The sequence below is a fragment of the Streptomyces sp. A0592 genome, from assembly GCF_004795115.1.
Lineage (GTDB): Bacteria > Actinomycetota > Actinomycetes > Streptomycetales > Streptomycetaceae > Streptomyces > Streptomyces erythrochromogenes.
Genome location: NZ_SSBM01000011.1, coordinates 168989 through 226659 on the forward strand (window position 1 = coordinate 168989; position 57671 = coordinate 226659).

Genomic DNA, 57671 nt, shown 5'->3' on the forward strand with positions numbered 1-57671 from the left:
ACGGCCGCCCCCTGCGTCTGCGCGGCCCCCGCGACGCGATCCGCGCGAGCATCGGACTCGCCCCCGAGGAGCGCAAGGCCCAGGCGCTGTTCCTCCACCGTTCGATCCGGGACAACACCTCCCTGGTGAGCCTGGAGCGCCTGCGCCGCTGGCGCTTCGTCCAGAGCCGCCAGGAAAAGGCGGTGGCGCAGGACTTCTCCGACCGGCTGCGGGTGCGCACCCCCTCGATCGAACACGAGGTGCGCAAACTGTCGGGCGGCAACCAGCAGAAGGTCGTCCTCGCCCGCTGGCTGCTGCGCAAGCCCAAGGTCCTGATCCTGGACGAGCCGACGCGCGGGATCGACATCGGAGCCAAGGCCGAGATCTACCGCATCATCGCCGACCTCGCCCGCGAGGGGGTCGCCCTGCTGGTGATCTCCTCCGAACTCCCCGAGGTCCTGGGGCTCGCCGACCGGATCGTCGTGATGCAGAACGGTCGCATCACCGGCGAACTCGACCGGTCGCAAGCCACGGAGGAAGCCATCCTCAACCTCGCCATGGCCGACGACCTCGCCCCCGTCGCATCCGACCGACCGCTCACCGACTCCGCCGATGGAGACGCTCGATGACCACCACCCAGACGCCGGCCACCACCGAGAGCCTCCCCGCCCCGGCGCGGAAGACGGCGGGAGCTCTGCTCTCCTCGCTCGGAGGGCAGAACCTCAGCCTGATCGGCGCCCTCGTCCTCGTCCTGGCCCTGTTCGGGTTCCTGAACGACAACTACCTCAGTCTCGCCAACATCCAGGTCATCGGCGAGGCGGCGACGATCACCGGCCTGCTCGCCATCGTGCAGACCGTCGTGATCATCTGCGGAGGCCTCGACATATCCGTCGGCTCCCAGGCCGGCCTGGCATCCGTCGTGAGCGCCATGGTATTCACGTCCGGCGGATCCAACCCCTACCTCGGGATGGCCGCCGCGATCGGAATCGGCATCCTCGTCGGTGTGGTCAACGGAGTGGCCATCGTCTACGGCCGGGTCAACCCCACCATCGCCACGCTCGCGGGCCTGGCCGCCTACAAGGGCGTGGCCCAGCTCATCTCCGGCGGCCGCGCGCAGGGCTACGTACTCAACGACCCCTTCTTCGTGTTCCTCGGCCGGGGAAAGATCGCCGGGGTACCGGTCATGATCTGGATCCTGGTGGTCGTGGCCCTCGCAGTGCACGTCATGCTGAAGTACACGGACATCGGCCGCAACGTCTACGCGATCGGCGGCAACGACACCGCGGCGCGCCTGGCAGGCATCAACATCAACAAGTACCTGGTGGCCGTCTATGCGCTCATCGGCGTGGTCGCGGCGGTCGCGGGCATCCTGCTGACCGCGCGGACCGGCTCGGGGCAGCCCGTCTCGGGCAGCGAGGGCCTCGAACTCAAGGCCATCACTGCAGCCGCGCTGGGCGGCTGTGCGCTCAAGGGCGGCAAGGGCGGCATCGGCGGCACCCTCCTCGCCGTCGCACTTCTCGGCGCCCTGGAGAACGGACTGACCGTCGAGGGCATCAACACCTTCTGGCAGAACGTCGCCCAGGGCGCACTCCTCGTGGCCGCTGTCGTCATCCAGCAGCGCCGCAGCGGCGAACGGGCTGTCGGCCTGCCGCACTGACCCGGGCACGCACGACGGCGGTACGGCGCGGTACGGCGCGGTCGGTACGGCGGGGCCCGTCCCCCGGGGCGGGCCCCGCCGGGTGAGAAATTCGCCGGGCCCGAAACGCAATCGAGTACAGGGAGGGCGAGCGGACCGGAGTCGGTCATTCGCGGCACACCGCCGCTATACGGCATGGGTGCTCGCGCGGACAAAAGGGCGGGGGCGGTCATCCGGGGCCGGTCGATCGGATACGAACCCGGCAAATACGCCCTTTGCTGCATGAGTTCGGGGGAGGTCCTGTGAACCACTTGGCCAGCCTTATTGGATGCAGTGTACAATTGATCTCTGTCCGGAATTCGCTAGAGATCAATGGGTGGGACTGTGACGGATTCGGCACCGCTGGCGGCTCAGCGGCGAGAAGTCATCCTCGAAACCGTTCGCCGCAAGGGGGCGGTGCGAGTTGCCGCGCTCGTGGAGCAGCTCGGCGTGTCCGACATGACCATCCGCCGCGACCTGGACGTCCTCGCGAGGACCGGGTCGGTCGAGAAGGTGCACGGTGGCGCGGTGAGCACCTCGGGCACCACGTGCGACGAGCCCGGCTTCGAGACCAAGTCCACCCTGAAGTCGGCGGCCAAGGCCGCCCTCGCCGAAGCGGCCGCCCAACTGGTCCAGCCCGGAAGCGTCGTGGCGATCTCCGGTGGAACGACGACGTATGCCGTTGCCCACCGTCTGCGCGACATTGCGAACCTGACCGTGGTGACCAATTCCCTGCCCGTCGCGGAGCTGCTGCGGTCGTTCGGGGCGGAAGACGGTGCCGCGGCCCCGACCCTGCTGGTCACAGGTGGAGCGCCCACCAAGTCCGCCTCCCTGGTCGGGCCGTTGGCGGACCAGTCGATCCGCTCGCTGCAGGTCGACCTCCTCATTGTCGGTGCGCACGGCGTATCCGAGCGCGCCGGCGTGACCACCCCGAACCTCGCGGAGGCGGAGACCAACCGCACGCTGATCTCCGCCGCGACCCGGCTGGCGGTTGTGGCCGACCACAGCAAGTGGGGCGTCGTGGGCCTGAGCCGGTTCGCGGAGCTGTCCGACATCGACTACTTCGTGTCCGACCAGGGCCTTGCCGAGGAAGCGCGCACAGTCCTCGGCGAGCAGGTCGGCCGGCTGGTTCTGGCAGACACCCACAGCGCCTGAGGCGACGGACCGTCGGGCCATCAGTGGTACGGCGCAGCGCGCACCCTGTGCGTAGGCGCCGGCTTCACGGTCCGGTACGACGCTCACGGCGGCCTCCGCCGGTCGGTGCGCGCTCCGCGCGGGTCGAGCTTGCGGCACCCCGGTACATGAGTACAGAAATGCCACTTGGGCTCGGAAAGAATTCAGGGCGCCGATGAGCCGGATCCGGCGGGTGTCAACAATTGGGAAGGAGGGCGAAGCGGCCCGAAACCCATGACGCTTCCCGCCACTTGGAGCATCGGGCGGCCGCGCCATGTATTCGCCGACACCTCTTGGCCGGATATGCGGAATGGCGTTATGGTCCGCCGTACGGTCGGGTGGAACGAAAGCGGGGAACGGCGAGTGGAGGGACAAGGGCGGCCCGTGGCCGTGAAGGTGCTTCACGTCCCCCGAACGGTCATCGGAACGCCTGCGTGGCGCCGACGCCTGGCCGCCGGTGACCTCCGGTCCCTGGGCGTCACGCTGTACCGGACTGCCCGGGGTCGTCATCCGTTCGACCGGGAAGCGCCGGGCGAGGCGGTGTACGCCGCCGTCAGCGACTCGCACACCCCCGGTACCGCGCCGGTTCCGACGCGTCCTCCACCTGGCTCCACCGTGCCCCGGCCCTGTCCGGCGCCCACGCAAGGGCCTCCTCGGGGCCGGCGCGGTGGCCGCCGCTGACCTGTGCGGTGACCGAGGCACTGCTTCGGCCCGGCACCCCCCGGCAACGGTGGCGTTGCCCCTGGGAGCGGCCGGGCAGGCGTGGCAGTGCCGTTGCCCCTGCGAGAGCGTGTTCGTCGATCCGTCGGGACTCCTCGGGCTGCGCATGCAGGGTGCCGCCTTCGCGCAGTGGGACCAGCACGGCCCCGGAGCCCGACCGATGCCGCAGTCAGCCATGTTGCCGGTCCGTCGAGCGGGTGCCGCGACGCTCCGCCGGCCGTGAAGGCCCAGCACCCGGCCCACCGCATCGGTTCCCTGTTACCCACTGCCCGCGGTGCAGCGGCGGTCTTGAGAAGACCTTGCCGGCTTCGCCGTCCTCCGGTCTCGCCCCACGCGTCCCCTCCGCCGATCGTGCGGCCGCAGTGCCCACCGACTACTCCTGCAAGGAGCCACGCCATGCCCGCCGCTCGCCCGACCCGCCTCCTCGCCGCTTGCACCAGCACCCTGCTCGTCGCCGGCCTGGCCGCCGCCTCTCCGGCAGCCGCCGCCGATTCGGTGTCGTACGACTTCGAGTCCCCCTCCCAGAAGCTGCCGTTCATGGCGATCAACGGCTTCGGCCGCGTCCTGGTCGGACCCGCGCCGGGAGGGAAGGCGGGGCAGGCCGCGCGAGTGAACATCCCCAACGACGGACGCTCGTTCAAGTCCGAACTGGTCATCAAGGGCCTGGACGCAGGCAGTCATCGCTTCGGATTCGCCAACTACCTCCCCGCTGACTGGCAGGAACGGGACCTCGACACCATCGTCGCCCAGTGGTTCAGCACGCAGGACGACGGCGGCGGCATCAAACCCGTCGTCGCACTCTCGGTCCATGGCGGCAACTGGCAGCTGAAGGTCCACTGGATGACCGGTGGCGAGATACAGGAGGCCGTCATCCCGCTCGGCGCCGCGCGTCCGGGCCGTTGGAACCGGTGGACCTTCGACATCGCATGGTCCGCCCCCGGCAGGCCCGGCTCGATCTCCATCGTGCGGGACGGCGTCACCGTGGGTTCCCACCAGGGCGCCAACAACTACCACCGCGGCGATCCACCGCACTTCAGGATCGGCGCCTACCGCCCCAGCTGGCGCCCCGAGAAGGGGCCGGCGAAGCGGGCCGGAGCGTCCGAGGCGGTCCTCTTCATCGATGACATCGTCATCACCAGCACGACCGCCGGTCCCCGCCCGGAGGTCCGTGCGACCGGACCCGGTGGCGAAGCCTCGCCTTCGCCGTCCCCGACACTGTCGCCCGGCCCCACCCCCACAGGCTCGCCCGCGAGCTCCCCGCCCGCCCCGGCCGTCGACGCTCCTGGCGGAGGTGACGCCGCTCCCGGTGAGGCGGCGCACGAGGCGCGGACCGGCGCGACCGCGCACGGGAGCGGCCGGACCGCCGTCATCGGGAGCGCCGTGGGCGGCGCCGCAATCCTGGCAGGCGGCGCTCTCGTCCTGCTGCGGCGGCGCAACGCGAAGGGCTCTCCTCGCGGCGCACACCACCAGGCGCGCACCTGACAGGACCGAACGTTGACTTTAGTTGAGTTCTGTTTACTCTTGTCGACGTATGGCTTGCGACAGCGCCGTACCGTACTCCGAGAGACGGGCACGTTTCCGTGAAGAGAACCTCGACGAAGCTCGCGGACGGCCGCGAACTGATCTACTACGACCTCGATGAGAGCGCCGAACGCGACACGGTCGACCGGCGTGCACTGGAGTCCGTCGACAGCAATCCTGAGCTGCGCCTGGATCTGGCTACGGGGGACTGGGTCACGATCGCCTCGCACCGTCAGGGACGCGTCCACCATCCGCCGACCGACGCGTGCCCCCTGTGCCCCTCAGGGGGCGGGCGCCACAGCGAGATACCGGCCGCGGACTACGACGTGGCCGTGTTCGAAAACCGCTTCCCTTCCCTGGCGGGACGCGTCGGACGCTGCGAAGTCGTGTGCTTCACGCCCGAACACGGAGCGAGCTTCGCCGATCTGACCGAGGACCGCGCCCGCCTCGTGCTCGAAGCCTGGACGGACCGCACCGAGCGGCTGTCGTCCTTTCCCGGAGTCGAGCAGGTGTACTGCTTCGAGAACCGCGGCGCGGAGATCGGCGTCACCCTCGCGCACCCGCACGGACAGGTCTACGCCTTTCCCTTCGTCCCCCCGCGCACAGCCAAGATGATCGCCGTCGCCGACACGCACCGGGCCGTCACCGGCGGAAACCTCTTCGAAGACCTGCTGGCCGAAGCGCGGGCCGCCACCTCACGCGTGGTCCTGGCCGGGAAGCACTGGACGGCATTCGTCCCCTACGCCGCCCGCTGGCCGTACGAGGTGCACCTCTACCCCCATCGCCGCGTCCCCGACCTCACCCACCTCACGCAGGCCGAACGCACCGAGTTCCCCGGGATGTACCTGGAGCTGCTGCGCAGGTTCGACCGGCTGTTCCGCCAGGAAGGGGAGCCCACACAGACGGCCCCCACCCCCTACATCTCCGCCTGGCACCAGGCACCCAGGACCGGGGGAGGGGAACTCGCCCTGCACCTTGAGCTGTTCACGGTCCGCAGGTCTGCGGGCAAGCTCAAGTTCCTCGCCGGGGTCGAATCCGGCATGGACTCCTTCGTCAACGACGTGGCCCCGGAGGCCGCCGCCGCGCGACTGCGGGAGGTCGCATCATGAGCCGCTACCTGGTGACCGGGGGAGCCGGATACATCGGCAGCGTGGTCGTGGCCCACATCCTCGCGGCCGGCCACCGGGTGACGGTGCTCGACGACCTGTCGACCGGCGTGCACCAAGCCGTCCCGGCGGGAGCCGAGTTCGTTCGCGGGGGCCTCGCGCACGCCGCCGCACTTTTGTCCGCCGACTACGCCGCGGTCCTGCACTTCGCAGGCTCCTCACAGGTGGCCGAGTCCGTGCGGGACCCGGACAAGTACTGGCGCAACAACGTGACCGGTTCGCTGGAGCTGATGGCCGCCATGCGGAACGCGAACGTGCGCACCCTGGTCTTCTCCTCCACCGCCGCGGTCTATGGCGAACCCGCAGAACTGCCCATCGCCGACGACGCCCGCACCCTGCCCACCAACCCCTACGGCGCGACCAAGCTGGCCGTCGACCACCTGATCACCGGCGAAGCCGCCGCCCACGGACTGGCCGCCGTGTCCTTGCGGTACTTCAACGTCGCGGGAGCCCACGCGGGCTTCGGCGAGCGCCACGAACCCGAGTCGCACCTCATCCCCCTCGTCCTCCAAGTTGCCCTGGGGCGAAGGCCGCACATCGACGTCCACGGCGACGACTACCCCACCCGCGACGGCACCTGCGTACGCGACTACATCCACGTCGCCGACCTCGCCGAGGCCCACCTCCTGGCTCTGGAGGCAGCACGCCCCGGCGAGCATCTGATCTGCAACTTGGGCAACGGCGAGGGCTTCACGGTCCGGGAGGTGATCGACTCCGTGCGACGGGTCACGGGCCGGACGATCCCCGAAATCGTCCGCCCCCGCCGCCCCGGCGACCCGGCGGTACTGGTCGCATCCGCGACGCGTGCGCGCGAGCGCCTCGGCTGGCGGCCCAGCCGCCCGGACCTGGACGCCATCGTGGCCGACGCCTGGGCCTTCGCACGCGAGGTGACCGCATGAAAGAGGCCTTCCGACGCATCCACGGCGCCCACCCGGAGGGGGTCTGGGCGGCACCCGGCCGGGTCAACCTGATCGGCGAACACACCGACTACAACGACGGCTTCGCACTGCCCATCGCCATCCCCCAGCACACCCTGGTCGCGGCAAGGAGGCGACAGGACGACCGGCTCCGGCTGCACAGCGCCCAGGGGGACGGGCCGGTCCTCGACCTCCGCGTCAGCCAGCTGATCCCTGGAGTGGTCACCACCTGGGCCGCCTACCCGGCAGGGGTCGTCTGGGCGCTGCGCGAAGCCGGGCACCGACTCGGGGGCGCCGACCTCCACATCGACAGCACGGTCCCCGTCGGCGCCGGCCTTTCGTCGTCCGCCGCGCTCGAGTGTGCGGTCGCCTTCGCCTACAACGACCTCTACGACCTGAACCTGAGCGCACCTGCCCTCGCACTGATCTGCCAGCGCGCGGAGAACGGCTTCGCCGGCGTGCCCTGCGGGGCCATGGATCAGTTGGCCTCCGCCTGCTGCACCGCCGGTGCGGCCCTGCACCTCGACATCCGGGCCGGCGCCCACGAGCAGGTCCCCTTCGCCCCGGAAGCCCAGGGCCTGAGCCTGCTGGTCGTCGACACCCGCGTGAAGCACGACCTCGGCGACGGCGCGTACGCGGCCCTGCGGACCGGGTGCGAGCGGGCCGCCCGCCTGCTGGGGCTGGCGGCACTGCGCGACCTCACCCCTGCTGACCTGCCCCGGGCGGGGAGAGCCCTCCCAGCCCACCTGCTGCCCCTGGTCCGGCACGTAGTGAGGGAGAACGCACGGGTCACCGACGCCGTCTCCCGCCTGCGAGCCGGACATCTGGCGGCGCTGGGGCCGATCCTCACCGACGGCCACGCCTCGCTGCGTGACGACTTCCGGATCTCCTGTGCCGAAAGCGACCTGGTGGTGGACACCGCCCTGGCCCACGGAGCCCTCGGAGCACGCATGACCGGTGGCGGATTCGGCGGGTCCGTCATCGTGCTGGCGGAAGAGGGCAGGGCGGAGGGCATCGGCATCGCCATCACCACCGCCTTCCGCACGGCCGGATACCAGATTCCGCACCTGTTCCCCATCACCCCGGCCGCCGGCGCCAGACGCATCTCATGAGAACGCGGTAAGGGGGCCACCCGGCGACTAGACTGTTCGTTCATGAAGAATGCCGTGTGACTTTGACGGCCGCCACGCATGGCGCGCAGAGGAGCGGGACGACAAACGTGACCGAAGCAGCCCGCCTCGCACCCCAGCGCAGAGCACTCATCCTCGACATCGTGCGCCGCGACGGAGCGGTGCGGGTGGCCGATCTCGTGGAGCAGCTGGGCGTCTCGGACATGACCATTCGCCGAGATCTCGACGTGCTCGCCCGGACCGGTTCCCTGTCGAAGGTGCACGGGGGCGCCATCAGCGCCTCCGTCACCACCGGAGACGAACCGCCCTTCGAGACGAAAGCCGGTCTGGAGTCGCGGGCCAAGGCTGCGGTGGCCGAGGCCGCCTCCGCCCTGGTGAAACCGGGCAGTGTCGTCGCCATCTCGGGCGGCACGACGTCCTATGCGGTGGCCGCCCGGCTCCGGGACGTACCGGCCCTCACGGTGGTGACCAACTCCCTGCCGGTCGCCCAACTGCTGCGACCCACCGGCGCCGAAACCGGGCCGGCGGCTCCCACGCTGCTCCTCACCGGAGGCGCGCCCACCAAGTCGGCTTCGCTCGTCGGACCCCTCGCCGACCAGGCGCTCCGCTCCCTCCAGGTGGACCTGCTCATCATCGGCGCCCACGGGGTGTCCGAACGGGCCGGGGCAACGACGCCGAACCTGGCGGAAGCCCAGACCAACCGCGCTCTGATCGAATGCGCCACTCAGGTGGTCGTGGTCGCCGACCACACCAAATGGGGCGTCGTGGGTCTCAGCCGGTTCATCGCGCTCTCCGAGATCGACTACTTCGTCTCCGACGACGGCCTCGACCCCGAGGCGTGCTCCGTCCTGCGCGACTCGGTCGGACAGCTGATCCTGGGCACCACGCAGCCCTGAGGCCGGCAGAGTTTCCGGCCCCTGCAGAGCCTCAGGCAGGGTCGAGCGACTGGATCTCGTCGAGGTGGTTCTCGACCCAGTACCGCAGCTGAGCCAGGGGCTCCGCCACACTGTGCCCGAGCGCCGTGAGCGCGTACTCGACGTGCGGTGGCACTGCCGGGTACACGGTCCGGTCGACGAACCCCTTATCCTCCAGGCGGCGCAGCGTGCTGGTCAGCACCTTCGGGCTGACGCCCTCCAGGCGGCGCAGCAGGGCGCCGAAGCGCTGCGGGCCTTCTCCCATGGCGCCGATGGCCAGCGCGGACCACTTGTTGGCCAGGAGGTCGAGTACCTCGCGGCACGGGCACTGCGCCGCGTAGACATCGTGGTGGTCGTGCCGCTCCGACGTGCAGCTCATGACCATGGCGTCCACTCTCCTCCGGTGCGTCTTCCACCTCGATGCTTCCCAATGGGAAGTAGCCTCCCTTGCAGGTTACTACGTCCCCGGGGGTACCGTCCCGAACGGGTCGCAGGCCAAGAGGGGCACCCTCCCGGATCAGGAATCCGGACGGCCGTGGCGGGACCCGTGGCGAACAAGACCATCACGAGGAGAAACGAGATGAACGAGATGCCGCACGACACGATGCGGGCGGTCGCCTACCGCGAGAGCCTGCCGGTCGAGAACGGCAGCAGCCTGGTGGACGTCGAGCTGCCCGTCCCGCGGCCCGGCCCGCACGACCTCCTCGTCAGGGTCGAAGCCGTCGCGGTCAACCCGGTCGACTACAAGGTCCGCCGCAACAGCGACCCGGGCGGCCGACCCAAAGTCCTGGGCTGGGACGCCGCCGGCACCGTCGTCGCGGTCGGCGACCAGGTCGAACTGTTCGCGGTCGGCGACGAGGTCTACTACGCCGGCGCCATCGACCGCCCGGGCACCAACGCCCAGTACCACGTCGTCGAGGAGAGCATCGTCGGACCGAAGCCGGCCACCCTCTCCTTCACCGACGCCGCGGCTCTCCCGCTGACCTCCCTCACCGCCTGGGAGGGCCTCTTCGATCGGCTCGGCCTGCGCGAGGGGGAAGCCGGTCGCCAAACAGGCACGCTGCTGGTGACCGCGGCCGCCGGCGGCGTAGGCGCCATGGTGGCGCAACTGGCCCGCGCCCTCACCGACCTGACGGTGATCGGTACCGCTTCACGGCCAGAGACCGCCGAGTTCGCACGCCGGATGGGCGTCACGCACACCGTCGACCACCACAGGCCGCTGCCGCAGCAGGTGGCCGAGGTCGCCCCCGGCGGCCTGGACCACGTCTTCAGCACGGCCGGTACCGACCGCAACCTCGCCGCCTACGCGGACATGCTGAGGCCCTTCGGCGGGATCGTCGCCATCGACGACTTCGGCCCCGTGGAGATCGGGCTCCTGAAGTCCAAGAGCATCTCCTTCCACTGGGAGCTGATGTTCACCCGGTCGCTGTACCGCACCCCCGACCGGGCACGACAGCACCACATCCTCACCCGCGTCGCCGGGCTCGTGGACCGGGGCGCCCTCACCACGACCGCCACTACGGACCTGGGGACCATCACCGCAGCCAACCTGCGCGAAGCCCACCGCATCCTGGAATCCGGCAGCGCCATCGGCAAGATCACCCTCACCGGCTTCTGAACCGGCGACCAGGCTCACCCACCGCGCCCCCCCCGGCGCCGTCGACCCGAGGAGAAGACCCATGACCGCCCGCTCCCACCCGCTCGTCGCCCTCGCACGCGTGCGCGCGAAGCCGGCACGACGCGAAGCCCTCCAGGAGGCCCTGACCGCACTGGTCGAACCCTCCCGCGCCGAGGACGGGTGCTTCGACTACACGCCGTTCGAACTGCTCGAGGAGCCCGGAACCTTCTACGTCCGCGAGACCTGGGCCGACCAGGCAGCCCTCGACTTCCACATGGCAACGCCCCACTTCCAGGCCTTCGCAGAACGCTTCGAAGAACTCCTGGCGGAGCCGATCAGGCTGATCCCGCTGCGCGAGGTTCCTGCCACTGCCACTGCCACTGCCACTGCCACTGCCACTGCCACAGCCACCGCCGACCGGGCCTGACGGCCGCCGGGCCCGCCCGTCATGGGCGGGCTCCCTCAACCCAGCAAGCCGAGGAGATCTCATGCCTCGCATCGACCACCTCACCACGGCCGCCCTCCGCTCCCACAAGGGCACGCCGTGCGCCCACCGCTACGAGCTCGCCGCGGACATCACCGCCCCACGCCTGCTGCGGCCCTGGATCACAGCCCGGCTCGCCGGATGGCACCTCCACGGCCTGAGCGACGACCTCGTTCTGATCGCGAGCGAACTGGCCACCAACGCCGTGCGCCACGGCGGCACACCTGCCCGGGTCACCCTGGTCCTGCGGTGTCCCGGCAATGGCAGCCGAGTGGTACGGCTGGAGGTCGAGGATTCCGGCCCGGGCTTCGACCCTCGCTCCCATCCACATGCGGTCCGCGCCGAGAGCTGTACGGGCCGCGGCCTACTGCTGGTGGACACGCTGAGCAGCGCCTGGGGAGCCCGGTCCACGGCCGCCGGCCAGCTCGTCTGGGCGGAGCTGCCCACCTGACCGTTCGCGGGAGGGGCTTGCCACGGGCGACATGTTTACGTAAACATTCAGACGGGTGACAGGCCCGCGAGCGCGAAACCGCGCCCCCGCCCAGCTGAGGAGCACGCGCATGCCCCTTCTCCGGATCGAAGACGACGGATTCCGGCTCGACGGTGATCCCTTCCGCATCATCTCGGGCGGACTGCACTACTTCCGCGTCCATCCCGATCTCTGGCGCGACCGGCTGCACAAGGCCCGCCTCATGGGCCTCAACACGGTGGAGACGTACGTACCGTGGAACCTCCACCAGCCGCGGCCCCACGAGTTCCGCATGGACGCGGGCCTCGACCTGCCCCGGTTCCTCGATCTCGCCGCCGCCGAGGGGCTGCACGTACTCCTGCGGCCCGGACCCTACATTTGCGCCGAATGGGAGGGCGGCGGTCTGCCCTCATGGCTCCTGACCAGCCCGTCCATGCGGCTGCGCAGCCGCGATCCGCGGTTCCTCGCCGCGGTAGAGGACTACTTCGGCCGGCTCCTGCCCCCGCTGCACGACCGGCTCGCCACCCGGGGCGGTCCGGTCCTGGCCGTACAGGTGGAGAACGAGTACGGCGCCTACGCAGACGACACGGCCTACATGGAGCACCTGGCCGGTGCCCTGCACCGGCACGGCATCGACGTGCCGCTCTTCACCTGTGACCAGCCGACCGACCTCGAACGGGGGGCGCTGCCGGGAGTGCTCGCCACCGCCAACTTCGGCAGCCGCTCCAGCGAACACCTCGCCACCCTGAGGACCGCCAGGCCCTCGGGGCCCCTGCTGTGCACGGAGTTCTGGATCGGCTGGTTCGACCGCTGGGGCGGCAACCACGTCGTCCGGGCCCCCGAACAGGCCTCCCAGGAACTGGACGAACTGCTCGCCACGGGCGCCTCCGTGAACTTCTACATGTTCCACGGCGGCACGAACTTCGGCTTCATGAACGGCGCCAACGACAAGCACACCTACCGGCCCACCATCACCTCCTACGACTACGACGCACCCCTCGACGAGGCCGGCGACCCGACCGAGAAGTTCGCTGCCTTCCGCAAGGTCATCGCCAAATATGCTCCCGTCCCCTCAGAGCCCCCGCCGCCACGTGCTGCGAAGTTCAGCCTGGAAGCGGTGGCACTGACCGAGAGCATCGCTCTGCTGGACACCGCGCCGGCCCTCGGGGACGCCATCGTCGCGCACCGTCCACTGACGATGGAGGAACTCGGCCAGAACTACGGCTTCGTGCTGTACGAGGCGGAACTGTCGGATGCAGGCCCCTCCCTGCTCGAAGTCGAGCAGGTGCGCGACCGGGCCCAGGTCTTCCTCGACGGCCAGCCCGTAGGGGTGCTGGAGCGGGAGAGCCACGAGCACGCCCTCACCTTCACCACTCCCCGCCGTGGCGCCGTCCTGGCCCTCCTCGTCGAGAACCAGGGCCGTGTCAACTACGGCCAGGGCATCCACGACCGCAAGGGGCTGCTCGGCCACGTCCTGCTGAACGGATCCCCGCTCCACGGATGGACCAGCCGTCCGATACCGCTCACCGCGATCGAGGACCTTCCCTTCGGCACCGGATCCGGCACGCCGACCGGGCCCGCCTTCCACCGTGGCACCTTCGCCGTGGACCGGACGGCCGACACCTTCCTCCACCTCGACGGCTGGACCAAGGGCAGCGTCTGGATCAACGGCTTCGCCCTCGGCCGCTACTGGTCGCGCGGCCCCCAGCGCTCGCTGTACGTGCCAGGTCCGGTACTGCGCACGGGCCTCAACGAAGTCGTCGTACTCGAACTGCACGCACCCGGCCGGGAACACACGGTGGCCTTCCGGGACGCGCCGGACCTCGGCCCCGTGGAGGACTGACGCCACGAGCGCGGGCCGAGCGGGGCCGCGAGCCCGACACGGGCGCGGCCCCGCAGGCACCGGAAGGAGACGGGTCAGACGGCCGAGCGCCGCCACTTCTGGTTGTCACCGCCGTGGCACGTCCACTGGACGAGCCGCGCGCCGTCGGCCCAGGACTGGTCAGCGACGTCGAGGCACTTGGCACTGTGCTGGGCGACGAGCCGCATGCCGGTCGGGCCTGCCTGAGCCGTCTTCCACCGCTGTCCGGGTGCGTCGCCGCAGGCGACCTGGACAATGGCGGCGCCGTCGTGGGGAGATGCGTCCCGGACCGCGAGGCACTTCCCGCTGTGGCGGAGCATGATCCGCACCGTGCCGTCACCCACGCCCCGGAACCACGCCTGCTGGTTGACACTGCCTGCCGCGCAGGCCCACTGGATCAACGCCGCGCCCTCGGCCACCGACCAGTCGGCGGCGTCGGCGCACTTGGCGCTGTGCGCGGCGGTCAGGGTGTTCCAGTCGCCGACACCACGCACGGTTCCGTTCTCCGTGGAGATGGTGATCTGCGGGTAGTAGTCCATGGACAGGGTGGTCCTGGTGGGGAACTTCAGCGGGAGCCAGACGTACTGCGAGTCGTTGACCACACCGCCCATGGAGTTGCCCCACCGGTCACCCATGTAGAGGTGGGTGGTGACACCGGACGTCCCTTCGACGGGCAGCACGAAGGCCGTCTGGGAACCGTAGGTCCTGCCGTCGCCCAGGTCCCGCAGCGAGCTCCAGGTGCCGGTGATGCTGTCCGCCGTGCCGTACTTCTGCTGGTTCGGGGCCCAACCGGTGGCGCCGGATGTGACCAGGAAGTAGACGCCGTCGCGCTTGAACAGGGCCGGAGCCTCGCGCCACTGGCCGGCCCACAACTTCTGCACCCGTGTCTCGACGCCTGTGTAGTCCGCGGTGAGCCGGTAGACGTGGAGGTCGGCGTTCTCGTTGGCGGCGGAGATCATGTAGCCGGTGCCGTCGGTGTCCACGAAGGTCGTGATGTCCCGGGACATGTGCCCCAGCGGTCGGAAGCTTCCGCGCCAGGAGTAGTCGCCGTCGACCGTGGAGGAGACGGCCACCGCGGCACGGGCCTCGCTGTAGTCGGTGGCGCTGCCCTCCTTGTGCATCCACATGACGAACTGCCCGGTTGCCCGGTTGTACATCACCTTGGGGCGTTCGATGTTGGCGGTGGCCAGCTCCGGGTGGCTGGCCTGGGACAGGACGTGGCCGCGCGGCTCCCACGTCTTGAGGTCGGTGGACCGGTAGGCGGAGACGTACCGGAAGCTGTTGTCGGGATTCCGGTCCTCCCCGAACCAGTAGTAGTACTCGTCCACCTTGATGACCCCTCCGCCGTGTGCGTGCACGGGCCGGCCGGCTGGGTCGGTGAACTGCGTCGCGTTGACGACGGTGACGGGGGAAGGGGAGGCCGCGGCGGTACCGGGACCACCGAGGAAGCTCGCTAGGAGGGCTGCCGCAACGGCGTACAGGGCGAGCAGGCATGGGCGGTGACGTCGCATGAGTACCTCGCGATGGCTGGCGGGCAAGGAGGTGTCCGTGGACGGCGGCGCCCACGGCTGGAGAGCCGGCGGTGCAGCAGGCTCCTGTGAAGTCGCCGTTCCACCTCTGTAATGTTTACGTAAACACTCAGCGGCTGGCTGCGAGTCTGGGAGCTGCGTCAGGGTGTGTCAAGCAGTCGGACGTGAATCGTCACAACCGGCTCGGGTGCAGTGTCGGCGTGGTTGAGGAGCCCGGGTGGGGGATGGGCCGCATTGCGTGTGGATGCCGCGAGTTGAGCATCCGCGGTTGCCGGACTCCGAGGGCCGACGGCTGGTTTTCGGTCAGTGGAGGCAAGACGCTTGACGCTCCCCAAGGGGAATGTCACCATCGCGTGACCGATGATTACGTAAACATCTCTCATCAGGTCCTGCCCATGAGGCCGATTCCGGCCCGGAGGCCTTCGCTTCTCCCCTCGGTCGCGGACCCCAGGTCACTTACACAAGGACCCACCATGACGCTCCTGCCGGCGCAGGCAAAAGCAAGCCTTCCGCCTCGTTCCCGTTCCCGCCCCCGTGCGCGGCGGAACGCCCTCGTCGGCTGGGGGTTCGCCGGCCCGTTCGCAGCGGTGTTCGCTCTCGTATTCCTGGCACCCATCGGGTATGCGTTCTACCTCAGCCTGATGCGCGACCGACTCATCGGCGGCACCTCCTTCGTCGGCGCGGCCAACTACCTCCAGGCGCTCAACGACGCGCGGTTCTGGGAGGGATCGGCCCGTGTAGGAGTGTTCCTGCTCGTCCAAGTGCCGATCATGCTGGGTATCGCGTTGTTCGTCGCACTCGCCATCGACAGCGGCCGACTGTACGGCAAGGGCGTCTTCAGGGTCGCCGTCTTCCTGCCCTATGCCGTTCCGGCCGTGGTGGCCAGTCTGATGTGGGGCTTCCTCTACGGTGCCAGGTTCGGCCTGGTGGGGAACCTGAACGACGCGTTCGGCCTGGCCCTGCCGGACCCGCTCTCGCCCTCACTGGTCCTCACCTCCATCGGCAACATCGTGACCTGGGAGTTCGTCGGCTACAACACTCTGATCTTCTATGCCGCCCTGAAGGTGATTCCGCGTTCCCTCTACGAGGCGGCGGCCATCGACGGCGCCGGCGAGTGGCGCATCGTCACGGCGATCAAACTGCCGGCCATCCGTGGAGCGGTGGTCATCGCGACGATCTTCTCGATCATCGGCAGCTTCCAACTGTTCAACGAGCCGAACATCATGCAGAACCTCGCTCCCAATGCCATCACGACCGACTACACCCCGAACCTCTACACGTACTCGCTGGCCTTCTCCGGCCAGCAGCACAACTACGCGGCAACCGTCGCCATCGTGATGGGGGTCTTCACCGCGGTCATCGCCTACGCGGTCCAGCTCCGCGGCATGCGGAAGGGCTGAGAACGTGATCACGGATTCCACCGGTGTCTCCGCGGACACCAGAGAGCGCACCGCACGCTCCGGCGCGGACCCGAGCGCGGCCTCCGCCGGATCGGGCGGACCTGCCGCGGACCTCCTCCGCAGGGCGCCACGATCCCGCCCCCGACGGGCTCACACCCCGCTCGACCCCAGGCCCAGCATCCCGCTGACCCTGATCACCGGCCTGGTCCTCGTCTACACAGTCCTTCCCCTCTTGTGGCTGGTCATCAACGCGACCAAGGACCAGGAAGACCTCCTCGGCTCCTTCGGACTGTGGTTCGGCGAGGACTTCCGGCTCTGGGACAACATCTCGCGCACGCTGGCCTACGACGACGGCGTGTTCCTCCGCTGGACCCTGAACACTCTGCTCTACGTCGCCGCCGGCGCGGGCGGTGCGACGCTGCTTGCCGTCCTCGGCGGGTACGCCCTGGCGGTATACGATTTTCCGGGCCGTCGAGCCGTGTTCGCCGTGGTCATCGGGGCCGTGGCCATCCCCGGGACGGCCCTGGCCGTACCCACGTTCCTGATGTTCAGCGGCATGGGCCTGACCGACACTCCGTGGGCAGTGATCGTCCCCTCCCTGGTGTCGCCGTTCGGGCTCTACCTGATGTGGGTGTTCACCGCGGAATCGGTACCCCGCGAACTACTCGAAGCCGCCCGCATCGACGGCGCCGGTGAGCTGCGCATCTTCTTCCGGATCGCCCTTCCGCTGCTGATGCCGGGAACCGTGACGGTCCTGCTCTTCTCCATGGTCGCGACCTGGAACAACTACTTCCTGCCGCTGATCATGATCAAGAACCCGGACTGGTACCCGCTCACCCTCGGCCTCAACGCATGGAGCGCCCAGGCCAGGACCGCGGGCGGGGAGCCCGTCTTCGACCTCATCATCACCGGCTCCCTGCTCACCATCGTGCCGATCATCGCCGTCTTCCTCCTGCTCCAGCGCTACTGGCAGTCAGGTCTGGCCGCCGGCAGCGTCAAGGAGTGACGTGCCGGTCCGGCCCTCCCTCCCGATCCACCTCGTCCGCACACCGAATCAGGAGCACCACCGATGAGATCGAACAGCCGCCGTCGCATCGTCGTCGCCGTCGCCGCGGCGTGCGCCCTGGCCCTCGGCACCACCGCCTGCGGTTCGCCGGACCCGGAGGACGACGCCTCCGCGAAGGACGTGGCGTCAGCACTCGAAGCCGGGGGCAAGGTGACGGTGTGGGCCTGGGAGCCCACGCTGAAGAAGGTGGCCGCCGAGTTCGAGAAGAAGTATCCGAAGGTGGACGTCGAACTCGTCAACGCGGGCACGGGCAACAAGCAGTACACCGCGCTGCAGAACGCGGTCGCCGCCGGCTCGGGAGCCCCGGATGTGGCTCAGGTCGAGTACTACGCCGTCGGCCAGTTCGCCATCGGCAAGTCCCTGGAAGAGCTTTCCTCGTATGGAGCCTCCACCCTCGACCAGACCTTCACCACCGGCCCCTGGAACGGCGTCAGGTACGGGAAGGGAATCTACGCCCTCCCCATGGACTCCGGGCCCATGGCGCTGTTCTACAACAAGAAGGTCTTCGACCGGCACGGCATCGCCGTCCCCACCACCTGGGACGAGTACGTCGAAGCAGCGCGCGCCCTGCACAAGGCCGATCCGAAGCTCTACATCACGAACGACACCGGGGACGCCGGCGCCACGACCAGCCTGATATGGCAGGCGGGCGGACGCCCGTACAAGGTCGAGGGCAACGACATCGGCATCGGCTTCGCGGACGCAGGCACGGCGCAGTACACGACTACCTGGCAGAAGCTCATCGACGAGCGACTGCTCGCGCCGGTGACCTCGTGGAGCGACGAGTGGTACAAGGGCCTGTCGGACGGCAGCATCGCGACCCTCTCCATAGGCGCCTGGATGCCCGCCAACTTCGCCTCGGGCGCACCCGCCGCCTCGGGAGACTGGCGTGTTGCGCCCCTTCCGCAGTGGACCAAGGGCGCCAAGGCGGGTGCGGAGAACGGCGGCAGTTCCCTCGCCGTGCCGAAGGCGTCGAAGAACAAGGCGCTGGCCTATGCCTTCATCGAGTACGCGACCACGGGCGCCGGCGCCACGAGCCGCGTCTCCGACGGCGCCTTCCCCGCCACGCGGGCCGACCTGGAATCCCCGGCCTTCCTGGATACGCCGTTCCCCTACTTCGGCGGGCAGCAGGCCAACCGGATCCTGGCCGATGCGGCGCGCGACGTCGCTGCGGGCTGGTCGTACCTGCCGTACCAGGTCTACGCGAACTCCGTCTTCAACGACACGGTCGGCAAGGCCTATGTTTCCTCGACAACCCTGAAGCAGGGGCTGGAGGCCTGGCGGGCCGCAATGGCCAAGTACGGCACGGACCAGGGGTTCACCGTCGTCGAATAGCGAGCCCTTCAACGGCCCGTCCGGCAACGGCAGTGGGAGAGAGGCTCATGCCGGGTGTCCTGGCGCCCGTCCACGGGCCGGGGGGCTTCGCCTCCTCCCACGGCAGTACGACGCGCACTCCAAGTGTTGAGATCTGTTTATTTTGTTTCGAATTTGATCGAAGTCCGACAGGAGGTGATCCATGGACTATCTCGCCGAGCAGGACCGCTACGCCTGTATGACCTATCGCCGGGCCGGACGTAGCGGTGTGCAATTGCCCGCCATCTCGCTGGGCCTCTGGCACAACTTCGGTGAGGGCCACGCGTTGGAGGTACAACGGGCGGTGCTTCGCCGGGCTTTCGACCGGGGGGTCACGCACTTCGACCTGGCGAACAACTACGGCCCGCCGAACGGGAGCGCGGAGCGCAATTTCGGCCGTCTCTTCGCGCAGGACTTCCGTCCCTACCGCGACGAGCTGTTCATCGCCACCAAGGCGGGCTACGACATGTGGCCCGGCCCGTACGGACACGGCGGTAACCGGAAACACCTACTGGCGAGCCTGGACCAGTCGCTCCGGCGGACGGGTCTGGAGTACGTGGACGTGTTCTACTCGCACCGCTACGATCCGCAGACCCCGGTCGAGGAGACCATGGGGGCGCTGAACTCGGCGGTGTGTTCCGGCAGGGCTCTGTACGCCGGCATCTCCAACTACCCGGCCGAACAACACCGCGAGGCGGTGGCGATCCTGCGTGAGCTGGGCACGCCGGTACTGCTGAACCAGGCCCGATATTCGATCCTGGACCGCACGGTGGAAGACGGACTACTGAACGCCGTGGGTGACACCCGGACCGGCCTGATCGCCTACTCGCCGCTCGCACAGGGCCTTCTGACGAGCCGCTACCTCGCCGGGGAGGTGCCGGCCGGGTCGCGGATGTCCGTCGGACACTTCCTCAAGGAGGGGGCGCTGACCGAGGCCAAGCTGGTTCAGTTGCGGACCCTGGGCCGGCTGGCAGAGCATCGCGGACAGAGCCTGGCGCAGCTGGCGATCTCATGGGTGCTGCGCGACCCCCGGGTGGTGTCGGTGATCATCGGTGCGAGCAGTGTGAATCAACTCGACCAGAACATCGACGCCCTGCAGGGAGGATCACTGTCCGAGAGGGATCTGGCCGAGATCGATGCGCTGAGCCGCTGAAGAACGCACCTGGTCGGACGAACTCTCGAAGTCCTGCCCCGACGGGATCACATCACGAGTGGTTGCGGTGCGAGTTCGATCGCCACGTCCGGTGGTTGCTCGAGCGTGTGGTGCACGGTGCAGTGCGAGGCGACGGCGACGAGGCCCGCGCGCCGCCCCTCCGGCAGTTGTGGGGGCGCGACGATCGAGAGGCGCACTGCAGCCACCCGGGTGGGCCGGTCGGTGGCCATGACGAATTCCGCGCGCACCCCCCAGACCTTCGCGCGGCAGGTCGTGCCGCCGCATGCAGCGCCCCGCGTAGAAGGCGACGCAGGTCGCCAGGGACGCCGCGAACAGCTCGGTCGGCGTCGGGGCGATGTCCGTCCCGCCCGCCTCCGTGGGCTGATCGACCCGGAGGTCGTGCCCGCGTACCTCCACCATGTAGACGTCATCTGCAGAGGGAGACATCGCGCTACGACGGCCCTCCGATCCCGGCCCCGTGCTCCCCCCGACCCACCTGAAGCCCAGGGGAAGAGTGCGCTGAGCCCCCTCGCCCGCGTGGGACGGCGGCGGCAGCCGCTGCGCCGTCGGCCCCTGCGACCTGGTCGGCCCACGGGGCCGACGAGGCAGGAACCCCTGCGGGGCTTCTGACGCCCGTATCGCCTCGCTTACGGTGAAGCCGCAGGTCGCAGGTGCGAGGTTGGCTGTTGGAAGGGATGGTTGAGACATGGGGGACGGGGAGACGGGGGACCCGGCCGCGGAGCGGCTGGAGCTGTACCGGGGGGAGTTGACGGGCTACTGCTACCGGATGCTGGGTGCGTACGCGGAGGCTGAGGACGCCGCTCAGGAGACCCTGCTGCGGGCCTGGCGGAACATCGGGCGATTCGAGGGCAGGTCGTCGCTGCGGTCGTGGGTGTACCGCATCGCCACCAACGTGTGTCTGGACGCCCTTGCCGCGGCCAAGCGGCGGGCGCTGCCCATGGACCTCGGCGCTCCGAGCGAGGGCGGCACGGCGCCCGGAGACCCGCTGGACGCGGCCCTGTGGGTGGGACCCTGCCCCGGTACGAATCCGGAGACGAGCGCGACGGCCGGTGAGTCCGTACACCTGGCCTTCGTCGCCGTGCTCCAGCACTTGCCGCCCAGACAACGTGCCACGCTGATCCTCCGCGACGTCCTGGGGTTCACTGCCGGGGAAGTCGCCGACCTGCACGGCACCACCGTCGCCTCGGCCAACAGCGCTCTGCAACGCGCCCGGACCACGTTGGCAGGCCGTCGCGAGAACACCGCAGGACGCACCTCCCGGCCGAGCAACGCGACCCTGCGCGTGCTCGCCGAGCGGTACGCCGCGGCCTTCTCCCGCTACGACATGGAGGAGCTGAACATGCTGCTCCACGTGGATGCCACCCTGTGCCTGCCTCCGTACGCGAAGTGGATGCGCGGTACCGCCGACATCCAGGCGTGGCTGACCGGCCCGGCCGTCGGCTGCCGAGGCTCTCTCCTGATCCCGACCGTGGCGAACGGTACCGCGGGCTTCGGCCAGTACCGTCCCCGTCCGGACGGGGACGGCTACGTGGCTTGGGCGCTTCAGGTCGTCGATTTCTTCGACGACCACATCACCGGTATCACTGCCTTCCGTGATACCGAACGCCTCTTCCCGCTCTTCGGCCTGCCGGAGCAGGTGGGAGAGGACGCCCGCGTCGGTGCCCAGGACTGACCTGTTCACCGGTGGGCCAGGTCCAGGGTCCAGAACTCTTCGCCTTCGGAGTTTGTGGCGTATCCGATTCCGGCGTCCTGGTGGGCGCAGTCGAGGATGGCTTCGCGGTGGCCGCCTCCGCTCATCCAGGACTTCACCGCGCTCTCGGGAGTCGCGTAGGTGCTGAGGTTCTCGTTGTTGCCGTCGGCGTCGTAGCCGGCTGCCTCGATGCGGTCGCTGGAGTCGAGGCCTTCGGGGTTGGTGTGGTCGAAGTAGCCGCGGGTGGCCATGTCGTCGGAGTGGGCCTGGGCGGCGCGGGTCAGGATCGGGTTTGAGCGGATGGGTGTGCAGCCGGCCTTCACGCGTTCGGCGTTGACGGCGATGAGCATCCGCTCGGTGTACGACGGGGTGCGGGTGGGCCGGGCCGTCGGTGTGGCCGGCCGGGAGGGGGAGGAACTCCCTCGTTCGGGCCCCGGCGGTGTCGTTCCTGCCGCCGGGCCGGTGTGGGAGGGGCCGGAGCGGCGCCCTCACCGCTGAAGACGGAGCGAGGCACACCGGCATAACGAAAAACGGCTCGGGGCCCTGCGAATTTCGAAGAGCTGAGTGTCGCCGGCCGCTCGGCCGGAACCCGGCCGTCGGCGACGCCGAGCGCCGGGCTCTCCACGGACTCGCCGAGAACCGTTCGACGTCACGGTCGTTCGCGAGCCCGCTCCGGAGGGCTGGTGGCAGCTTCTGGACACGAGGACCGCACTGCTGTTGCCCCGTGACGTCCTCCCTCCGAACACTCTGTGGCGGACTAGCCCGTTCGGGGGAAGTCGGGGCCGGCACCCAATCCACGGGTACGGGCGGCGGCGAAGACCGTGCGTGAGGGGAGCCGGCAGGGGTTCTCCCGCCTCCCCTCACCGGCCGCCGCGGGCCCTCCGCCCGGCCCTTGCACTCTTACGGGAGGTAGTTCACATGGTTCGTGTGCGACGAGTCGTGGCGGTGGCGCTGGCGGCCGGTGCTGTGGTGGTCGGCGGCGCGTCGATGGCTTCGGCCGATGCCGGTGCGCAGGGCGTGGCCGCCTTCTCGCCGGGCGTCGGCTCGGGCGACCTGATCCAGGTCCCGATCCACGTCCCGGTCAACGCCTGCGGGAACACCGTCAGCATCATCGGGCTGCTGAACCCGGCCTTCGGCAACACCTGCGTCAACGCCTGACCCACCACCGCACAGACCCCGGTCCGGCGCCATGCAGACGGGGCGGGGCGGACCGGTGACCCGGCCGGCCATGCTGCTGTGGCGCGTGCGTCAAGTGCGCGCCCCGTGCGGTGAGCCCGGCAGGGTCGGCTGTGGGTGGCAGTCGGCGCCACCCACAGCCCCTCCCACCGGGGAGGGAACGGATGAACGGGTTCGCCTTCGGCCACGGACGCCACACCCGTGGGCTTCCGCCCACCGGCGAACCCGGCCGACGAGGACGGTGTCCCGGCCCGTGACACCAAGGCCGCGCCGCCCGCGCCGGCGACGAGGCCAAGACAGGCGAGAGCACTCCGAAGGACGACTCGATGATGAGCGACGAGCCCTTCGGAGCGGCCTGTGCCGGCGTGCCGAAGGAGGGCGCGGGCTCGTTCGACGGCATGGCCAAGGACCCGGTCGCCACCGCCGCCTCGAACAACCCGGCCCTGTCCACCCTGGTCGCCGCGGTCCGGCAGGCCGACCTGGTCGACACGCTGAACAATGCGAAGGACATCACGGTGTTCGCCCCGACGAACGACGCCTTCGCGAAGATCCCGAAGGCCGACCTCGACAAGGTCCTGGCCGACAAGGAGCAGCTGACCAAGATCCTCACCTACCACGTGGTCGGCCAGAAGCTCACGCCGAAGCAGCTGGAGAACGGCAGCTTCGAGATCCTGCAGAAGGGCATGGTCGCCACGAAGGGCTCCGGCGAGGCCTACAAGGTCGACGACACCTCGAACGTTGTCTGCGGCAACGTCAAGACCGCCAACGCCAACGACTACATCGTCGACACCGTCCTGATGCCGAAGTAATCGGCGTCGCTTCGGATCTCCGATCACCGGTGGCCGTTCTCCCCTTCACTGGAAGGGGAGAACGGCCACCGGTTCGACCATGGCCGGATCCGCGAGGGCGGGCCGGCCCGGGACTACTTCTGGTTGATGGGCAGGGCCAGGTCGGTGACCTGGTACTGGGTCGGGAAGGCGCCCTTGCTGGTGGCCTTGCCGGTCAGCAGGTCGACCGCGTACAGGCGGTAGGAGTTGCCGGTGCCGATGGCGGCGAAGCCGTGGTTCGTTCCGGCGGCCGGATTGTAGTAGATGTCGAAGCCTGCGTCGAGGGCGGCATCCACGCCGAGGTTGCCGGTGGGGGCGAGCGTGCCGGCATTGGCGGGGGACTGCAGGGAGATCCGGTCGGCCATCGTGTCGAGGTCGAACAGGGTGGTCGCGGTGGCGGCGTTCAGGTCGTTGTTGGTGTAGGCGGCGCCGGTCACCCCCATGGCGGTCGACGGCGGCGTGGTGGGGTTGGTAAGGGTGCCGTCGACGGTGGTGGTCAGCGGCGCCGCCGGGTCGTCGATGTTGTGGCGCATGTTCTGCCCGGTGCTGGAGATCACCCGCAGCCGGTTGGCGGCCGGGTTGAAGTCCACCCCGAAGGCCGTCCCGGCGAGTGCCACGGTCAGCTGGGACACCTTCATCGCCTTCGCGTTCTTCGTGTTCAGGGTGTAGATGCCGCCCTGGTCGCCGACGCCGTACAGCTTTTCGTTCTGCACGCGGAAGTCGATACCGACCAGCTTGGTGTCCCCGGCCAGGCCGGTCACCCGGCCCAGGGACCAGGTCTGGGACGGCTTGGCGATGTCGAACTCGAGCAGACGCTGGTCCTGGGTGAGCCCGATCGCGCTCAAGCCGGTCCTGTACTCCTGCCCGGGCAACGCCTGCGGCGCGATGTCGGCCGCCGCCGGCGCGGCCGCCGTGCACAGGGCGGCCACAACGACCGCGGATGCCACGGTCAGGGTGCGGTTGTGCATGTTCTCTCCTTCACCGATGCCTCGGCCGAGTTGGCCGACGGCTCGCGAGGGGTTCGGCACCGTCCTGCCGGCGGACAGGCGCTCGGGGCGAAGGCCACCCGCATGGCGCAAGGAACGGGTGCTGTGCGTCACTTCGAAGTCCTGCGCGCCCGGACCCGGGCCGCACGCCGGCCGGCCCTCGTCGCCTGCCGGATTCGGACGAGGAGGACGGCCGCCGAGGCCGCGAAGAGTCCGGCGGTGATCAGCAGCCAGCGCGTGAGGAACCCGTCCGCGGGCAGGTCCGTGGCCGCCGTGAAGTGCGGCACCCGGCGGAGGATGAGCGGCCACCAGACGAGCAGGAGCACACCGGAGACGAAGGCCGGCACGCGGACGTGGTTGACGCCCGCCCGTACCGCGGGCCCCTCGGGATCCGGGGCACACCCGAAGGCCATCTGCACCGCCCGGTCCGTCAGCGAGTACAGGGGCAGCAGCACCAGGTCGTGCAGGAGCGCCGCTCCGACGAACCACAGGGCCACGCCGAGGGTGTTGTCGCCCTTGAGGAGTCTGAGACCGGCGTAGACGGCGAGGGCGAAGGAAGTGAGGACGAGGAGCAGGTGGAGCGGGGAGGCGCCGTAGCGGCGGCGGAACGCTCCGGCGGCAGCGGCCGGCAGGGCGGGCCTCATGCGGGCCCTCCGAAGGTGAGGCGAGTGACCCATTTGGTGTTGTGCACTCCGGGAGCGCCGGGGACGATCACGCGGGCCGGGTAGCCGTGATCGGGGGAGAGCACGGCGCCGTTGACGCGCACGGCGAGCAGGGAGCGGGCGTCCCGCGCCTGGTTGTCGCCCAGGACGACCGACCGGAACGACCCGCCGCGCTGCACCGACTCCACGAACACCTGCGGGGTGTTCGTGCCGAGCCCGACCAGGGCGGCCAGGTCCGTGAGCCGGACTCCGCTCCAGCGCTGGTCGGTGGTCGACCAGCCCTCCACACAGGCGATCGGCAGGGACGACTCCTTCTGGGGCAGGGCCAGCAGCTGTTCGTACGTCAGGTCGACCTGCCGGCCGGCGCCCCGTACGGTCAGGCGCCAGGCAGGACCGACGTCGCCGGGCCGGATGCCGACCGAGGCGGCGGTCTTGTTGATCTGGAAGCCGTTCGGCCCGGAGCCGGGGTCCTGCCCGTGCGGAGCGAGGAGCGCCGTCTGCCGGAACCAGCCGCCCACGCTCTGCCCGGCGGTGACCGCCAGCAGCACCAGCGAACCCAGCCCCACCATGCCGAGCGCGCCCCGGCGCGAGATCGTCGGCGCCGCCGGACGCGGCGCGACCAGCCCGGCGGCCTCCTCCGTACCGGCCGCGGGCTCGCCCGGCCGGTACCTCACCGCGCGCAGCGCCCTGGGCAGGCGGAAGGCCACGTGGACCACGAAGGCGCCGATGAACACCCAGGCCCCGTAGAAGTGCAGCGTGTAGAAGGAGCCGGGAAAGACGTAGTGCAGCTGCACGTTGAGGATGCCGGTGACGAACTCGAAGCCCGCGCCTCCCACCAGGAGGAGCAGGGACAGCCGCTCGATGCCGTGCGCGGCCGACCGTACGGGCGGCCACTCGAAGAGCTTGGGGATCACCGACCACAGCTTGGCCAGCAGCACGGGTACGAGCACGATGCCGAGGGTGACGTGGACCCCCTGGGTGACGCGGTAGAGCCAGTAGGGGGACGTCGGCCAGGGGAAGAGGTGGAAGCCGAGCCATCCCTTGTCGGGCGTCTGGTCGTTCACGGCCGCCAGATCCGGGTTGTACGCCGCGTACGACACCAGGCCCGTCACGAAGAGGACGGTGATCCCGGCGAGAAGGATCAGCCCGAGTACGGCCGTCAGCCAGGGCCCGCGCAGGGGGCTGCGCCAGAATTCCGGTCGTGCGGGACCGGGCGGCGGTCCGGACCTGCGGACACCCTCCCGGACCGACCGAAGGCGCGCCGGCCGGACCGGCCCGGGGTCTTCCTTCGGCGAGGGCCGCGGTGCTCCGTCCCGACCGCTCGGCCCACTACCGCTCGCGCCCAAGGGAACACCTCCGCAGAATCCTGCCAACGAGGGCTTACGGGACGTCACCCGTCGGGGAGAACATGCCGCACTGGTGCCGCACGGGGCTCGCATGACACGCCGGTTGCCAAGGCGGCCCGCTGAGGGCCCGGCGTCATGACGGAAGTCTTACGTGCACGCGTCGCGGCCTCCCGGCGGGCCCCTGACTGCGTAGCGTCCCGGGCATGCGCGTACTCGTCACCGGCGGAGCCGGGTTCATCGGCTCCCACATCGTCACCGCCCTCACCGCCCGCGGGCACGACCCGGTCGTCCTCGACGCCCTCCTCCCCGCCGCACACCCCGGCACCCCCGCACTGCCCGACGCGGAGTTCGTCCGGGCCGACGTACGGGAAGCCGACGCGGTCCGGGCGGCGCTGCGCGGGGTGGACGCGGTGTGCCACCAGGCGGCGATGGTCGGTCTCGGCAAGGACTTCGCGGACGCCCCCGACTACGTCGGCTGCAACGACTTCGGGACGGCGGTGCTGCTGGCCGAGATGGCCGCGGCCGGCGTCGGGAAGCTGGTCCTCGCCGGATCGATGGTGGTCTACGGAGAGGGCCGGTACACCTGCGAGCGGCACGGCACGGTACGCCCCGGGCCGCGGCTCGCCGAGGACCTGGCGGCGGGACGGTTCGAACCCCGCTGTCCCGAATGCGGCACCGGGCTCGCCCCGGGTCTGGTGGACGAGGGAGCCCCGGTCGATCCGCGGAACGTGTACGCGACGACGAAGCTGGCCCAGGAACACCTGGCTGCGTCCTGGGCCCGCTGCGCGGGGGGCCGTGCGGTGTCGCTGCGCTACCACAACGTGTACGGGCCGGGGATGCCCCGCGACACCCCCTACGCAGGGGTGGCCTCCTTCTTCCGGTCCTCGCTGGCCAGGGGCGAGGCACCCAGGGTCTTCGAGGACGGTGCGCAGCGGCGGGACTTCGTCCACGTCACGGACGTGGCGGCGGCCAATGTGACGGCGCTGGAGGCCGTCGGCGGGATGCCCACGGGCGGGATGCCCGCAGGCGGGCTGACCGCCTACAACACCGGAAGCGGGGAAGTGCACACGGTCGGTGAGATGGCCGCGGAGCTCGCCGCCGCGCACGGCGGGCCCGCGCCGGTGGTGACGGGCGAGTTCCGGCTCGGCGACGTGCGGCACATCACCGCCGACTCCGCCCGGCTGCGCGACGAACTCGGCTGGCGCCCGCAGGTGGGCTTCACCGACGGCATGGCCGAGTTCGCCCGGTCCGGCCAGCGGGCGTCGGCGGGCGCCGTCGGCTGAGGGCCGCGCAGGGCGCGCGGACCCGAGACGCGCACACGGGGGGCCGGCCGAGACCGCCGTCGGCCGGCCCCGCGTATGCACACGGCGGGGTCCCGGCCGGGAGGGTCCTACGCGGGGGCGGGGAGGGTCAGCTCGAAGCGGCAGCCGCCGGGCACGTTGTGGACATCGGCGTGTCCGGAGTGGGCCTCCACGATGCCGCGGACGATGGCCAGGCCCAGACCCGCACCGGAGGGAGGGGTGCGTGCCTGCGAGCCGCGCCAGCCGGTGTCGAAGACGCGGGGCAGGTCCTCCTCGGGGATCCCGCCGCAGGCGTCGGTGACGGACACCACGACCGCGTCGGCACGCCGTTCGGCCGCGATCGCGACGGTACCGTCGGCCGGAGTGTGACGGATCGCGTTGACCAGCAGGTTCGACAGGACGCGGGTCATCTCCTTACCGTCCACGACCACGGGCAGCGCGGCCACGGTCTCACCCGCCAGGCGCACCCCGTGCTCCCTCGCGAGGGCGTCGGCACCCGCCAGGGCGTCACCGATCAGGTCGTAGAGGGACACCCGCGCGGGACTCAGCGAGAGCGCGCCTGCGTGGATGCGGGACAGCTCGAAGAGGTCCGTGACCATGGAGTTGAGGCGCTCCACCTCCGTGCGCATCTGCCGGTGGTAGCGGTTCGGATCGGCCACCACCCCGTCCTCCAGGGCCTCCGACATGGCGCGCAGCCCCGCCAGCGGGGTCCGCAGATCGTGCGAGATCCAGGCCACGAGCTCGCGCCGGGAGGTCTCCAGTGCCCGTTCCCGCTCCCGGGAGGCCGCGAGTCGCTCGCCCGTGAGGGCGAGTTCACGGCTCAGCGCCGCGAGTTCGGCGGGAGCGGGAACGGTGGGAGCCGTGAAGGTCTCGTTCTCCCCGAATTCGCGTGCCGCGGAGACGAGTTCCCGGCACCGCTGGACGACCTGCCGCCCCAGGAGCAGAGCGGTGCCCAGGGACACGGCGGCCGCCATCGCGACGACGGTGGTGACGACGGTGAGGTCGTGGGAGGACAGGAACATCGCCCACGCGACGGCGAGTGTTCCGGCCAGCATCGCGGCCACGGCGACCGCCGCCACGACCGCCAGGGACACGGCGACGCTCCGCCGGCGCAGTATCCGCAGGGCGACCGCGCCGAGGGCGCCGGCCGCGCCGGCACCGAGCAGCGCGTACAGGGCGATGAGCAGCAGGTCACCCACGGCCGTCCACCTGCCCGGCGCCGGTCCCGGCGCCGGTCCCGGCGGCGACGTACGGCCCTGCCTCGAAACGGTATCCGGCGCCCCACACCGTGCGGATCAGCCGCGGGTCGGCCGGGTCCTCCTCGATCTTGGACCGGAGCCTGCGGACGTGGACGGTCACGGTGGACAGGTCCCCGAAGTCCCAGCCCCACACCTCGCGCATCAGCCGATCCCGGTCGCAGACCTGGCCGACGTGCCGCAGGAAGTACACCAGGAGGTCGAACTCCCTGAGGGTGAGGGCCAGCTCCGCCCCGTCCTTCGTCGCCCGGCGGGCGGCCGGGTCCACGGTCAGGCCGGCCGCTGCCAGCCTGCGCTCGTCACCGGCGACGGCAGCGGAAGCCCGGCGCAGCACCGACCGCACCCGCAGAACGAGTTCGCGCGGGCTGAAGGGCTTCGTCACGTAGTCGTCCGCACCCACCTCCAGGCCCAGGATCCGCTCCTCCTCGTCGCCGCGCGCCGTCAGCATGACCACGGGTACAGGGCGCGTCGTATCGCCGTCCGCGCGCAGGCGGCGGCAGACCTCCAGGCCGTCCATGCCGGGCAGCATCAGGTCGAGGACGACCAGATCGGGCCGGTACCGGGCTGCGGCCTCCAGCGCGGCAGGGCCGTCTGCGGCCCGCTGCACGGTGAAGCCGGCCCGCTCCAGGTAGCCGGCCACGACCTCCGAGACGGTCGGGTCGTCGTCCACGACCAGGACGCGCCCCGGGGTGTCGCCGGGAGCGGGGCCCGGTCCGGGTTCGTTGCTGAATGCCATGCCCCCAGGGTGACACCGCGCCCGGTCGGCGCATACCTGCGGCTGCCGCCGGGGGAGCGCTGTCCGCGTTTCGTAAGGTCTTCGGGCGCCCTTTCCCGCCTGCCGGTTCCTACGGTGTGGAGGGTGACTCCTTCAGACTGTCCGCCCCGCGCGGACCTCGTACTTCCGTGCCTCGACGAAGCCGAGGCGCTGCCCTGGGTACTGGCACGCGTGCCGGCCGGGTGGCGGGCCATCGTCGTCGACAACGGCTCCACCGACGGCTCGGCGGACATCGCCCGCTCTCTGGGCGCCACTGTCGTCCACGAGCCCCGGCGCGGCTTCGGCGCCGCCTGCCATGCCGGACTGCTGGCCGCGCGCGCCGAGTTCGTCTGCTTCTGCGACTGTGACGCCTCCATGGACCCCGGCCTGCTCGCTCCGATGGCCGAGCGGGTCGCGGCCGGTGAGGCCGACCTGCTGCTCGGCCGCCGCCGACCGCAGGTACGCGGCACCTGGCCCGCCCACGCCCGCGTCGGCAACTTCGCCCTGTCCCGGATGCTGCGCCGCCGCACCGGGTTGCGGCTGCACGACCTCGGTCCGATGCGCGTGGCGCGCCGCGAGGCACTGCTCGGCCTGCAACTGACCGACAGGCGCAGCGGCTACCCCCTCCAGATGGTCGTGCGGGCTGCCGACGCGGGCTGGCGGGTGGCCGAGACCGACGTCCCCTACTTGCCGCGCTCCGGGAAGTCGAAGGTCACCGGCACCTGGCGGGGGACCTGGCACGCCGTCCGCGACATGCGCCGGGTCCTGGCCGAGCCATCGGCGGGCCGTCCCGCACCGGCTGAGGGAGTCTCCGCATGAGCACCCTCCTCGTCATCGCCAAGGCACCGGTACCGGGCCGGGTGAAGACACGCCTGACCACGCGGTTCACCCCGGAGCAGGCCGCCGGCCTGGCCCGCGCCGCTCTCGAGGACACCCTCGCGGCGGTTCTGGCCACCCCGTGCACGCGGCGCGTCCTGGTCCTCGACGGCCGGCCGGGCCCCTGGGTCCCGCCCGGTATCGAGGTCGTCCCGCAGTGCGCCGGCGGCCTGGATGCCCGCCTGGCCGCCGCGTTCGCCCTGGCCGAGGGACCGGCTCTGCTGATCGGCATGGACACCCCGCAGGTCACCCCCGACCTGCTCACGGCCGGCCTCGACTTCACCGGGGCGGACGCCCGGTACGGGCCCGCGGACGACGGAGGGTTCTGGGCGCTGGGCCTCGCCGCCCCCGACCCCGCCCTCCTGCTCGGCGTCCCCATGTCCGTCCCGCACACAGGCGAGGAGCAGCGACGCCGACTGACCGCTGCGGGGCTCGCCGTACGGGACCTGCCCGAGCTGTGCGACGTCGACACCCCCGCCGACGCGGAGCGGGTCGCGGCGGCCGCGCCCGGGACCCGCTTCGCCGCCGTGCACTGCGGCCTGTGCGCGGTGACGCGATGACCGCCCAGCTCACCGAGCCCGCCACGCGCGCCTGGCAGGCCGATCCGTACGCCGACGCCCTGCGAGCCGGCCAGGGACCGCTCTACCTCAGGCGGCACGACGGCTGGCTGCTGCCCCTGGAGGTGGAGCGGTGGTGCGCCGAGCCCGACGCGGCCGATGCCACCGTCCTCGCCCGGTGCACCGGGCCCGTCCTCGACATCGGCTGCGGACCGGGCCGCCTGGTCGCGGCACTTGCCGGGCTCGGGCACGCGGCCCTCGGCGTGGACGTCACACCCGAGGCGGTGGCCCGTACCCTGCGGTCCGGAGGCAGCGCCCTGTGCCGCTCCGTCTTCGACGCGCTGCCCCGCGAAGGGGACTGGGGCACGGTCCTGCTCATGGACGGCAACATCGGCATCGGCGGCGACCCCGGAGCCCTGCTGCGCCGGGCCGCCGAACTGACCGCGCCCGGCGGTTCCCTGTTGGCCGAGGCGGCCACCGCCGACGTCGACGAGCGCGTCGAGGTCCACGTCGAGGACGGCGCCGGCGGCCGCGGAGCCTCCTTCTGGTGGGCCCGGCTCGGCACCCGTGCCCTGTGCGACGCGGCGCAGACCGCAGGCTGGACGTTGTACGGCACCTGGCAGGCGGCGGGGCGGCACTTCGTCCACCTGACCCGCTGACCGCCTGGCCCGTACGCACGCAAGAGCCGCCGGGGTGGAATCCGCAGCAGTACGGATCCCACCCCGGCGGCTCTGTTCGCGCGCGTCACTCCCGACGGCTTGCGCGCGAGGCCCGGCGCACCAGGGACCGTACGGCGGCATGCGCGACGGTGAGCAGGGCGACGGCCGCCATGGCCAGCAGCCAGTTGCGCGGGTAGTCCAACGGCAGGACGGTGGGGTTGGCGACGCTCCCGGGACGCAACAGCGGGGGAAGGGCGATCGCCGTCAGGGAGCCCGCGACAACGAGGGCCGCACGCGGTACCCCGCGCAGGCGCAGGCCCGCAGCGGCGCAGAGGGCGGCGACACCGAGGACGAACGGCACGACGAACCCGTCGTGGACCAGGACCGTTGCCCCGAGCCACACGGCGATCCGCCACGGCTCCGGCTGTTGGAGCAGCAGCCACCCGCCCCAGACCGCGCACAGCACCCCCAGTGTTCCTGTCACGTGGCGCGGGCCCATCACACGACCTCCAGTCGGCCGACCCACTTGGTCTGGAGCACACCGGGCCGGTTCGGGGCGATGATCCGGGCCGGATAGCCGTGGTCGAGGGACAGCACCTCGCCGTTCAGCCGCAGTGCCAACAGGGTGAGCGGGTCCTGTGCGTAGAGCCGGCCCATCTCCATCAGCCGGTAGGCGCCGGCCTGTTCGAGGGAGACGACCCGGGCCCGCGAGCGCGGATCCCCGCCCGCCCGCTCCAGCAGGTCCCGGACCCGTACCCCGCTCCAGTGCGCGGACTTGCTCCAGCCCTCGACACAGGCGATCGGCAGGGTCACCTCGTGCTGGGGCATGGCGCGCAGTTCCTCCAGGGTCAGGGTGAACGGCTGCGGCCCGGCCACGGTCAGCCGCCAGTCGGCCAGCGAGGCCCCGGTGACGCGCGCGGCGGCGGCCGTCCGGTTCACGGGAAGCCCTTGGAGCCCGTGGTCGGGGCTGCGCGGACCGAACAGTTCCAGGGAGCCCAGCACGCTGACGGACTGTCCGACGGTGGTCAGCGTCACCGCACCGACCGCGGCGCCGACGCCGAGGAGGAGCTCACGCCGGTCCGGCCCGTCGGCCGCGGGCAGGGCCAGGGTCCCGGCGGATCGGCGGGTGAAGTGGTCCCGGATCCGCGGCCACTGCACGGCGAGGTGCAGGAGCAGCGAGCCGAGCAGGAGCCAGGCGACCGCGTAGTGCACGGGGACGAAGCTGAAGGGCCACGGGTACCACTGGAAGGTGTTCAGCAGACCGGTGAACAGTTCGAACAGCGCGGCGGCGACGAGGACGGCCACCGAGATCCGCTCCAGGGCGTGCCGCACGGACCGCACCGGCGGCCACGCGAACAGCCGTGGACAGACCGCCCACAGCTTCGCCGGCAGCAACGGGACCGCCGCGATCCCGGAGGCCACGTGGAGTCCCTGGGTGAGCCGATAGCCCCAGTACGGGCGGCTCGGCAGCCGGTCGGCCAGCCACCCCGGCGGGTGCTGGAGGCAGTGGCTCAACACACCGGTCGCGAAGCAGACAGCCATGGCGAGGCCGAGCCAGCGGCCGATCGAAGTCGCCGTACGGGCATCGTGCAGGCGCGCCTTGAACGTCACGGGCGGCCCCGGAGGCAGGGTGAAACGCATGCCTCCATCACACCCCCGCCGAGGCCCGAGCAGAGCGCCGGAACACCTTACGAAACACGGACGCCCGCGCCGCCACCCATCGCCCGAGGGCCGGTTCCTGCCACGCTTCCCCAGGTGAAAGCCGTTCCCGCCCGTACCGCGACCACCACCACCGCCCTCACCCTCGCCGCCCTCGCGGCAGCCCTCGTACTCACCGTCCGACACGGGGGCTACTTCAGTGACCCCGTCGGCCTGTTCTGGCGGTACACGGCCTGCTGGGCGCTCTTCGCCGTCGCCCTCGCGGCGCTGCGCCGGGTCCCGGCCCGTCGTGTCGCCTGGCTGATCGGGGCGGGGGCCCTCGCCGCCACGGTGGCGGGGCTCTTCGGGCCGCCCCGGACCAGCACCGACTCGTACCGCTACGCCTGGGACGGCCGCGTCCAGTCCGCCGGCATCTCCCCGTACGACCACACCCCGCAGGCCCCGGCGCTCGCCCGGCTTCGCGACCCCTGGCTGTTCCCCGCCGGCGTCGCCTGCCAGGGCCCCGACCTCGCCCCGATTCCCCACGCCGACGGCACGTCCCGCTGCACCCGCATCAACAGGCCCGCCGTCCACACCATCTACCCACCCGTCGCCGAGGCCTACTTCCTGGCCGTCGACCGCCTCTCGCCCGCCGGCTCCCGGCACAAGCCACTGCAGATCGGCGCCGCCCTGACCTCGCTCGGCGTCACGGGCCTGACCCTCCTGGTCCTGCGACGGCGCGGCGACGACCTCCGCAAGGCCGCGTACTGGGCCTGGTGCCCGGCCGTCCCCCTGGAAGCGGTCAACAACGCCCACATCGACGTACTGGGCGTGCTCCTCGCAGTCGCCGGACTCGGCCTCGTCGCCTCCCGGGTCCTGCCCCGGCGGGCAGTGGGCGGTGCGCTGATCGGCGCCGCCATCGCCACCAAGCTGATGCCCGCCGTCGTCCTTCCCGGTGCGCTGTCCGGAGTCCGGCGCGTCCGCGACGCGGCCGCGGTAGTGCTGCCCGCCACGGCCTTCGTCATCCTCGTCTACCTCCCGTACGTCCTCCTCTCGCGCGGCTCCGTCTTCGGCTACCTCAGCGGCTACGTCGAGGAGGAGGGCTACGACGACCCCTCGGCCGGGTCCCGCTACTCCCTCCTGCGCATGGTCCTGCCCGACAGCTGGGCCTTCCCCGTCCTGCTCGTCATCGTCGCGGCCGTTTCCCTGTACGTCATGCGCCGGGGTGATCCGCGGCGCCCCTGGAGCGGCGCCCTGCTGGTCACCGGCTGGGCCTTCCTCCTCCTCACCCCCGGCTACTCCTGGTACGCCCTGCTCCTCATCGCCCTCGTGGCCCTGGACGGACGCTGGGAATGGCTCGGGGTCCCCCTGGCAGGAGCCGCCGTCTACGTCCTCGCCCCGACCTTCGGCTACGGGCCGGCACTGACCAACCTCGCCTACGGCGCTGCCGCCGCCCTCGTCCTCGCAATGAGCCGGATCCGGCGACGAACCGGAGCTCAGCCGGTCGCCCACCAGGCCACGACGTCACAGCAAGGCGCTGTCCCACCACTCTGAACGGCGACGAGGGCAACGACACCCTGGACTGAGGCCTCGCCCACGACTCGTACACCCGGGACACCGGCGACACCATGTCCAACTGCCCCTGAACGGGCCGCTGGCCGCCCCGGCCGTCCCGGGGCGGCCACGACGACCGGCCCACCCACCTCGGCCGTGGGCGCGCGCCGTGGCGTTGAGCCGCTTGCGCCGGCCTTGACGTGGTGGCCACACACAACGGATCACGTTCCACTCGTCGCAACTGCCCAGTGTCACCAGGTCCGTCACTTCGGCGTCCTGCGCCCTTCAGTGAAGCGGCCGTCGCGCGGGACGCGCCGTTCACCAGGGGTCCGGGCGGCGGAAGCGGATCGAGGTGAGCGCACCGTGGGCTCTGCCCCGACGGCCGGACCGCTGCCGGCGGCCCTCGTCCCACACGCGGACGGCTGCGCGCGCACGGCAGGAGGCCTGCCAGGAATCCCGGAAACACCACACGGGCGGCCACCGGGCTCGAATATCGTGCGGTGGTCGAGTCGGCGTGAGGAGGGCGTGTGACGGATGGCTGAGATTCCCGCAGAAGCCGTACAGCGGGCCGCACTGGCGGCCGTGGAACGCGTGGGAGGCGGCGACGGCCTGCGCACGGACGTCCTGGCCCGGCTCCACTCCACCGACGGTGGCACGCACAGCTACCTCGACCCCGTTGCGCTCGCCTCGCTCATCGTCACCGTCGCCACTTCGGGCTGGGTCGTCACCCAGGACCTGCGCAAGCGCGGGGCCGAACTGCGTCGCGAGGTCCTGACACGGCGCATCCGGATCGAGCTGGACGGGAACGGGACCGTGTCCGCCGCGGAACGGGACGCGATCATCGAGGCAGTCGTGGAGCAGGTCGTGCGCGAGAGCACCAGCCAGGAGGAGGACGGCCAGGGGCAGCGTGGCACAGGTCAGCTTCCCTGAACCCGGACGGGCCGTCGTCGTCCCTGCCGACGACGACTTCGCACTCCTCGGCGAAACCGGACCGGCCGATCTGCGCTGGTATCTGGAGGACTATCCGCGTGCCCCGTTCGGCGAGTACGCCGAGCGGGGCCGACGGATCACGGCCAGGCTGACCGAATGGGGTCGGGCGCTGTTCACCGCCGCCTTCGGCACTGCCTCCGACCGCTACCGGACGTGGCGCGCCTCGCCGTCTCCCCTGCTGGAACTGCGTTCCAGCAGCGCGGCGTGGCTGGGTCTTCCCTGGGAGCTGATGGCCGATCCTTCGCGCCCGACCCCGCTCGCGCTGGACGGTGTGCGCTTCACCCGGATGCTGGACACGGCTGACAGCATCCCCGGCTTCGGCGTGACCGGGCCACGGCTGCGGGTGCTGATGGTGATCTCCCGCCCGTCCGGGGCACGCGATGTGGCCTTCCGTACGATCGCCCGGCCTGTCCTTGCCGCTGTCGACGGGGGCACCGTCGAGGTGGTCGTCGTCAGGCCTCCGACACTGGACGGCCTCGCCGACGCCCTGGCCGCTGCCGCGGAGGAGGGACGGCCCTTCCAGGTCGTTCACCTGGACTGCCACGGTGAACTCGCCGACGAGGCGGTGCTCCTTTTCGAGAAGCCGGGTGTCGGCGCGGAGCGCGTCCGCACCTCGCAGGTGGCGCGGGTGCTCGCCGACGCGAGAGTCCCCGTCGTCGTGCTCAACGCGTGCCAGTCGGGTGCGGTGAGTTCTGCCCTGGAGACGGCCATCGCGACCAGACTCGTCTCCGACGGCGTCGTCGCCGTCGTGGCCATGGCCTACACCGTGTACGCGGTAGCCGCCGCGCAGTTCATGACCGCCTTCTACGCACGCCTCTTCGCGGGCGGCAGCGTGTCCGATGCGGTCGTTGCCGGACGCGCCAGAATGGCCCGCCACCCGGACCGCCCCGGCCCCACGGGACGTATCCCCTTGCAGGACTGGCTCATACCCGTGCACTATGCACGCTCCGAGGTGCGCTTCCCCCGCTTCGGCATCCCAGCCCCCAGCACACCCGGCAGGGACCCGCTCGCAGCAGTCGGAACGTTCGTCGGACGCGATCACGAGTTCCACGAGCTGGAGGCATCGGCCGCCGCCTGCCCCGCGATCCTGCTGCACGGTTCAGCCGGGACAGGGAAAACGGAGCTGGCAAAAGCATTCGGCCGCTGGTGGCGTGACACGGGCGGGGTCCGGGCGCCCGAGCACGTCGTATGGCACACCTTCGAACCCGGGATGCCCGCCCTCGGGGCATCTGCGGTGGTATCGGGCATCGGGATGAGCGTCCTCGGTGCCCCCTTCGCCGCCGCGGACGAGACCCGGCGGAGCACCATGGTCCGTCAACTGATGCATCGTGAACGGCTGCTGCTGCTCTGGGACAACGTCGAGGTACTCGAGGACAAGGACCTCTCCGGCATCGCGGAGTTCCTCGGCGACCTCGGCTCCAGCGTCGTGCTGATGACAAGCCGCACCCCGGAAAGCCGCCTCGGCGAGCTCCGCCGGATCGAACTGACCGGACTGTCCCCCGAAGAGAGTTCTGCCTACATCGACGAACTCCTCGCCCCCTACCCCGATGCCCTCCCCCGACGCACCGCTCCCGGCTTCGCCGAGCTCCTCACATGGCTCGACGGCCACCCCTTGACCATGCGAATCGTCCTGCCCCACCTGGACACCACCGACGCCGATACCCTCCTCGCCGGGCTGCGTGGCGCCACCGCTCTGCCCACGGGATACGGCACGGGCCGCACCGGTTCACTGGCCGCGAGCCTTACCTACTCCACCGCGCGGCTGACCGCCCGCACCCGCAGCCTCCTCGCGGCGACCGCCCTGTGCCACGCCGTCATCGACACCGACGTCCTTGCCCTCATGTCCACAGCCGAGGCCTCCGGACGCTTCCACCGCATCACACACGACCAGTGGACGGCCTCCCTGGACGAAGCCGCCCGCGCCGGGCTGCTCATCCCACTCGCCGGCGGAATGTACCGGCTGCACCCCGCACTGCCCGCACACTTCCACCACCAGTGGCGAGCCGACGCAGCCGTCGACGGCGTCGACTTCGACATGGAACTGCGCGCCGCACAGCACTCCTTGGTCCATGCCATGGCGAGCCTGGCCAGCTGGGCTTACAGGCAGATCGAGTCGGGCAACGCGGTGACCGGATACGTGGTTGCGGTGCTCCACACGCCGAACTTCATCCACGCGCTCCGCAGCGCCCTCGACGAACAGTGGTGGCCGGCCGCACAGCAGCTCGGTCGGCTGCTGCACGCCGAATGGACCCGCACAGGCCGAACCGAGGCAACGCGACACTGGGCCGACCGGGTCCGGCTGGCTGTGGAGGACGACGAGGGCAACCCGCCCCGGACCCCTGAGGAGGGCATCGGACTCTGGCTGCTCTTCGTCATCGCCGAGCTGACCTCCCAGCCACTGGCGGACTTTGCCGCTTCCGAGGGTCTCTACCACCGGGCGTACGCCCTGCTGCTCGACCAGCCGGACGACGAGCAGAGCCGCCGCCTCATGGCCGTCATCTCCTACGAACTCGGCAGGATCCACATCCAGGCGGGACGCACCGACGAGGCCAGGAAGTGGCTGGACCGGGCGCTCACCACCGCTCACGGTCTCGGACACCAGCAGAGCGTTGCAGCCATCCATCTCTCCTTCGGAGACATCGCGGTAGCCGAAGGGCACTGGGACGACGCCGACCGCTGGTACGACCACGCCCGGGCCCAGAGCGAAGCCGCCGAGGACCAGGGCGGCACTGCAACTGCGCGTCAGAAACTCGGATGGGTGGCGTGGATGCGCCGGCGCTGGGACGTGGCCGAAGAGCATTACCACGCAGCGCTGGCGATACGTCGGGCCCTGCAGGACCGGCCCGGCCAGGCGGCCGCGATGCTCGCGCTCGGAGAGTCCGCCCACTATCGGGGCGACCTTGACACCGCCGAGCGGCTGTACCGCGATGCCCTCGTCATACGGGAGGAACTGGGCGACCGTGAGGGAGCCGCCGGCATCGATTACATTCTCGGTGAACTGGCCCAGCAGCGGGAGCGCTGGGACGAGGCCGAAGGGTGGTTCCGCCGCAGCATTCCTGCCTTCAGCGCCACCGCCAACCGTTCCTCACTCGGTACGACACACCACGCCCTGGGACGACTAGCCGAGGCGCGCCACCGGTACCGGGAGGCCGAGTCCTGGTATCGAAAGGCCCTCGCCGACTTCCAGGAGACCGACAACAGGCCTGGCACAGCCACGAGCCACGGTGCGCTCGGGGCGCTGGCCGAGAAGGAGGACGACCTCCCGGCGGCCTTGGAACACGTGGTGCGGTGCGTGACGCAGTTCGACGATTTCCCCAACCCCGGCGCGGGACCGGGAGCGGAACACCTGCGCCGCCTCGCCGCCGCACTCGGTCTCGACGCCCTGTCCCGTACGTGGACCACCGTGACAGGCAGCGAGCTCCCCGCTTCCGTCCACGCGTACATCACGGCCACCCCGTGAGCCTCGGCTCCGTTCTTGGACGCCTACGTCCTCATGGACGGCCCCGCTCGTCCGTGCGCCGGCATTTTCGACTGACCGCGCCCGCAGGCTGGTTCGAGCGGGACCGTAATCTCTCTGTTCATGAGGGTGCGGAGTCGGGTGTGGGGCGGCACGACAGGTGGCCTCGGACCGGCTGGGAGGGCAGGTACTAAGCGGCGCTGGCGGCGGTCGATCACGGGCGCGGGGCGGCGGTGCTCGCCGAGTTGCCTGTCGGACCAGGGCCTCACGAGGGGGCCTGGCCGAGCCCCACCGGCGCTCTCCCGACTGTTCCCCGCCTACGCCGGCGCGCAGGAACTGGCCACCGCCGTGGCCCTGCACGCCCTGGGCCGCCATGACGAGGCGGGGGAAGAGGCCCGGCGGGCGCTGACCGCTTGCGAACGCCACCTCCATCCCTGCCACCCCCGGGTGGCCGGGATCCGGGCACTGCTCGCGCTCATGGCCCCCGTCTGACGGACGGATGTCCCGGCCTGCCCGAGTGGGCGGCCCCGTGGCCGGGTGCCGCACCGGCGTCACTGCTCGGATGTGGCGCGTGGGGGAGGGTCCGGGTCGCTCACGGGGTGGCTTCGTGCTCCTCCCTGGTCGGTTCCGGTGCCTTCGGGAGGTCCTGGGCGGCGCGGAGCGGGCCCGTCAGGAGGAGCAGCGCGCACAGCGCGTTGCCGCCGTAGAGGAGCCACAGGGCGTCGCGTTCGCCGAGGAGGGTGCCGAGGGCGCCGCCGAGGAGGCTGCCGACGGGGATCGTCCCGTACATCACGAAGCGGATGGTGGAGCCGACCCGGCCCAGCATGTCCGGCGGGCAGTACGCCTGCCGGAAGCTGACGATGATGACGTTCCCGGCGACCACCCCGGTCATCAGGAAGAACTCCCCGACCAGGAAGGCCAGCAGCCCCACCCCGTCCGTGGTGAGCGGGATCAGCAGCCCGAACGGACCCCCGCAGAAGGCGCACAGCAGGACCGCCCGGGCCGTACCGAACCGGCGGGTCAGGCGCGGCGAGACCACCGCGCCGAGGACCCCGCCCAGCCCGGCCAGGGCGATCAGGACACCGATCAGCGCGCCCGGCGCGCCCACCGTCCGGCTCAGGAACAGGATCGACAGGGACTGCGCCCCGGCCAGGAAGAGGTTCATCGCAGCGTCGCACAGCAGGATCGTCCGCAGGAACGGGTCCCGAACGAGGAAGGCCACGCCCGCGCGGATCTCCTTGACCAACGACCTTTGAGAGATGGCGCGTTCCTCGCCGCCCGGCGGGCCCTCCGGGGTCCGGATCCGCAGCAGCAGCGCCGCCGAGACCAGGAAGCTCAGCCCGTCGGCGAGGAAACCGGCGGCCGCGCCCCCGGCCTGGGCCAGCGCCCCGCCCGCCCCCGGTGCGACGACCTCCGCGACGGATTCGCTGGTCTGGAGCCGGGCGTTGCCGTCGGCGAGCTCCTCGTGCGGCAGCACGGTCGGCAGGTACGCGCTGTAGGCGGCCCGGAAGAAGACGTCGGCGGTGCCCGACAGGACCGCCACCAGCATCAGCTGAGAGGTCGTCAGGACGTTCAGCCAGACCGTCGCGGTCAGCGACAGCAGCAGCAGCGCCGACACCGCGTTGCACACGATCATCACCGGCCGGCGGCGCATCCGGTCGGTCCACGCCCCCACGGGCAGCCCGAACAGCAGCCACGGCACCCAGGCCACGGCGCCCAGCACCCCCATGGTCAAGGGCCCCGCGTCCAGCGTGTCCACCGCGATCAGCGGCAGCAGCACCCGGGTGGCCGCGCTCCCGAACTGGCTCACGGACTCGCCCGCCCACAGCAGCCGGAAGTCCCGGCGGCGCAGCGCGCCGCGACCGGCGCTCACCGGCCCACCGTGCCCCGGCCCAGCAGCGCGGCGATCTCGGCGGCCGGCTTGGGAGCCATCATCTCGCCGTGCGCACAGGGTACTTCGTGGTGGGCGACCGGGCCGGTGGCGTACGGCTCCCACACCCGCGGCCCGGGCGCGTCCGGCTCGTGGGCGGCGGCGGCCAGCGTCACCCCACCCCGGAACACCCCGGGACGGTGGGCGGCGGCCAGCCGGTCGTGGTGGACGTAGGCCTCGCCCAGGGCGGCGACGGTCTCTCCGTCGAAGACGGACAGCGGGCCCTCCTCGGCGGCCGCCACCAGCTCGGCGAGGGTCAGCGGACCCCCTCCGGCCGCGCCGCACTCCTCCAGGGGCGGGTAGCCGAGCGATTCCAGCAGGTCGCGCAGCGGGTCCGCGGCCGGGGCCGCCGTCTCGCCGGTGGCCGCCGGATACCCGTCCAGCAGGGTGAGTCCGGCCACCTCCTCGCCGTCCCGCTGGAGCGTCACGGCCACCTCGTGCGCGACCACCGCCCCGAAGGACCAGCCCAGCAGGTGGTACGGGCCGTGCGGCTGGACTGCGCGGATCAGCGCCGCGTACTGCGCGGCCATCTCCGCCACGCTCCCGGGCCGGGCCCCCGGATCGCGCAGAGCCCGCGACTGCAGGGCGTGCACGGACTGCCGCGGGTCCAGGTGCTCCAGCAGCCCCCGGTACACCCAGCCGGTGCCCGCGCCCGGGTGGACGCAGAACAGGGCGGGCGCGCCCGGCGCCCCCGTGCGCAGCGTGACCATCGGCGCCAGCGGGTCCGCATCCGGACGGTGGTCCGCATCCGTGCGCTGCTCCGCATCCCCGTGAGGGTTCGCGTCCCCGCCGAGAACCGCGCCGCCGGAGCGGGCGGCGAGCCCGGCGACCGTGGGCGCGGCGAACAGGTCCTGGACCCCGAGCTCCGTGTCCAGGGCCTCGCGCACCCGGGCCATCAGCCGGGCCGCCAGCAGGGAGTGGCCGCCCAGGTCGAAGAAGCCGTCGTCCGGGCCGACGGCGTCGGCGGGCAGCCCCAGCACGTCGGCGAACAGGCCCGCCAGGACCTCCTCCCGCCGGCCGCGCGGCGCCCGGCGCACCCGGCAGTCCCCGCCCGCGCCGGGCTCCGGCGCGGGCAGCGCGGCCCGGTCGAGCTTGTCGTTCGGGGTCCGCGGGAAGGCGTCGAGCACGACGAACGCCGACGGCACCATGTGCGCCGGGAGCGTCCCCGCCAGATGGGCGCGCAGGTCCGCCGCGTCCACCGCGGAGCCCGTGCCGCCGTCGCCGCCGGGGGCCGGGACCACGTACCCGACCAGCCGCTTCGCACCGCCGGGGCCGTCCTCCCGTACGGTCACCGCGGCCCGGTCCACCCCGGGCGCCGCCGCGAGCGCGGCCTCGATCTCGCCGGGTTCGATGCGGAAGCCGCGGATCTTGACCTGGTCGTCGGCGCGGCCGAGGTAGTCGATGCGGCCCTCGCGGTCCCGGCGGACGAGGTCGCCCGTGCGGTACATGCGGGCCCCGTCCTCGAACGGGCAGGCCACGAAGCGGCCCGCGGTGAGCGAGGGCCGGTCCAGGTAGCCCCGCGCCAGTCCGGCACCCGCCAGGTACAGCTCGCCGGGCACGCCCGGCGCCACCGGGCGCAGCGCCGCATCGAGCACGTAGGCGCGGGTGTTGGCGACGGGAGAGCCGATGAGCGGGCGCTCGCTGCGTGCGGTGTCCCACCACAGGGCGTCGACCGTGCACTCGGTGGGTCCGTACAGGTTGTAGGCGAGCATCCCCTCCGTGGCGCGCAGCCGGCTCCACAGGCCCTCGCCCGCGGCCTCCCCGCCGATCAGCAGCAGCCGCGGCGGGGCGTCGAGCAGGCCCTCCTCGATCAGCTGCTCGGCGTGCGTCGGCGTGGTGTCGACGACGTCGAGGGCGGCGTCGGCGACGTGCCGGACGAGGGCGGCGCAGTCGCGGCGCACGGCGTCGCCGATCAGGTGGAGTTCGTGCCCGGCCAGCATCCACATCAGGGCGTCCCAGGAGGCGTCGAAGGACAGCGACGCCACCAGCGCCACCCGCAACTGCCGTCCGGCACAGGTGCGTTCCGCCTCGGCCATGGTGTGGGCGCGGTGGAAGGCGTACAGGTTGCACAGCGCGGCGTGGTCGACGACGACGCCCTTGGGGCGGCCCGTGGACCCCGAGGTGTACACGACGTACGCGGCGTCGCCCGGCCGGGGCCGCCGCAGCGGCCCGGTACCGGGCCCGGCGGCGACGGCCTCGTTCTCGTCGTCCACCTCGTCGGTGAGGACGAGCGGGACCCGTGCCGGCTCCGCGAGCGGCAGCAGCGGTGCGGTCGCGGAGTCCGTGACCACCAGCGCCGGGGCGGAGTCGGCCAGCATGCGGGCGATCCGTTCGGCCGGGTGGCCGGTGTCCACCAGGACGAACGCCGCACCGGACTTGAGGACGGCCAGGATCGCGGCCACCGCCGCCGGGGAGCGCGGCAGGGCGATGGCCACCACCCGCTCCGGGCCCGCCCCGTCCCGGACGAGACACCGGGCGAGCCGGTCGGACCAGGCGTCGAGCTCGGCGAAGCCGATCCGCTCCGCGCCGTGCACCAGCGCGGTCGCGTCCGGGGTGCGGGCGGCCTGCGCCGCGAACAGCTCGGGCACGGTGGCGTCGGGCACCGGCAGCGCGGTGTCGTTCCACTCCTTCAGCACCCGTCGGCGGGCCGCGGGGGTCAGCGGGTCGGCGGCCCCGACCGGCAGCTCCGGCGCCGCCGCCAGCAGCCGCACCATCCGTACCAGGGCGGCGGCGAGGTCTTCGGCGGTGGCGTGGTCGAACAGCTCGGCCGCGTACTCCAGGAAGCCCGAGATCCCGGCGGGGCGGCCCTCGGCGTCCCGGAGCTCCTGGACGTCCAGCGTCAGGTCGAACTGGGCGACGTCGAAGCGGAACGGCTCGGGGCGGACGTCGAGGCCGGGCAGCGCGAGCGTCCCGTCCGCGCCGTCCTGCACTTGGAGCAGCACCTGGAAGAGGGGGTGGCGGGCGAGGGACCGCTCGGGGTTGACCGCCTCAACGACCCGCTCGAAGGGCACGTCCTGGTGTTCGTACGCGGCGAGGTCGCTCTCCCGGACCCGGCCCAGGAGTTCGGCGAAGGTCGGATCGCCCGACACGTCGGTGCGCAGGACGAGGGTGTTGACGAAGAAGCCGACCAGGTCGTCCAGGGCCTCGTCCGTACGGCCCGCGACGGGCGTCCCGATCGGTACGTCGGTCCCCGCGCCGAGCCGGGACAGCGTCACGGCCAGCGCCGCCTGCACCACCATGAAGAGGGTGCAGCCGTACTGCCGGGCCAGTTCCAGCAGCCGTCCGTGCAGCTCGGCGTCCAGGCCGACGGGGACGGAGCCGCCCGCGAAGTCCGCCACCGCCGGGCGCGGCCGGTCGTAGGGCAGGGCCAGTTCGGCGGGCGCCCCGGCCAGTGCGTCGGCCCAGAAGGCGAGTTGGCGGGAGAGCGGGCTCGCGGGGTCGTCCTCCGCGCCGAGCAGCTCCCGCTGCCACAGCGTGTAGTCGGCGTACTGCACCGGCAGCGGTTCGAAAACGGGCGCGGCGCCCGCGCACCGGGAGGCGTAGGCCTCGGACAGGTCTCGGAACAGCGGCCCCCAGGACCACCCGTCGAGCGCGATGTGGTGCACCACGAGGGCCAGCACCCACTCCTGGGGCCCGGCCGCGAGCAGCGCCGCCCGTACGGGGGGCCGCGCGGCCAGGTCGAACGGGACGGCCAGCAGCGCGTCGAGGGCCGCGGCGGTTCCCTCCGGACCGCACTCCAGCAGGTCCAGGGGCGCGCCGCCGCCGGCCGGCAGCACCCGCTGGTACGGCTCGCCCGCCGCCTCCGGGAACACCGTGCGCAGGGCCTCGTGGCGGTCGGTGACGTCGCCCAGGGCCGCGGCCAGCGCCGAGGTGTCCAGCGGGCCGCGCAGCCGCAGCGCGAACGGGCAGTGGTAGCCCGCGGACTGGCCCGCCCGGCTCAGGAACCACAGCCGGCGCTGGGCTGCCGACAGCGGCGGGGCCTCGGGCCGCTCCGCCGCCGCGGTCAGGGCCGGACGGGGGGCCGCCCCGGCCGCGGAGTCCTGCGCCAGGCAGGCGGCCAGCCCGGCCACCGTCGGGTGCCGGAACAGCTGGCGGATGCCCAGGTCGCCGCCCAGGACGGCCCGGATCCGCGAGAGCAGCCGGGTCGCCAGCAGTGAATGGCCGCCCAGCTCGAAGAAGCTGTCCTCGGCGCCCACCGACGGCAGCCCCAGCACCTGCGCGAACAGCTCCGCCAGGAGCTCCTCGCGGGGCCCGCGCGGGGCGCGGGAGGAGAGCAGCGCGCCGAAGTCCGGCGCGGGCAGCGCCGCCCGGTCCAGCTTGCCGTTCCGGTTCATCGGGAAGACATCCAGGACCACGAAGGCCGAGGGCACCATGTGGTCCGGCAGTCGTGCGGCGAGCCATCCGCGCAGTGCGCCCGGTTCGGGGCTGCGGCCCGCGGCCGCCACCACGTACGCCACGAGGCGCTTCCCGGCGGGCCCGCCGTCCCGGGCGAGCACCGCGGCCTGCGCCACCTCCGGGCAGGCCCGCAAGGACGCCTCGATCTCGCCGGGTTCGATGCGGAAGCCGCGGATCTTGACCTGGTCGTCGGCGCGGCCGAGGTAGTCGATGCGGCCCTCGCGGTCCCAGCGGACGAGGTCGCCCGTGCGGTACATACGGGCCCCGTCCTCGAACGGGCAGGCCACGAAGCGGCCCGCGGTGAGCGAGGGCCGGTCCAGGTAGCCGCGGGCCAGGCTCGGTCCGGCCAGGTACAGCTCGCCCGGGACGCCCGGGGCGACGGGCCGCAGCCCGGCGTCCAGAACGTACGCCCGGGTGTTGGCCAGCGGGCGGCCCACGAGCGGCTCCTCGCTGAGGGCGGCGTCCCACCACAGGGTGTCGACGCTGCACTCGGTGGGCCCGTACAGGTTGTGGCAGAGCATCCCGTCTGCGGCCCGGACCCGCGTCCACAGGGCCGCGCCCGCCGCCTCGCCGCCCAGCAGCAGCACCTTGGGCCGGTGCGCGGGATCGTCCAGCAGGCCCTCCTCGACGAGCTGTTCGGCGTAGGTCGGGGTGACGTCCAGGGCGTCGATGCCGGCGCGGGCGATGTGCCGGACCAGCGCGGCCGCGTCGCGGCGGGTGTCGTCGTCGACGAGGTGGAGCTCGTGGCCGGCCACCATCCACAGCAGCCCCTCCCACGAGGTGTCGAAGGACAGCGCGGCCGTCAGCGCCATGCGCATCCGGCGCCCGCCGTGCAGCTGCTCCGCGCGGGCGATGACCCCGGCCCGGTGGAAGGCGTAGAGGTTGCGCAGCCCCGCGTGGTCGATGACGACGCCCTTGGGATCGCCGGTCGACCCCGAGGTGTGGATGACGTACGCGGCATGGCCGGGCAGGATCCGGCGGCCCGGGACGGGACCGGCGCCGCCCGCCGGGACCGGGCCCGGCGCGTCGACGAGGACGCGGACGGCGCCGGTGTCCGGGAGCCCAGGGGCGGTCGCGGCGTCGGTGACGACGGTGCTCGCGGTGCCCAGCAGCCGGGCGATCCGCTCGGCCGGGTAGTCGGTGTCGACGGGGACGAAGGCGGCGCCCGCCTTGAGCACCGCGAGCAGCGCCACGACGGATTCGGCGGACCGGGGCAGCGCCAGGGCCACCAGGTGCTCCGGGCCGACCCCGTGCCCGGCGAGCCGGTGCGCCAGCGCGTCGGCGCGGGCGTCGAGCTCGGCGAAGGTCAGCGCGGTGTCCCGGAAGACCAGGGCGGTCGCGCCGGGGGTGTGGGCGGCCCGCTCCTCGAACAGTTCGGGCAGGGTCCCCGCGGGCACCGGCGCGGCCGTGTCGTTCCACCCGGACAGGACCAGCGCACGCTGCTCGGCAGAGAGCGGGTCGGCCTGCCCGACCGGGGCGGCGGGGTCGGCGGCGAGGCGCTCCAGCACCCGGGCGAGGGCGGCCGCGAGGTCCTCGGCGGTGGCCCGGTCGAACAGGTCCGTCGCGTACTCCAGGGCTCCGCCGATCCCGGCCGGGGCGCCGCCCGAGTCCCACCGCTCCTGGAAGTCCACGGTCAGGTCGAACTTGGCGACGTCCCAGGCGGCGGACTGCTCCGCGCACTCCAGGCCGGGCAGGGCGAAGGCGGGGCCCTCGCCGCTGTCCAGGGTCATCATCACCTGGAAGAGGGGGTGGCGGGCGAGGGACCGCTCGGGGTTGACCGCCTCGACGACCTGCTCGAAGGGCACGTCCTGGTGCTCGAAGGCGGCGAGGTCGCTCTCCCGGACCCGCTCCAGGAGCTCGGTGAAGGCCGGGTCGCCGGAGAGGTCGGTGCGCAGGACGAGGGTGTTGACGAAGAAGCCGACGAGATTGTCGAGGGCCTCGTCCGTGCGGCCCGCGACGACGGTCCCGATGGGTATGTCGGTGCCGGCCCCGAGGCGGGAGAGGAGCACGGCCAGGCCGGCCTGGAGGATCATGAAGAGGGTGCAGCCGTGCTGCCGGGCCAGTTCCAGCAGCCGTCCGTGCAGCTCCGCGTCCAGCTGGACAGGGACGGAGCCGCCCGCGAAGCTCGCCACCGCGGGGCGCGGCCGGTCGGCGGGCAGGGCCAGTTCGGTCGGGGACCCGGACAGTTCCCGCGTCCAGAAGGCGAGTTGACCGGCGAGCAGGCTCTCCGGGTCGTCCTCCGCACCCAGCAGCTCCCGCTGCCACAGCGTGTAGTCCCGGTACTGCACCGGCAGCGGCTCGAAGGCGGGCGCCCCGCCCGCGCACCGGGCGGCGTAGGCGGTGGCCAGGTCGGCCAGGAGCGGCCCCCAGGACCATCCGTCGGTGGCGATGTGGTGGATCACCAGCGCCAGCACCCACTCCTCGTCGCCCAGGGCGAAGAGGCGTGCCCGCAGCGGGAGTTCGGCGGTGAGGTCGAAGACGTGCCCGGCCTCGGCGGCCAGTGCGTCGGCGAGTCCCGCCTCGCCGGGGCGGACGACGGGCAGCTCCGGCGCCCCGTCGGTGATCTGCTGCACGGGCTCGCCGTCCACCTCGGGGAAGACCGTCCGCAGCACCTCGTGCCGCCCGGTCAGATCGGCGAGGGCCGCGGCCAGCGCCCGCGGGTCCAGCGGACCACGCAGCCGGGTGGTGAGCGGGCAGTTGTACGCGGCGCCGGTCTCGCCGAGCTGGTTGAGGAACCACAGCCGCCGCTGGGCGAACGAAACGGGAAACACAGGACCTCCGGGGGCGTGCGGGGTGGTGCGGGGGCGGGGGGACGGCTCAGGCACCGGCGACGGGGCGGAGCGCGGGACGGGCCTTCGGCGCGTCGGTGAGCAGGGCGGCCGTACGGGCCGGGGTCGGGTGCTGGAAGAGCTGGCGGATTTTCAGCTCCCGGCCGAGTTCGGCCCGGATCCGGCTGATCAGCCGGGTGACGAGCAGGGAGTGGCCGCCCAGGGCGAAGAAGTTGTCGTCCGGGCCGACCTCGTCCCGGTCGAGTACCTCGGCGTACAGGGCGCGTACGCGGTCCTCGGTGCTGCCGCCCGGCTCCGCGCCCGGCTCCGGGGCGGCGACGGAGGCGGCGGCCGTGCGCGGGGCCGGGCCGTCGACCGAGCCGATCGCCGCCCCCGGGGCGGCCGCGAGAGCGCGCAGCACCAGGGCCAGGTCCGCCGCCAGCCGCTCGGCGCTCGTACGGTCGAACAGTTCGGCGGCGTAGGTGAGTTCCCCGGTGAGCCCCAGCGGGGTGCCGTCGTCGGCGCGCTGCTCCCCGAGGTCCACGCCGAGGTCGAACTTGGACACCGCCCACTCGACGGGGTGGGGCCGGGCCGTGAGGCCCGTCAGACGGGGCAGGGCGGGCGGCTCGTTCTGGACCTGGAGCAGCACCTGGAAGAGGGGGTGGCGGGCGAGGGACCGCTCCGGGTTCACCGCCAGCACGACCCGCTCGAAGGGCACGTCCTGGTGGGCGTAGGCGGCGAGGTCGCTCTCCCGGACCCGCTCCAGGAGCTCGGTGAAGGCCGGGTCGCCGGAGGTGTCGGTGCGCAGGACGAGGGTGTTGACGAAGAAGCCGACGAGGTCGTCGAGGGCCTCGTCCGTGCGGCCCGCGACGACGGTCCCGATGGGTATGTCGGTGCCGGCCCCGAGGCGGGAGAGGAGCACGGCCAGGCCGGCCTGGAGGACCATGAAGAGGGTGCAGCCGTGCTGCCGGGCCAGTTCCAGCAGCCGTCCGTGCAGCTCCGCGTCCAGCTGGACAGGGACGGAGCCGCCCGCGAGACTCGCCACCTCCGGGCGGGGCCGGTCGTAGGGCAGGACCAGCTCGGCCGGGGCGCCGGTCAGTTCCGCGGCCCAGAAGTCGAGCTGACGGGTGATCAGTGCGTCCGGGGCGTCCTCCGCGCCGAGCACGGACCGCTGCCAGAGGGTGTGGTCCCGGTACTGCACGGGCAGCGGCTCGAAGGCCGGCTCCGCGCCCGCCAGGCGGGCGGCGTAGGCGGTCGCCAGATCGGTCAGGAGCGGGCCCCACGACCAGCCGTCGGTGGCGATGTGGTGCACCACCAGCACCAGCACCCACTCCTCCCGCCCCAGCTCCAGCAGGCGTGCCCGCAGGGGCAGTTCGGACGAGATGTCGAAGCAGTGGCCCGTCACCTCCCGCACCGCGGCCGCGACGGCACCGGGCTCCGAGACGGCGAGGACCTCCAGCGGCACCTCGGCCGACGCACCCTCCAGCAGCCGGATCACCGGCTCGCCCCCGCACTCGTCGAAGACGGTCCGCAGCACCTCGTGCCGGGCCACGACGTCCCCGAGCGCCGCACGCAGCGCCGGCGCGTCCAGCGGACCCCTCAGCCGGTAGGCGAAGGGCACGTTGTGGTGGCCGGACGGGCCCTCCGCCTGGTGCGCGAACCACAGCCGGTGCTGCGCCGAGGACAGCGGCGCGCCCTGCCCGGGCTCCGCACGGCGCAGCGGCGGCCGCGCCCGGTCGGCGCTCCCGGCCAGCTCCGCGAGCGCGGCCACGGTCTGCGCGCGGAAGACGTCGCGCAGCGGCAGCTCGACGCCGAGGGCCGTACGGATCCGGCTGACCAGCCGGGTCGCCAGCAGCGAGTGGCCGCCCAGGTCGAAGAAGCCCGCGTCGGCGGCTACCGTGTCGTGGCCGAGCACCTCGGCGAAGAGCCCCGCCAGGATCTCCTCCCGCGGGGTGCGCGGGGCACGTCCGCCGGAAGCGGGCAGCGCGGGCTCGGGCAGCGCCCGGTAGTCCACCTTGCCGTTGGGGGTCAGCGGCAGCGCTTCCAGGACCAGGACGTACGAAGGCAGCATGTAGTCCGGCAGCAGCCGCTCCAGCCGACGCCGCACCGAGGGCCCGGAGACCTCCCCGACCACGTACCCGGCCAAGCGCTTCTCACCGTCCGCGGCGGCCCGTACGGCGACCACGGCCTGGCGGACGCCCGGGCAGGCGGCCAGCGCGGCCTCGACCTCGCCGGGCTCCACGCGGAAGCCGCGGACCTTCACCTGCTCGTCGGCCCGGCCGAGGAACTCCAGCAGCCCGTCGGCCCGCCACCGGGCGAGGTCGCCGGTGCGGTACATGCGCGTCCCCGGAGCACCGAACGGGTCGGCGACGAACCGCTCCGCGGTGGCAGCGGGACGCCGGTGGTAGCCGCGCGCCACTCCGGCACCGGCGAGGTACAGCTCGCCCGGGGTGCCCGGCGGCACCAGCCGCAGCCGCTCGTCCAGCACGTACGCCCGGGTGCCGTCCAGGGGGCGGCCGATCGGCACCGGGCCGTCGACGTCCGCGGCGCCGGTGATCAGGTGGCTGGTCGCGCACAGGGTTGCCTCGGTGGGCCCGTACAGGTGGCGGACCACGGTGTTCGGGCAGGCGGCCAGCACGGCGCGGACCGCGGCGGGGCTGACGACGTCGCCGCCGGTCAGCACCTCGCGGACACCGGCCAGCAGGCCGGGGTCCTCCTCGGCGACCACGCGGAACAGACCGGCCGTCAGGTGCACGGCGGTGATGCGCGCCCCGCGGATCAGGCCGCCCAGCCCGGCGACCGTCGGCTCGCCCTCGGGGGCGACGACGACCTGCCAGCCCGACAGCAGCGCCACCCACAGCTCGTAGTCGGCGATGTCGAAGGCGTGCGGGGCGTGGAACAGGACGCGTTCGGCGCCCCGGGTGTGCCAGCCGCGGTCGGCCACGAGGTCCAGGACGTCCCGGTGGGTGACGGCGACCCCCTTGGGCTCGCCGGTCGACCCCGAGGTGTGCATCAGGTAGGCGAGCTGCCCGGGCGGGCACGGCGCGGGGGTGAACCCCGCGCCGTCCGCGAGAGCGCCGGGGGCCTCCGACGCACCGGCCAGGACCGTCCGCACGCCCTCGGGGGCGAGCCCGGCGTGCGCCTCGTCGACCAGCAGCACGGAGCAGCCCGCGGCGTCCAGGATCCGCCGGGTGCGCGCGACGGGCTGGCCGCTGTGCAGAGGCAGGTACGCACCGCCCGCCTTGAGGACGGCCAGCATCGCCACGACCACCTCGGGGGAGCGCCCCATCAGCACCCCCACCGGGGTCTCGGCGCAGACACCGAGGCCGGCCAGCCGCCGCGCCAACCGGTCGGCGCGCCGGTCCAACTCCCCGTAGGTGATGGCGTCGGGGCCGGAGACCAGGGCCACGGTGGCCGGGTGCAGTGCGGCCCGCCGGGCGAACTCCAGGTGCACCGCCGTACCCGCCCGAGGCGGCGCCGGCGGCTGCCGGTCGGCCAGCAGCTCCTGCCGCTCCCGCGGCAGCAGCACCTCCAGGGCCGAGACCCGGCCGCGCGGCGCGCGTACCACCGCCGCCAGGACCCCGCGCAGCCGCTCCACGAGGGCGCGCACGGTGGCCTCGTCGAAGAGCTCCGTACGGTACTTGGCCACCGCGCTCAGCCCCTCGCCCGCCCCGGCCGCCTCCGTGAACTGCACCGCCAGCTCGAACTCGGCCCGCGGTACGTCCACCTCCTCGGCCACCGCCGTCAGCCCCGGCAGCTCCAGGCCGGCGGCGGCCGCCCGGCGCATCGTCAGCGCCACCTGGAACAGCGGGTGGTGGGAGAGCGAGCGCCGCGGATTGACCGCCTCGACGACCTGCTCGAAGGGCACGTCCTGACGGGCGAAGGCCGCCAGATCGCTCTCCCGCACCCGCTCCAGCAGTTCCGCGAACGTCGGGTCCCCGGACAGGTCGGTGCGCAGGACCAGGGTGTTGACGAAGAAGCCCACCAGATCGTCCAGGGCTTCGTCGGAGCGGCCCGCGACGACCGTGCCGAGGGGCACGTCGGTGCCCGCGCCGAGCCGGGACAGCACCACCGCCAGCGCGGCCTGGAGCACCATGAAGACGGTGCAGCCGTGCGCCCGGGCCAGCCCCTCCACCTGCGCGGTCAGGGCCGCGTCCAGGCCGAAGGCGACGGCCCCGCCCGCCGGATCGGCCACCTCCGGCCGGGGCCGGTCGGTGGGCAGCACCGGCTCCTCCGGCAGCCCGGCCAGCGCGGTGCGCCAGTACGACAGCTGCTCCTCGGCCGCGCGGTCCAGCAGGGCGCGCTGCCAGAGCGTGTAGTCGGCGTACTGCACGGCCAGCGGCGGGCGCGGCCCGGTGCCGCCGCCCGTGCGGGCGGCGTAGGCGTACGAGAGGTCGCCCAGCAGCGGCCCCCAGGACTCGCCGTCGGTGGCGATGTGGTGCAGGGCCAGCACCAGCGTGTGCTCCTCGGGCCCGGCCGTCAGCAGCGCGGCCCGCAGGGGCCTGTCGGTGGCCAGGTCGAAGGGGCGTGCGGCGATCTCGCCGATGTCCGCGCCGGCCGCGTCGAGGAGTTCCAGGACCGGCGGGGCCGGGGGCAGGACGACCTGCCGGGGCTCGCCGTCGGCCGCCGGGTGGACCGTACGCAGGATCTCGTGGCGTTCGGCCAGATCGGCCAGGGCGCCACGCAGCGCGGCCACGTCGAGCGGTCCGTCCAGCCGGACCGCGATCACGCTGTGGTAGGCCGGGTCGGAACCCTCCAGCCGGTCCAGGAACCACAGCCGGCGCTGCGCCGGGGAGAGCGGCAGCCGCGCCGGGCGCTCCTGCGGCCGCAGTGCGGGACGGGCCCGGTCCGCGCCGTCGATCAGAGCGGCGAGCGCGGCCGGAGTACGGGCGGTGAACACCTCACGGATGCCCAGCTCCGCACCGAACGCCCCGCGGACCTGCGCCACCAGCCGCATCGCCAGCAGGGAATGGCCTCCCAGCTCGAAGAAGTCGTCGTCGGCGCCCACCTCGGGCAGGCCCAGCACCGACGCGAACAGGCCCGTCAGGATCCGCTCCCGCTCGGTGCGGCCGCCGCGGCCGCCGGTGCGCAGGGCGGGGGCGGGCAGGGCCCGCCGGTCGAGCTTGCCGTTCGGCGTCACCGGCAGCTCGTCCAGTACGACCACGGCCGGGACCATGTGCTCGGGCAGTGCGGCGGCCAGTTCGCCGCGGACCCCGGCGGGGGTCGGCGCGGCGCCCGGGCGGGGCACCACGTAGGCCACGAGCCGGGGATCGCCCGGGCGGTCCTCGCGGACGACGACCGCCGCGTGGGAGACGCCCGCGCAGCCCGCGGCGGCGCTCTGGACCTCGCCCGGCTCGATGCGGAAACCGCGGATCTTGACCTGGTCGTCGGTGCGGCCCAGGTACTCCAGGACCCCGTCGGCACGCCAGCGCACCAGGTCGCCCGTGCGGTACATGCGGGCCCCCGGCTCGAAGGGGCAGGCCACGAACCGGTCGGCGGTCAGCCCGGGCCGGCCGAGATAGCCGCGGGCCAGCTGCACGCCGGCCAGGTACAGCTCGCCCGCCGTACCGGGCGCCACCGGGGCGAGCCGGCCGTCCAGGACGTACGTACGGGTGTTGGCGGCGGGCCGGCCGATCGGGACGGTGGCGTCCCCGGCCCGGCAGGGCCAGAGCGTGACGTCGACCGCGGCCTCGGTCGGGCCGTACAGGTTGTGCAGCTCCGCGCCGGGCAGGACCCGGAAGAAGGCGTCCTGGGTGTGCGGGGGCAGCGCTTCGCCACTGGCGATCACCCGGCGCAGCGAGCGGGCGTCCGCCGCGGCGGGCTCGCGCAGGAACACGTCGAGCATGGACGGCACGAAGTGCGCGGTGGTGACGGACTCCCGGGCGATCAGGTCGGCCAGGTAGGCGGGGTCCTGGTGGCCGCCGGGCTTCGCGACCACGAGGGTCGCCCCGGTCAGCAGCGGCCAGAAGAACTCCCACACCGAGACGTCGAAACCGCTCGGCGTCTTCTGCAGCACCCGGTCCCCGGCCCCCAGGCCGTACTCCCGCTGCATCCACTCCAGCCGGTTGACGATGGCCCGGTGCGGAACCAGCGCGCCCTTGGGGCGGCCGGTGGAACCGGAAGTGAAGATCGCGTACGCCGGGTGGTCGGGCAGGACCACCGGCCGCGGCGCGGGATCCGCCGCGGGGAGCGGGGCGTCCAGCCGCAGCGTCGGCGTCCCCGGCGCCTCCCAGCCGGTGCTCAGCACCAGCGCCGGGGCGGCGTCGGCCATGATCCCGAGGTTGCGCTCCTTCGGCTGCCCGGGGTCGACGGGCAGGTAGGCGGCCCCTGCCTCCAGCACCCCGCACAGGGCGACCATCAGGTCGAGGGAGCGGGGTACGGCGACCGCGACCAGGCTCTCCGGTCCGATGCCGCGGGCCGTGAGCACGTCCGCGAGGCGGCCCGCCCGCTCCTCCAGCGCCCGGTAGGTCAGGGACTCGCCCTCGAAGACGACGGCGGCGGCGTCCGGGGTCCGGGCCGCCTGCTCGGCGAGCAGCGCGGGCAGCGTCGACTCCGGGAGGGCGGCGGCGGTGTCGTTCCACTCGGCCAGGACCCGGTGGCGCTCGGCCGCGGTCAGCGCGTCGAGGACTTCCACCGGCGCGTCCGGGTCGGCCGTCCACCGCTCCAGGAGCCGTACGAGCCGCTCGCCGAGCTCCCGCACCCGCTCGGCGGCGATCAGCCCGGGGTGGTGGCTCAGCCGCAGCCCGAGCGCCGTGCCCGGCTCCACCACCAGGGTCAGCGGGAAGTGCGTGGTGTCCCGGAACCGGATCCGCGCATCGAGGCCGAAGCCCGGCAGGTCGAGCGCGTAGTCGCTCATCGGGAAGTTCTCGAAGACCAGGTTCGTGTCGAAGAGGGCGGCCGGGGAACCGGCCAGCTTCTGGATCTCCGTCAGCCCCAGGTGGTCGTGGTCCACCAGCTCCGCCCGCTCGCGCTGGAGCTCCGCGCAGACCCGGCGCAGCGGGGCGGCCGGGTCGATCCGGGCCCGCACGGGAACGGTGTTGATCAGCATGCCGATCATCCGCTCCGAACCCGGCAGTTCGGCGGGGCGGCCGCTGACCGTGAGACCGAAGACCACGTCGTCCTGCCCGGTGGCGCGGGCCATGAGCGCCGCCCAGGCACCCTGGACCACGCTGGTCAGCAGCAGCCCGCACTCCCGGGCCCGCGCGGTCAGCGCCGCCGTCCGCTCCTCGTCCAGCCGCACCACCACGTCCTCGGGGGTGGCGCCGGGGGAGACCCGGCCGGTGCCGTCCGCGATCCGGCCGGGGGCGCCGAGACCGGCCAGGGCGGTGCGCCAGGCCTCCTCGGCGGCGGGCCGGTCGCAGCGCGCGAGGTGGGCCAGGTACTCCCGGTAGGGCTGCACCGGCTCCGGCTCGCCGCCCGCGTACAGGGTGAACAGCTCGCGGAAGAGCAGCCCGAACGACCAGCCGTCCAAGAGGATGTGATGTGCCGTCACGAGTAGCCGGTGCCGGTCGTCCGCCAGCCGCAGCAGCGTGAACCGCAGCAGCGGCGGGCGGCGGCTGTCCACGCCCTGCGCCCAGTCCTCCTCCGTCAGCTCCGCGGCCCGTTCCGCCGCCGCCCCGGCGGGCAGCGCGCCGAGGTCGTGCTCCTGCCAGGCCGGCTCCATGTCCCGGCGGACCACCTGGACGGGATCGCCGTTCTTGCGGTGGGTGAGGACCACCCGCAGGTTGGCGTGGCGGCGCAGCAGCTCCCCGGCGGCCCGGCGCAGCCGACCGGCGTCGAGCGTCCCGTCCAGGTCGACGGTGAACTGGGCGATGTAGAGGTGCTTGGAGTCCTCGTCGTACCCGGAGTGGAAGAGCATGCCCTCCTGCAGCGGGGAGAGGGGCAGGACGTCCTCGATGGCCGGCCGGCTGGTGTTCATGGCTGATGTGTCGCTTTCTGGGAGACCGTCGGAGAGCGGCGGCGGGGCGGGGGTGCGGACCGGTCGGGGTCAGAGGAGGCCGAGGGAGGCCGCGAGGTCGTCCAGTTCGTCCTGGCCGATCGCGTCGAGCGCCAGGCCGGAGGCGGGCGGAACGGCTGAGGGGACGGTGGACGGGACGGCGGACACGGCCGCGGGGCCGGTCCGGTCGGCGTGGACGACGAGGGCGCCGAGCATCCGGAACCAGTCCTCGGCCAGCGCCCGGACCTCCGCCTCGTCGTGGACGCCGTCGGCCCAGGCCCAGTCGGCGTGCAGGACCGGGCCGTCCGCCGACTCCAGGACGAAGGCGCTCACCTCGACGGCGTGCGCCATCGGCATGCCCGGGCCGGGGGCGTCGAGCCGGGCCCCGTGGGCGGGCAGCAGCTGCCAGTCGCCGCCGCCCGGACCGCCCAGCCGGCCCAGGTAGTTGAAGCCGAGGCCCGCGGGCTCCGCCGCGGCGAGCTCCCGGCCGACGACCGGGTCGAGGTGGCGCAGCAGTCCGTACCCGATGCCCTTGCGCGGGATCGCCCGCAGCTGCTCCCGGACCCGCCGCAGTGCCTCGGCGGCGGTGGGACCGCCGACCTCGGCGTCCGCCGCGCCCAGGCCGTCCAGGGCGAAGCGGGTGGGAAAGAGAGTGGTGAACCAGCCGACGGTACGGGAGAGGTCGGCCTCGGCGCCGATGTCCTCCCGGCCGTGGCCCTCCAGCTCCACCAGGACCTCCGGGCCGCAGGGCCGCCACCGCGCCA

41 protein-coding genes and 1 pseudogene (2 of these 42 running past the window's edge) are annotated in these 57671 nt (G+C 72.4%); 27 read left to right on the top strand and 15 right to left on the bottom strand.

Features of this window, described 5'->3' with window-relative positions; genetic code table 11:
- The 8 genes from E6U81_RS18355 to E6U81_RS18390 all read left to right on the top strand — a co-directional run.
- On the top strand, positions 1–608 hold the final stretch of the coding sequence (locus E6U81_RS18355) for a sugar ABC transporter ATP-binding protein (RefSeq protein WP_136231163.1). It extends 982 nt beyond the left edge of the window; 608 of the gene's 1590 nt are visible here — the last part of the coding sequence; the start codon falls outside the window, past its left edge; its stop codon occupies positions 606–608.
- On the top strand, positions 605–1636 hold the full coding sequence (locus E6U81_RS18360; protein WP_168714658.1) for an ABC transporter permease: 1032 nt from the start codon (positions 605–607) through the stop codon (positions 1634–1636). Before E6U81_RS18355 ends, E6U81_RS18360 begins: the two co-directional genes overlap by 4 nt.
- 351 nt (positions 1637–1987) lie before the next feature.
- A complete protein-coding gene (locus E6U81_RS18365) occupies positions 1988–2809 on the top strand; it encodes a DeoR/GlpR family DNA-binding transcription regulator (protein WP_168714659.1) in 822 nt (273 codons plus the stop codon).
- A gap of 1134 nt (positions 2810–3943) precedes the next feature.
- On the top strand, positions 3944–5029 hold the full coding sequence (locus E6U81_RS18370) for a heparin lyase I family protein (protein WP_136231165.1): 1086 nt from the start codon (positions 3944–3946) through the stop codon (positions 5027–5029).
- A gap of 98 nt (positions 5030–5127) precedes the next feature.
- The gene (galT, locus tag E6U81_RS18375) at positions 5128–6177 is read left to right on the top strand and encodes a galactose-1-phosphate uridylyltransferase (protein ID WP_136231166.1); all 1050 of its coding nucleotides are present in this window, start codon (positions 5128–5130) and stop codon (positions 6175–6177) included.
- Entirely contained in the window at positions 6174–7133 is a 960-nt protein-coding gene (gene galE, locus E6U81_RS18380) for a UDP-glucose 4-epimerase GalE (protein WP_136231167.1), read from the top strand. Before galT ends, galE begins: the two co-directional genes overlap by 4 nt.
- Positions 7130–8263, top strand: coding sequence for a galactokinase (gene galK / locus E6U81_RS18385; RefSeq protein ID WP_136231168.1), 1134 nt, complete (start codon positions 7130–7132; stop codon positions 8261–8263). Before galE ends, galK begins: the two co-directional genes overlap by 4 nt.
- Before the next feature lie 107 nt (positions 8264–8370).
- Positions 8371–9177 carry a DeoR/GlpR family DNA-binding transcription regulator gene (locus tag E6U81_RS18390; RefSeq protein WP_136231169.1) on the top strand — a complete coding sequence of 269 codons (807 nt, stop codon included), beginning with the start codon at positions 8371–8373 and terminating at the stop codon, positions 9175–9177.
- Between the two features lie 31 nt (positions 9178–9208).
- Here the strand turns inward: E6U81_RS18390 and E6U81_RS18395 are convergent, their stop codons facing one another.
- Complete coding sequence (locus E6U81_RS18395) at positions 9209–9574, bottom strand: helix-turn-helix domain-containing protein (RefSeq protein ID WP_240803888.1); 366 nt, start codon at positions 9572–9574, stop codon at positions 9209–9211.
- Between the two features lie 201 nt (positions 9575–9775).
- Here E6U81_RS18395 and E6U81_RS18400 point away from each other — a divergent pair, with 201 nt between their 5' ends.
- The 4 genes from E6U81_RS18400 to E6U81_RS18415 all read left to right on the top strand — a co-directional run bounded on the left by E6U81_RS18400 (position 9776) and on the right by E6U81_RS18415 (position 13609).
- Complete coding sequence (locus tag E6U81_RS18400; protein ID WP_136231170.1) at positions 9776–10813, top strand: zinc-binding alcohol dehydrogenase family protein; 1038 nt, start codon at positions 9776–9778, stop codon at positions 10811–10813.
- 61 nt (positions 10814–10874) lie between these two features.
- Positions 10875–11240 (top strand): putative quinol monooxygenase, encoded by a 366-nt coding sequence (locus E6U81_RS18405; RefSeq protein WP_136231171.1) that lies wholly within the window; start codon positions 10875–10877, stop codon positions 11238–11240.
- Positions 11241–11301: 61 nt separating this feature from the next.
- Entirely contained in the window at positions 11302–11748 is a 447-nt protein-coding gene (locus E6U81_RS18410; protein WP_136231172.1) for an ATP-binding protein, read from the top strand.
- Between the two features lie 109 nt (positions 11749–11857).
- Complete coding sequence (locus E6U81_RS18415) at positions 11858–13609, top strand: beta-galactosidase family protein (protein ID WP_136231173.1); 1752 nt, start codon at positions 11858–11860, stop codon at positions 13607–13609.
- Positions 13610–13683: 74 nt separating this feature from the next.
- Here E6U81_RS18415 and E6U81_RS18420 read toward each other — a convergent pair whose 3' ends face one another.
- Positions 13684–15138 carry an RICIN domain-containing protein gene (locus tag E6U81_RS18420; RefSeq protein ID WP_136231174.1) on the bottom strand — a complete coding sequence of 485 codons (1455 nt, stop codon included), beginning with the start codon at positions 15136–15138 and terminating at the stop codon, positions 13684–13686.
- A 491-nt stretch (positions 15139–15629) separates the two neighbouring features.
- Here E6U81_RS18420 and E6U81_RS18425 point away from each other — a divergent pair, with 491 nt between their 5' ends.
- From E6U81_RS18425 to E6U81_RS18440, 4 genes are all read left to right on the top strand, one after another.
- On the top strand, positions 15630–16556 hold the full coding sequence (locus E6U81_RS18425) for a sugar ABC transporter permease (protein WP_136231175.1): 927 nt from the start codon (positions 15630–15632) through the stop codon (positions 16554–16556).
- 4 nt (positions 16557–16560) lie between these two features.
- Positions 16561–17562 (top strand): carbohydrate ABC transporter permease, encoded by a 1002-nt coding sequence (locus E6U81_RS18430; RefSeq protein ID WP_136231176.1) that lies wholly within the window; start codon positions 16561–16563, stop codon positions 17560–17562.
- A gap of 63 nt (positions 17563–17625) precedes the next feature.
- Positions 17626–18957, top strand: coding sequence for a sugar ABC transporter substrate-binding protein (locus tag E6U81_RS18435; RefSeq protein WP_136231177.1), 1332 nt, complete (start codon positions 17626–17628; stop codon positions 18955–18957).
- Between the two features lie 181 nt (positions 18958–19138).
- Complete coding sequence (locus E6U81_RS18440) at positions 19139–20128, top strand: aldo/keto reductase (protein WP_136231178.1); 990 nt, start codon at positions 19139–19141, stop codon at positions 20126–20128.
- A 47-nt stretch (positions 20129–20175) separates the two neighbouring features.
- Here the strand turns inward: E6U81_RS18440 and E6U81_RS41085 are convergent, their stop codons facing one another.
- Positions 20176–20376: a hypothetical protein gene (locus tag E6U81_RS41085; RefSeq protein ID WP_240803889.1), complete on the bottom strand. Its 201-nt coding sequence runs from the start codon at positions 20374–20376 to the stop codon at positions 20176–20178.
- 458 nt (positions 20377–20834) lie between these two features.
- On the opposite strand from E6U81_RS41085, the gene E6U81_RS18450 reads away from it, so the two are divergent.
- Positions 20835–21821 carry an RNA polymerase subunit sigma-70 gene (locus tag E6U81_RS18450; RefSeq protein WP_136231179.1) on the top strand — a complete coding sequence of 329 codons (987 nt, stop codon included), beginning with the start codon at positions 20835–20837 and terminating at the stop codon, positions 21819–21821.
- A gap of 5 nt (positions 21822–21826) precedes the next feature.
- On the opposite strand, the gene E6U81_RS18455 is transcribed toward E6U81_RS18450, so the two are convergent.
- A complete protein-coding gene (locus E6U81_RS18455; protein WP_136231180.1) occupies positions 21827–22189 on the bottom strand; it encodes a CAP domain-containing protein in 363 nt (120 codons plus the stop codon).
- 568 nt (positions 22190–22757) lie between these two features.
- Between E6U81_RS18455 and E6U81_RS18460 the strand changes: the two genes are divergently transcribed.
- Positions 22758–22997 carry a chaplin gene (locus tag E6U81_RS18460; protein WP_136231181.1) on the top strand — a complete coding sequence of 80 codons (240 nt, stop codon included), beginning with the start codon at positions 22758–22760 and terminating at the stop codon, positions 22995–22997.
- 350 nt (positions 22998–23347) lie between these two features.
- Positions 23348–23824, top strand: a pseudogene (locus E6U81_RS18465) (fasciclin domain-containing protein); the annotation flags it as partial.
- Positions 23825–23937: 113 nt separating this feature from the next.
- On the opposite strand, the gene E6U81_RS18470 reads toward E6U81_RS18465, so the two are convergent.
- The 3 genes from E6U81_RS18470 to E6U81_RS18480 all read right to left on the bottom strand — a co-directional run bounded on the left by E6U81_RS18470 (position 23938) and on the right by E6U81_RS18480 (position 26668).
- Entirely contained in the window at positions 23938–24810 is an 873-nt protein-coding gene (locus E6U81_RS18470; RefSeq protein WP_136231183.1) for a DUF4394 domain-containing protein, read from the bottom strand.
- A gap of 128 nt (positions 24811–24938) precedes the next feature.
- Positions 24939–25472, bottom strand: coding sequence for a hypothetical protein (locus E6U81_RS18475; RefSeq protein WP_136231184.1), 534 nt, complete (start codon positions 25470–25472; stop codon positions 24939–24941).
- Positions 25469–26668, bottom strand: a complete 1200-nt coding sequence (locus E6U81_RS18480; RefSeq protein WP_240803894.1) for a molybdopterin-dependent oxidoreductase — start codon at positions 26666–26668, stop codon at positions 25469–25471. The genes E6U81_RS18475 and E6U81_RS18480 overlap by 4 nt, the downstream gene beginning before the upstream one ends.
- A 371-nt stretch (positions 26669–27039) precedes the next feature.
- Between E6U81_RS18480 and E6U81_RS18485 the strand changes: the two genes are divergently transcribed.
- Positions 27040–28119: an NAD-dependent epimerase/dehydratase family protein gene (locus E6U81_RS18485; protein ID WP_136231186.1), complete on the top strand. Its 1080-nt coding sequence runs from the start codon at positions 27040–27042 to the stop codon at positions 28117–28119.
- Positions 28120–28226: 107 nt separating this feature from the next.
- Here the strand turns inward: E6U81_RS18485 and E6U81_RS18490 are convergent, their stop codons facing one another.
- Both E6U81_RS18490 and E6U81_RS18495 read right to left on the bottom strand, forming a co-directional pair.
- The gene (locus E6U81_RS18490; RefSeq protein WP_136231187.1) at positions 28227–29336 is read right to left on the bottom strand and encodes a HAMP domain-containing sensor histidine kinase; all 1110 of its coding nucleotides are present in this window, start codon (positions 29334–29336) and stop codon (positions 28227–28229) included.
- Entirely contained in the window at positions 29329–30129 is an 801-nt protein-coding gene (locus E6U81_RS18495; protein ID WP_136231188.1) for a response regulator transcription factor, read from the bottom strand. Before E6U81_RS18495 ends, E6U81_RS18490 begins: the two co-directional genes overlap by 8 nt.
- A 123-nt stretch (positions 30130–30252) precedes the next feature.
- Here E6U81_RS18495 and E6U81_RS18500 point away from each other — a divergent pair, with 123 nt between their 5' ends.
- Genes E6U81_RS18500 through E6U81_RS18510 form a run of 3 tightly spaced genes read left to right on the top strand, consistent with a single transcriptional unit; the run spans position 30253 to position 32239 of the window.
- Positions 30253–30966, top strand: a complete 714-nt coding sequence (locus E6U81_RS18500; protein ID WP_136231189.1) for a glycosyltransferase family 2 protein — start codon at positions 30253–30255, stop codon at positions 30964–30966.
- A complete protein-coding gene (locus tag E6U81_RS18505; protein ID WP_136231190.1) occupies positions 30963–31583 on the top strand; it encodes a DUF2064 domain-containing protein in 621 nt (206 codons plus the stop codon). The genes E6U81_RS18500 and E6U81_RS18505 overlap by 4 nt, the downstream gene beginning before the upstream one ends.
- Complete coding sequence (locus tag E6U81_RS18510; RefSeq protein WP_136231191.1) at positions 31580–32239, top strand: methyltransferase domain-containing protein; 660 nt, start codon at positions 31580–31582, stop codon at positions 32237–32239. Before E6U81_RS18505 ends, E6U81_RS18510 begins: the two co-directional genes overlap by 4 nt.
- An 85-nt stretch (positions 32240–32324) precedes the next feature.
- Here the strand turns inward: E6U81_RS18510 and E6U81_RS18515 are convergent, their stop codons facing one another.
- Both E6U81_RS18515 and E6U81_RS18520 read right to left on the bottom strand, forming a co-directional pair.
- On the bottom strand, positions 32325–32723 hold the full coding sequence (locus E6U81_RS18515; RefSeq protein ID WP_240803890.1) for a hypothetical protein: 399 nt from the start codon (positions 32721–32723) through the stop codon (positions 32325–32327).
- A gap of 14 nt (positions 32724–32737) precedes the next feature.
- Entirely contained in the window at positions 32738–33880 is a 1143-nt protein-coding gene (locus E6U81_RS18520) for a molybdopterin-dependent oxidoreductase (protein ID WP_136231193.1), read from the bottom strand.
- A gap of 114 nt (positions 33881–33994) precedes the next feature.
- Here E6U81_RS18520 and E6U81_RS18525 point away from each other — a divergent pair, with 114 nt between their 5' ends.
- The 4 genes from E6U81_RS18525 (at position 33995) to E6U81_RS39875 (ending at position 40370) form a co-directional block, all read left to right on the top strand.
- Entirely contained in the window at positions 33995–35431 is a 1437-nt protein-coding gene (locus E6U81_RS18525; RefSeq protein ID WP_136231194.1) for a glycosyltransferase family 87 protein, read from the top strand.
- Between the two features lie 534 nt (positions 35432–35965).
- Positions 35966–36361, top strand: a complete 396-nt coding sequence (locus E6U81_RS18530) for a hypothetical protein (protein ID WP_136231195.1) — start codon at positions 35966–35968, stop codon at positions 36359–36361.
- Positions 36339–39881, top strand: coding sequence for a tetratricopeptide repeat protein (locus E6U81_RS18535; protein ID WP_136231196.1), 3543 nt, complete (start codon positions 36339–36341; stop codon positions 39879–39881). Before E6U81_RS18530 ends, E6U81_RS18535 begins: the two co-directional genes overlap by 23 nt.
- 345 nt (positions 39882–40226) lie before the next feature.
- Positions 40227–40370, top strand: a complete 144-nt coding sequence (locus E6U81_RS39875) for a hypothetical protein (protein WP_168714660.1) — start codon at positions 40227–40229, stop codon at positions 40368–40370.
- 100 nt (positions 40371–40470) lie between these two features.
- Here the strand turns inward: E6U81_RS39875 and E6U81_RS18540 are convergent, their stop codons facing one another.
- From E6U81_RS18540 to E6U81_RS18555, 4 genes are all read right to left on the bottom strand, one after another.
- Entirely contained in the window at positions 40471–41751 is a 1281-nt protein-coding gene (locus E6U81_RS18540; protein ID WP_136231197.1) for an MFS transporter, read from the bottom strand.
- Positions 41748–48974, bottom strand: a complete 7227-nt coding sequence (locus tag E6U81_RS18545; RefSeq protein WP_240803891.1) for a non-ribosomal peptide synthetase — start codon at positions 48972–48974, stop codon at positions 41748–41750. The genes E6U81_RS18540 and E6U81_RS18545 overlap by 4 nt, the downstream gene beginning before the upstream one ends.
- A gap of 46 nt (positions 48975–49020) precedes the next feature.
- Positions 49021–56889 carry a non-ribosomal peptide synthetase gene (locus tag E6U81_RS18550; protein ID WP_136231199.1) on the bottom strand — a complete coding sequence of 2623 codons (7869 nt, stop codon included), beginning with the start codon at positions 56887–56889 and terminating at the stop codon, positions 49021–49023.
- A gap of 69 nt (positions 56890–56958) precedes the next feature.
- Positions 56959–57671 carry the final stretch of a condensation domain-containing protein gene (locus E6U81_RS18555; RefSeq protein WP_136231200.1) on the bottom strand. The gene runs 1039 nt beyond the window's last position, so the window shows 713 of its 1752 coding nt (coding positions 1040–1752); its start codon lies off the right edge, out of view; it ends in the stop codon at positions 56959–56961.

What these genes read in the sequence shown, in the direction of transcription:
- E6U81_RS18395 (WP_240803888.1), bottom strand. Translation starts at nt 9,574, where the DNA reads ATGAGCTGCACGTCGGAGCGGCACGACCACCACGATGTCTACGCGGCG.
- E6U81_RS18360 (WP_168714658.1), top strand. Translation starts at nt 605, where the DNA reads ATGACCACCACCCAGACGCCGGCCACCACCGAGAGCCTCCCCGCCCCG.
- E6U81_RS18485 (WP_136231186.1), top strand. Translation starts at nt 27,040, where the DNA reads ATGCGCGTACTCGTCACCGGCGGAGCCGGGTTCATCGGCTCCCACATC.
- E6U81_RS18440 (WP_136231178.1), top strand. Translation starts at nt 19,139, where the DNA reads ATGGACTATCTCGCCGAGCAGGACCGCTACGCCTGTATGACCTATCGC.
- E6U81_RS18495 (WP_136231188.1), bottom strand. Translation starts at nt 30,129, where the DNA reads ATGGCATTCAGCAACGAACCCGGACCGGGCCCCGCTCCCGGCGACACC.
- E6U81_RS18410 (WP_136231172.1), top strand. Translation starts at nt 11,302, where the DNA reads ATGCCTCGCATCGACCACCTCACCACGGCCGCCCTCCGCTCCCACAAG.
- E6U81_RS18505 (WP_136231190.1), top strand. Translation starts at nt 30,963, where the DNA reads ATGAGCACCCTCCTCGTCATCGCCAAGGCACCGGTACCGGGCCGGGTG.
- E6U81_RS18415 (WP_136231173.1), top strand. Translation starts at nt 11,858, where the DNA reads ATGCCCCTTCTCCGGATCGAAGACGACGGATTCCGGCTCGACGGTGAT.
- E6U81_RS18370 (WP_136231165.1), top strand. Translation starts at nt 3,944, where the DNA reads ATGCCCGCCGCTCGCCCGACCCGCCTCCTCGCCGCTTGCACCAGCACC.
- E6U81_RS18405 (WP_136231171.1), top strand. Translation starts at nt 10,875, where the DNA reads ATGACCGCCCGCTCCCACCCGCTCGTCGCCCTCGCACGCGTGCGCGCG.
- E6U81_RS18510 (WP_136231191.1), top strand. Translation starts at nt 31,580, where the DNA reads ATGACCGCCCAGCTCACCGAGCCCGCCACGCGCGCCTGGCAGGCCGAT.
- E6U81_RS18425 (WP_136231175.1), top strand. Translation starts at nt 15,630, where the DNA reads ATGACGCTCCTGCCGGCGCAGGCAAAAGCAAGCCTTCCGCCTCGTTCC.
- E6U81_RS18435 (WP_136231177.1), top strand. Translation starts at nt 17,626, where the DNA reads ATGAGATCGAACAGCCGCCGTCGCATCGTCGTCGCCGTCGCCGCGGCG.
- E6U81_RS18530 (WP_136231195.1), top strand. Translation starts at nt 35,966, where the DNA reads ATGGCTGAGATTCCCGCAGAAGCCGTACAGCGGGCCGCACTGGCGGCC.
- E6U81_RS18450 (WP_136231179.1), top strand. Translation starts at nt 20,835, where the DNA reads ATGGGGGACGGGGAGACGGGGGACCCGGCCGCGGAGCGGCTGGAGCTG.
- E6U81_RS18550 (WP_136231199.1), bottom strand. Translation starts at nt 56,889, where the DNA reads ATGAACACCAGCCGGCCGGCCATCGAGGACGTCCTGCCCCTCTCCCCG.
- E6U81_RS18365 (WP_168714659.1), top strand. Translation starts at nt 1,988, where the DNA reads ATGGGTGGGACTGTGACGGATTCGGCACCGCTGGCGGCTCAGCGGCGA.
- E6U81_RS18475 (WP_136231184.1), bottom strand. Translation starts at nt 25,472, where the DNA reads ATGAGGCCCGCCCTGCCGGCCGCTGCCGCCGGAGCGTTCCGCCGCCGC.
- galK (WP_136231168.1), top strand. Translation starts at nt 7,130, where the DNA reads ATGAAAGAGGCCTTCCGACGCATCCACGGCGCCCACCCGGAGGGGGTC.
- E6U81_RS18400 (WP_136231170.1), top strand. Translation starts at nt 9,776, where the DNA reads ATGAACGAGATGCCGCACGACACGATGCGGGCGGTCGCCTACCGCGAG.
- E6U81_RS18455 (WP_136231180.1), bottom strand. Translation starts at nt 22,189, where the DNA reads ATGCTCATCGCCGTCAACGCCGAACGCGTGAAGGCCGGCTGCACACCC.
- E6U81_RS18460 (WP_136231181.1), top strand. Translation starts at nt 22,758, where the DNA reads ATGGTTCGTGTGCGACGAGTCGTGGCGGTGGCGCTGGCGGCCGGTGCT.
- E6U81_RS18520 (WP_136231193.1), bottom strand. Translation starts at nt 33,880, where the DNA reads ATGCGTTTCACCCTGCCTCCGGGGCCGCCCGTGACGTTCAAGGCGCGC.
- E6U81_RS18470 (WP_136231183.1), bottom strand. Translation starts at nt 24,810, where the DNA reads ATGCACAACCGCACCCTGACCGTGGCATCCGCGGTCGTTGTGGCCGCC.
- galE (WP_136231167.1), top strand. Translation starts at nt 6,174, where the DNA reads ATGAGCCGCTACCTGGTGACCGGGGGAGCCGGATACATCGGCAGCGTG.
- E6U81_RS18420 (WP_136231174.1), bottom strand. Translation starts at nt 15,138, where the DNA reads ATGCGACGTCACCGCCCATGCCTGCTCGCCCTGTACGCCGTTGCGGCA.